The 55112-nt window shown below is 68.3% G+C and carries 55 protein-coding genes and 1 tRNA gene (1 of these 56 running past the window's edge); 34 read left to right on the top strand and 22 right to left on the bottom strand.

Features of this window, described 5'->3' with window-relative positions:
• Window positions 1–1357 carry the 5' portion of a dipeptide ABC transporter ATP-binding protein gene (locus ACTJKK_RS13615; RefSeq protein WP_440748405.1) on the bottom strand. The gene continues 299 nt to the left of window position 1, outside the view, so the window shows 1357 of its 1656 coding nt (coding positions 1–1357); its start codon is at window positions 1355–1357; its stop codon lies beyond the left edge, outside the window.
• A 170-nt stretch (window positions 1358–1527) separates the two neighbouring features.
• On the opposite strand from ACTJKK_RS13615, the gene ACTJKK_RS13610 reads away from it, so the two are divergent.
• The 8 genes from ACTJKK_RS13610 to ACTJKK_RS13575 all read left to right on the top strand — a co-directional run bounded on the left by ACTJKK_RS13610 (window position 1528) and on the right by ACTJKK_RS13575 (window position 9777).
• Entirely contained in the window at window positions 1528–2736 is a 1209-nt protein-coding gene (locus ACTJKK_RS13610) for a dipeptidase (RefSeq protein WP_440748404.1), read from the top strand.
• Window positions 2736–4355, top strand: coding sequence for an ABC transporter substrate-binding protein (locus ACTJKK_RS13605; protein ID WP_440748403.1), 1620 nt, complete (start codon window positions 2736–2738; stop codon window positions 4353–4355). Before ACTJKK_RS13610 ends, ACTJKK_RS13605 begins: the two co-directional genes overlap by 1 nt.
• A gap of 32 nt (window positions 4356–4387) precedes the next feature.
• Window positions 4388–5350 carry an ABC transporter permease gene (locus ACTJKK_RS13600; RefSeq protein WP_440748402.1) on the top strand — a complete coding sequence of 321 codons (963 nt, stop codon included), beginning with the start codon at window positions 4388–4390 and terminating at the stop codon, window positions 5348–5350.
• Window positions 5347–6246, top strand: a complete 900-nt coding sequence (locus tag ACTJKK_RS13595; RefSeq protein WP_440748401.1) for an ABC transporter permease — start codon at window positions 5347–5349, stop codon at window positions 6244–6246. The genes ACTJKK_RS13600 and ACTJKK_RS13595 overlap by 4 nt, the downstream gene beginning before the upstream one ends.
• Before the next feature lie 13 nt (window positions 6247–6259).
• Complete coding sequence (locus tag ACTJKK_RS13590) at window positions 6260–7438, top strand: M24 family metallopeptidase (protein WP_440748400.1); 1179 nt, start codon at window positions 6260–6262, stop codon at window positions 7436–7438.
• Between the two features lie 27 nt (window positions 7439–7465).
• Window positions 7466–8365, top strand: coding sequence for an alpha/beta fold hydrolase (locus tag ACTJKK_RS13585; protein WP_440748399.1), 900 nt, complete (start codon window positions 7466–7468; stop codon window positions 8363–8365).
• Window positions 8362–9390: an Lrp/AsnC family transcriptional regulator gene (locus ACTJKK_RS13580; protein WP_440748398.1), complete on the top strand. Its 1029-nt coding sequence runs from the start codon at window positions 8362–8364 to the stop codon at window positions 9388–9390. Before ACTJKK_RS13585 ends, ACTJKK_RS13580 begins: the two co-directional genes overlap by 4 nt.
• Before the next feature lie 102 nt (window positions 9391–9492).
• Window positions 9493–9777, top strand: a complete 285-nt coding sequence (locus ACTJKK_RS13575) for a hypothetical protein (RefSeq protein WP_247622168.1) — start codon at window positions 9493–9495, stop codon at window positions 9775–9777.
• 57 nt (window positions 9778–9834) lie between these two features.
• Here the strand turns inward: ACTJKK_RS13575 and ACTJKK_RS13570 are convergent, their stop codons facing one another.
• On the bottom strand, window positions 9835–10008 hold the full coding sequence (locus ACTJKK_RS13570) for a hypothetical protein (protein ID WP_440748397.1): 174 nt from the start codon (window positions 10006–10008) through the stop codon (window positions 9835–9837).
• A 220-nt stretch (window positions 10009–10228) separates the two neighbouring features.
• On the opposite strand from ACTJKK_RS13570, the gene ACTJKK_RS13565 reads away from it, so the two are divergent.
• Window positions 10229–10417 (top strand): hypothetical protein, encoded by a 189-nt coding sequence (locus ACTJKK_RS13565; RefSeq protein ID WP_247632003.1) that lies wholly within the window; start codon window positions 10229–10231, stop codon window positions 10415–10417.
• 114 nt (window positions 10418–10531) lie between these two features.
• On the top strand, window positions 10532–10915 hold the full coding sequence (locus ACTJKK_RS13560) for a nuclear transport factor 2 family protein (protein WP_247956364.1): 384 nt from the start codon (window positions 10532–10534) through the stop codon (window positions 10913–10915).
• Window positions 10916–10930: 15 nt separating this feature from the next.
• Here ACTJKK_RS13560 and ACTJKK_RS13555 read toward each other — a convergent pair whose 3' ends face one another.
• Both ACTJKK_RS13555 and ACTJKK_RS13550 read right to left on the bottom strand, forming a co-directional pair.
• Window positions 10931–13780 carry a helix-turn-helix transcriptional regulator gene (locus tag ACTJKK_RS13555; protein WP_440748396.1) on the bottom strand — a complete coding sequence of 950 codons (2850 nt, stop codon included), beginning with the start codon at window positions 13778–13780 and terminating at the stop codon, window positions 10931–10933.
• A gap of 77 nt (window positions 13781–13857) precedes the next feature.
• Entirely contained in the window at window positions 13858–14802 is a 945-nt protein-coding gene (locus ACTJKK_RS13550; protein WP_440748395.1) for a Dyp-type peroxidase, read from the bottom strand.
• A gap of 195 nt (window positions 14803–14997) precedes the next feature.
• On the opposite strand from ACTJKK_RS13550, the gene ACTJKK_RS13545 reads away from it, so the two are divergent.
• The 5 genes from ACTJKK_RS13545 to ACTJKK_RS13525 all read left to right on the top strand — a co-directional run bounded on the left by ACTJKK_RS13545 (window position 14998) and on the right by ACTJKK_RS13525 (window position 20047).
• Window positions 14998–15840 (top strand): helix-turn-helix domain-containing protein, encoded by an 843-nt coding sequence (locus tag ACTJKK_RS13545; protein ID WP_336640154.1) that lies wholly within the window; start codon window positions 14998–15000, stop codon window positions 15838–15840.
• Entirely contained in the window at window positions 15837–17165 is a 1329-nt protein-coding gene (locus ACTJKK_RS13540) for a PucR family transcriptional regulator (RefSeq protein WP_440748394.1), read from the top strand. Before ACTJKK_RS13545 ends, ACTJKK_RS13540 begins: the two co-directional genes overlap by 4 nt.
• Window positions 17162–18040, top strand: a complete 879-nt coding sequence (locus ACTJKK_RS13535; RefSeq protein WP_440748393.1) for an alpha/beta fold hydrolase — start codon at window positions 17162–17164, stop codon at window positions 18038–18040. Before ACTJKK_RS13540 ends, ACTJKK_RS13535 begins: the two co-directional genes overlap by 4 nt.
• A gap of 83 nt (window positions 18041–18123) precedes the next feature.
• Window positions 18124–18840 (top strand): alpha/beta fold hydrolase, encoded by a 717-nt coding sequence (locus ACTJKK_RS13530; protein ID WP_440748392.1) that lies wholly within the window; start codon window positions 18124–18126, stop codon window positions 18838–18840.
• A gap of 4 nt (window positions 18841–18844) precedes the next feature.
• Entirely contained in the window at window positions 18845–20047 is a 1203-nt protein-coding gene (locus ACTJKK_RS13525; RefSeq protein ID WP_440748391.1) for an MFS transporter, read from the top strand.
• Window positions 20048–20077: 30 nt separating this feature from the next.
• Here the strand turns inward: ACTJKK_RS13525 and ACTJKK_RS13520 are convergent, their stop codons facing one another.
• The 3 genes from ACTJKK_RS13520 to ACTJKK_RS13510 all read right to left on the bottom strand — a co-directional run bounded on the left by ACTJKK_RS13520 (window position 20078) and on the right by ACTJKK_RS13510 (window position 21947).
• Entirely contained in the window at window positions 20078–20605 is a 528-nt protein-coding gene (locus ACTJKK_RS13520; protein ID WP_440748390.1) for a DsbA family protein, read from the bottom strand.
• On the bottom strand, window positions 20605–21114 hold the full coding sequence (locus ACTJKK_RS13515) for a redoxin domain-containing protein (protein ID WP_440748389.1): 510 nt from the start codon (window positions 21112–21114) through the stop codon (window positions 20605–20607). Before ACTJKK_RS13515 ends, ACTJKK_RS13520 begins: the two co-directional genes overlap by 1 nt.
• Before the next feature lie 80 nt (window positions 21115–21194).
• The gene (locus tag ACTJKK_RS13510; RefSeq protein ID WP_440748388.1) at window positions 21195–21947 is read right to left on the bottom strand and encodes a YoaK family protein; all 753 of its coding nucleotides are present in this window, start codon (window positions 21945–21947) and stop codon (window positions 21195–21197) included.
• Between the two features lie 130 nt (window positions 21948–22077).
• Between ACTJKK_RS13510 and ACTJKK_RS13505 the strand changes: the two genes are divergently transcribed.
• Window positions 22078–23289: a cupin domain-containing protein gene (locus tag ACTJKK_RS13505; protein WP_247632013.1), complete on the top strand. Its 1212-nt coding sequence runs from the start codon at window positions 22078–22080 to the stop codon at window positions 23287–23289.
• 33 nt (window positions 23290–23322) lie between these two features.
• Here the strand turns inward: ACTJKK_RS13505 and ACTJKK_RS13500 are convergent, their stop codons facing one another.
• The 5 genes from ACTJKK_RS13500 to ACTJKK_RS13480 form a co-directional block, all read right to left on the bottom strand.
• The gene (locus ACTJKK_RS13500; RefSeq protein WP_440748387.1) at window positions 23323–24405 is read right to left on the bottom strand and encodes an FUSC family protein; all 1083 of its coding nucleotides are present in this window, start codon (window positions 24403–24405) and stop codon (window positions 23323–23325) included.
• Window positions 24402–26087 (bottom strand): MFS transporter, encoded by a 1686-nt coding sequence (locus ACTJKK_RS13495; RefSeq protein WP_440748386.1) that lies wholly within the window; start codon window positions 26085–26087, stop codon window positions 24402–24404. Before ACTJKK_RS13495 ends, ACTJKK_RS13500 begins: the two co-directional genes overlap by 4 nt.
• 10 nt (window positions 26088–26097) lie before the next feature.
• Entirely contained in the window at window positions 26098–27090 is a 993-nt protein-coding gene (locus ACTJKK_RS13490; protein ID WP_440748385.1) for an NAD(P)H-quinone oxidoreductase, read from the bottom strand.
• 38 nt (window positions 27091–27128) lie between these two features.
• Window positions 27129–27689 (bottom strand): hypothetical protein, encoded by a 561-nt coding sequence (locus ACTJKK_RS13485; protein WP_247622187.1) that lies wholly within the window; start codon window positions 27687–27689, stop codon window positions 27129–27131.
• Between the two features lie 147 nt (window positions 27690–27836).
• Window positions 27837–28952: an AI-2E family transporter gene (locus ACTJKK_RS13480; RefSeq protein WP_247622188.1), complete on the bottom strand. Its 1116-nt coding sequence runs from the start codon at window positions 28950–28952 to the stop codon at window positions 27837–27839.
• Window positions 28953–29037: 85 nt separating this feature from the next.
• Here ACTJKK_RS13480 and ACTJKK_RS13475 point away from each other — a divergent pair, with 85 nt between their 5' ends.
• Window positions 29038–29859 carry a hypothetical protein gene (locus ACTJKK_RS13475; RefSeq protein WP_440748384.1) on the top strand — a complete coding sequence of 274 codons (822 nt, stop codon included), beginning with the start codon at window positions 29038–29040 and terminating at the stop codon, window positions 29857–29859.
• Here ACTJKK_RS13475 and ACTJKK_RS13470 read toward each other — a convergent pair.
• From ACTJKK_RS13470 to ACTJKK_RS13455, 4 genes are all read right to left on the bottom strand, one after another.
• Window positions 29846–30304, bottom strand: coding sequence for a BLUF domain-containing protein (locus ACTJKK_RS13470; RefSeq protein WP_440748383.1), 459 nt, complete (start codon window positions 30302–30304; stop codon window positions 29846–29848). The two genes, ACTJKK_RS13475 and ACTJKK_RS13470, sit on opposite strands and share 14 nt — an antisense overlap.
• Window positions 30301–30561, bottom strand: a complete 261-nt coding sequence (locus ACTJKK_RS13465) for a hypothetical protein (RefSeq protein ID WP_440748382.1) — start codon at window positions 30559–30561, stop codon at window positions 30301–30303. Before ACTJKK_RS13465 ends, ACTJKK_RS13470 begins: the two co-directional genes overlap by 4 nt.
• A gap of 85 nt (window positions 30562–30646) precedes the next feature.
• Window positions 30647–30817, bottom strand: coding sequence for a hypothetical protein (locus tag ACTJKK_RS13460; RefSeq protein WP_440748381.1), 171 nt, complete (start codon window positions 30815–30817; stop codon window positions 30647–30649).
• A 136-nt stretch (window positions 30818–30953) separates the two neighbouring features.
• Window positions 30954–32309 (bottom strand): MFS transporter, encoded by a 1356-nt coding sequence (locus ACTJKK_RS13455; protein WP_440748380.1) that lies wholly within the window; start codon window positions 32307–32309, stop codon window positions 30954–30956.
• A gap of 245 nt (window positions 32310–32554) precedes the next feature.
• Between ACTJKK_RS13455 and ACTJKK_RS13450 the strand changes: the two genes are divergently transcribed.
• The 6 genes from ACTJKK_RS13450 to ACTJKK_RS13425 all read left to right on the top strand — a co-directional run bounded on the left by ACTJKK_RS13450 (window position 32555) and on the right by ACTJKK_RS13425 (window position 39574).
• On the top strand, window positions 32555–33538 hold the full coding sequence (locus tag ACTJKK_RS13450; protein WP_440748379.1) for an alpha/beta hydrolase: 984 nt from the start codon (window positions 32555–32557) through the stop codon (window positions 33536–33538).
• Between the two features lie 5 nt (window positions 33539–33543).
• On the top strand, window positions 33544–34089 hold the full coding sequence (locus ACTJKK_RS13445) for an AAA family ATPase (protein WP_440748378.1): 546 nt from the start codon (window positions 33544–33546) through the stop codon (window positions 34087–34089).
• Window positions 34090–34750: 661 nt separating this feature from the next.
• Window positions 34751–35224: an FAD-dependent oxidoreductase gene (locus tag ACTJKK_RS13440; RefSeq protein ID WP_440748489.1), complete on the top strand. Its 474-nt coding sequence runs from the start codon at window positions 34751–34753 to the stop codon at window positions 35222–35224.
• 288 nt (window positions 35225–35512) lie between these two features.
• Complete coding sequence (locus tag ACTJKK_RS13435) at window positions 35513–37042, top strand: aminopeptidase P family protein (RefSeq protein WP_440748377.1); 1530 nt, start codon at window positions 35513–35515, stop codon at window positions 37040–37042.
• On the top strand, window positions 37039–38031 hold the full coding sequence (locus ACTJKK_RS13430; RefSeq protein ID WP_440748376.1) for an EamA family transporter: 993 nt from the start codon (window positions 37039–37041) through the stop codon (window positions 38029–38031). Before ACTJKK_RS13435 ends, ACTJKK_RS13430 begins: the two co-directional genes overlap by 4 nt.
• Window positions 38032–38041: 10 nt before the next feature.
• Window positions 38042–39574, top strand: a complete 1533-nt coding sequence (locus ACTJKK_RS13425; RefSeq protein WP_440748375.1) for a leucyl aminopeptidase — start codon at window positions 38042–38044, stop codon at window positions 39572–39574.
• A 47-nt stretch (window positions 39575–39621) separates the two neighbouring features.
• Here ACTJKK_RS13425 and ACTJKK_RS13420 read toward each other — a convergent pair whose 3' ends face one another.
• The 3 genes from ACTJKK_RS13420 to ACTJKK_RS13410 are packed head-to-tail and all read right to left on the bottom strand — an operon-like array spanning window position 39622 to window position 42624.
• Window positions 39622–41004 carry a M14 family zinc carboxypeptidase gene (locus tag ACTJKK_RS13420; protein WP_440748374.1) on the bottom strand — a complete coding sequence of 461 codons (1383 nt, stop codon included), beginning with the start codon at window positions 41002–41004 and terminating at the stop codon, window positions 39622–39624.
• An 11-nt stretch (window positions 41005–41015) separates the two neighbouring features.
• Window positions 41016–41930: an ornithine cyclodeaminase family protein gene (locus tag ACTJKK_RS13415; RefSeq protein WP_440748373.1), complete on the bottom strand. Its 915-nt coding sequence runs from the start codon at window positions 41928–41930 to the stop codon at window positions 41016–41018.
• Entirely contained in the window at window positions 41920–42624 is a 705-nt protein-coding gene (locus ACTJKK_RS13410) for a GntR family transcriptional regulator (RefSeq protein WP_440748372.1), read from the bottom strand. Before ACTJKK_RS13410 ends, ACTJKK_RS13415 begins: the two co-directional genes overlap by 11 nt.
• A 191-nt stretch (window positions 42625–42815) precedes the next feature.
• Between ACTJKK_RS13410 and ACTJKK_RS13405 the strand changes: the two genes are divergently transcribed.
• From ACTJKK_RS13405 to ACTJKK_RS13380, 6 genes are all read left to right on the top strand, one after another.
• Complete coding sequence (locus ACTJKK_RS13405; RefSeq protein ID WP_440748371.1) at window positions 42816–44375, top strand: ABC transporter substrate-binding protein; 1560 nt, start codon at window positions 42816–42818, stop codon at window positions 44373–44375.
• A 72-nt stretch (window positions 44376–44447) separates the two neighbouring features.
• Window positions 44448–45398, top strand: a complete 951-nt coding sequence (locus tag ACTJKK_RS13400; protein ID WP_440748370.1) for an ABC transporter permease — start codon at window positions 44448–44450, stop codon at window positions 45396–45398.
• Window positions 45395–46258: an ABC transporter permease gene (locus tag ACTJKK_RS13395; protein ID WP_440748369.1), complete on the top strand. Its 864-nt coding sequence runs from the start codon at window positions 45395–45397 to the stop codon at window positions 46256–46258. Before ACTJKK_RS13400 ends, ACTJKK_RS13395 begins: the two co-directional genes overlap by 4 nt.
• Complete coding sequence (locus ACTJKK_RS13390; RefSeq protein WP_440748368.1) at window positions 46255–48084, top strand: ABC transporter ATP-binding protein; 1830 nt, start codon at window positions 46255–46257, stop codon at window positions 48082–48084. Before ACTJKK_RS13395 ends, ACTJKK_RS13390 begins: the two co-directional genes overlap by 4 nt.
• Window positions 48081–49370, top strand: a complete 1290-nt coding sequence (locus ACTJKK_RS13385; protein ID WP_440748367.1) for an aconitase X — start codon at window positions 48081–48083, stop codon at window positions 49368–49370. The genes ACTJKK_RS13390 and ACTJKK_RS13385 overlap by 4 nt, the downstream gene beginning before the upstream one ends.
• Window positions 49367–49789, top strand: coding sequence for an aconitase X swivel domain-containing protein (locus tag ACTJKK_RS13380; RefSeq protein ID WP_440748366.1), 423 nt, complete (start codon window positions 49367–49369; stop codon window positions 49787–49789). The genes ACTJKK_RS13385 and ACTJKK_RS13380 overlap by 4 nt, the downstream gene beginning before the upstream one ends.
• Before the next feature lie 290 nt (window positions 49790–50079).
• On the opposite strand, the gene ACTJKK_RS13375 is transcribed toward ACTJKK_RS13380, so the two are convergent.
• On the bottom strand, window positions 50080–50307 hold the full coding sequence (locus tag ACTJKK_RS13375; RefSeq protein ID WP_440748365.1) for a hypothetical protein: 228 nt from the start codon (window positions 50305–50307) through the stop codon (window positions 50080–50082).
• Window positions 50308–50451: 144 nt separating this feature from the next.
• The gene (locus tag ACTJKK_RS13370) at window positions 50452–50847 is read right to left on the bottom strand and encodes a cupin domain-containing protein (protein WP_440748364.1); all 396 of its coding nucleotides are present in this window, start codon (window positions 50845–50847) and stop codon (window positions 50452–50454) included.
• Between the two features lie 68 nt (window positions 50848–50915).
• Between ACTJKK_RS13370 and ACTJKK_RS13365 the strand changes: the two genes are divergently transcribed.
• A complete protein-coding gene (locus tag ACTJKK_RS13365) occupies window positions 50916–51503 on the top strand; it encodes a hypothetical protein (RefSeq protein WP_440748363.1) in 588 nt (195 codons plus the stop codon).
• A 233-nt stretch (window positions 51504–51736) separates the two neighbouring features.
• On the opposite strand, the gene ACTJKK_RS13360 is transcribed toward ACTJKK_RS13365, so the two are convergent.
• Window positions 51737–51809, bottom strand: a tRNA-Ala gene (locus tag ACTJKK_RS13360).
• Window positions 51810–51964: 155 nt separating this feature from the next.
• Between ACTJKK_RS13360 and ACTJKK_RS13355 the strand changes: the two genes are divergently transcribed.
• The 4 genes from ACTJKK_RS13355 to ACTJKK_RS13340 are packed head-to-tail and all read left to right on the top strand — an operon-like array spanning window position 51965 to window position 55010.
• Window positions 51965–53026 carry an NAD(P)-binding domain-containing protein gene (locus ACTJKK_RS13355; protein ID WP_440748362.1) on the top strand — a complete coding sequence of 354 codons (1062 nt, stop codon included), beginning with the start codon at window positions 51965–51967 and terminating at the stop codon, window positions 53024–53026.
• 4 nt (window positions 53027–53030) lie between these two features.
• Window positions 53031–53822: a hypothetical protein gene (locus ACTJKK_RS13350; protein ID WP_440748361.1), complete on the top strand. Its 792-nt coding sequence runs from the start codon at window positions 53031–53033 to the stop codon at window positions 53820–53822.
• Window positions 53819–54346 (top strand): hypothetical protein, encoded by a 528-nt coding sequence (locus tag ACTJKK_RS13345; RefSeq protein WP_440748360.1) that lies wholly within the window; start codon window positions 53819–53821, stop codon window positions 54344–54346. Before ACTJKK_RS13350 ends, ACTJKK_RS13345 begins: the two co-directional genes overlap by 4 nt.
• A 10-nt stretch (window positions 54347–54356) precedes the next feature.
• Window positions 54357–55010 (top strand): NAD(P)H-binding protein, encoded by a 654-nt coding sequence (locus ACTJKK_RS13340; RefSeq protein WP_440748359.1) that lies wholly within the window; start codon window positions 54357–54359, stop codon window positions 55008–55010.
• Window positions 55011–55112 lie beyond the last annotated feature (102 nt).

The following is a 55112-nucleotide window of genomic DNA, read 5'->3' as shown; positions in this document are numbered from 1 at the left end:
CGCAGACGAGGACGTCGGGATCGAGCGCGAGCGCGCGGGCGATCCCGATGCGCTGCCGTTGACCACCGGAGAACTGGTGGGGGAAGCGTGATCCCATCTCCGGCGTGAGACCAACGAGCTCCAGGAGTTCGGCGACGCGCTCGCGTCGGCTGATCGCGCTTCCCGTGCGCGTCGCGGCGAGGGGCTCGGCGATGATCTGCTGCACCGTCATGCGCGGATTCAGCGACATGTACGGATCTTGGAACACCATCTGGACGCCGCGACGCAGGATCTTGCGGTCGCGGAGGCGCCCGCGCGTCACGTCCTGATCTCGATAGGTGAGGGTGCCGGCGTCAGGTGAATCGAGCCCGACGAGCATGCGCGCGAGAGTCGACTTCCCGCTGCCCGACTCGCCCACGATCGCGAGGATCTCTCCTTTTCGCAAGTGGAGGTCGACGCCGGCAACCGCGGCGACTCGGTGCGCTCGGCGCCCGCTGCCCGAGCGGAACGTGCGCTCGAGTCCGGTGCCCTCGAGGATGGGCGCGGCCTCGGAGTCATCGATGGCGGCGCTGACGTCGCGTGGCATGGAGTGCAGAAGTTGCAGCGTGTACGGGTGCTGGGGCGCGGTGAGCACCGTGTCGGCGCTGCCCGCCTCGACGATCCGACCCGAGCGCATCACCGCGACCTGGTCGGCGACTTCCATCACCACGCCGAGGTCGTGGGTGATGAGCAGGATCCCCATGCCGAGGCGATCGCGGAGCGAGAGGAGCAGATCGAGGATCTGCGCCTGGACCGTCACATCGAGCGCGGTGGTCGGCTCGTCCGCGATGATGAGATCGGGTTCGAGGGCGATCGCCATCGCGATGAGGATCCGCTGCCGTTGTCCGCCCGAGAACTGATGGGGATAGTCGTGGACCCGCTTCTCCGGCGTGGGAATACCGACCAGCGTCAGCAGCTGCACCGCGCGCTTCTCCGCCGTGCGGCGGCTCGCCGAGCGGTGCGCTCGAATGAGGTCGATGATCTGGTCGCCGATGCTGAGCACGGGGTTCAGTGCCGACAGGGCATCTTGCATGACCAGGCTCACCTGCACCCCTCGCAGTCGTCGATGCTCCTCGTCGGAGAGCGCGAGCAGATCGACGCCGTTCAGGGTCAGGCCGTCAGCTGCCACGTCGCCCTTATCGATCAGACCCATGATGGCCCGCGCGGTCATCGACTTGCCGGACCCGGATTCGCCGAGCAGTGCGAAGACCTCGCCGCGTCGCACGGTGAGGTCGACACCGTCGACGACGCGATTGCGACGTCCATCGGACGACAGGGTGATGGTGAGGCCTCGAACGTCGAGGACGATGTCGTGCTCTGCTGCGGGCGTGGTGTGCATGAGGCCATCATGCCAGGAATCTGCTCTGAAATGTTTCGAACAGGAAACATCTAAGCCGAAAATGTTCATCAGCCTTGACATTTGTGCCGAAATCATCGAGATTCGAGGAAATCTCCCCTTCGTCGAGCGGGAGAGGCTTCCCCGCACCACCGAATCGAAGGAGCGCATCCGTGCTCGAACCAGCCGACCGTTACACCGGTTACACCGCCTACGAGTACCTCGAAGCGGGCAAGGACTATCGTGAGTTCCGCTACGCCAAGCAGATCGGCCGAGTCCCCGCCTACGAGGGCCTCGACCTCAACACGGCTCAGAAGGAGCGCACCGAACGCCTGCTGCGCGAGGAGACCGTGATCTCACTGCACGAGCACGTCCAGGTCTTCCCCGAGGACATGGGTGAGCTGCGCGACCACATCCGCCAGGGTCGCGAACCCACCGGATATCAGGGACTCGCGCGCTCCGGACTCACGGCCGTCTTCGACAACGGCATGGACGGCACGTGCTGCATCTCGAGCGATGCCGGCTGGAAGTATCAGGACGTGCTGTTCGATCTGGGGGTTCGGATGGCCGACCTCGCACACCAGGACTTCGTCATCAAGGCGGAGTCGATCAAGGACATCCGCCACGCCGCCGAAACCGGTCGTGTGGCCCACATCTTCGCGCTCGAAGCAGCGACGATGATCGAGAACGAGGTCGACCGTCTCGACGTGCTGTACGGCTTCGGCGTGCGCCAGATGGGCATCGCCTATTCCGAGGCGAACATGCTCGGAGGCGGTCTGAAGGAGCGCGGCGACGGTGGACTCACCTACTTCGGCGAGCGCGCGGTCGAGCGGATGAACAAGCTCGGGATCGCGATCGACATCTCCCACTCGGGAGACCAGACCTGCCTCGACGTCGTCAAGCACTCGAAGGTGCCCGTGTTCATCACGCATGCCGGTGCCCGTGGACTGTGGCCGACCAACCGGATGAAGACCGACGAGACGATCATCGAATGCGCCAAGCGCGGGGGAGTGATCGGCATCGAAGCGGCGCCGCACACGACCATCTCGCCCCAGCATCCGAAGCACTCCCTGGAGTCGGTCATGGACCACTTCCAGTACTGCGTCGACCTGGTGGGTCTCGAGCACGTCAGCTTCGGTCCCGACACCCTGTTCGGTGACCACGTGGGTCTGCACGATGCCTTCTCGTCGAACCTGTCGCTCGGCCAGGCGCACGCCAATGTCGAGTACGAGAAGCAGCCCTACGTCGACGGCATCGAGAACCCCGCCGAGGCCTTCTACAACATCATCGGCTGGCTCGTGAAGCACGACTACTCCGACGACGAGATCCGCGCCGTCGTCGGTGGCAACACCATGCGCGTACTCGAGGAGGTTTGGGTCTGATGAATCACAGCAAGTACCTCGCACTCGGCGCGGCGGCGGCTCTCGCCGTCGGTCTCGTCGCCTGCGCCCCTACGGCACCCGAGCCCGGGGAATCGTCCGGCACCACGGGTCCGAGCGATGAGACGCTCAGCATCGGGACGACGACCGACGTCGTCAACTTCAACCCGGTGCTCGGCAACAGCCGCACGGACTCGTGGATCACCAACCTGATGTATCCGCACCTGCTGAGCATCAGCGACGACGGCACCAAGGAAGCCCATGTGGCGACCGACTGGGGCTACGTCGACGACACCACCGGGTTCTACGAGATCCGTGACGACCTGACCTGGAGCGACGGCGAGCCGTTGACCGCGGAAGACGTGGCGTGGACGCTGAACGCGGTCAAGCGCGATCAGGCACCAGGCACCTTCTACGGTCAACTCGGCAACCTCGACACCGCCACCGCGGTCTCGGACACCCGCGTAGAGCTCACGCTCACGCAGCCGGATTCGTCGATCATCGACGAGATCGGATTCTGGGGCGTCGTCGTGCCGCAGCACGTGTTCGAGCCCCAGGGCTCCATCGCTGAGTTCGCCAACGACGGCAGCGACGGCGGTTGGGTGGGCATGGGCCCGTTCATCCTCAGCGACTTCCAGGTGGGGCAGCACTACACGCTCGAGCGCGTGGAGGACTACCCGCTGATCGACGGCGGAGTGCCGGGACCGGCCGAGGTCGTCTACCGCGTCTACCCCGACGTGAACACCGAGATCCTCGCCCTGCAGAGCGGCGAGATCGACGTGATCGCCAATGCCCTTCCGCCGGCACAAGTCGAGCAGCTCGGCAGCACCGACGGCATCCAGGTCATCGAGGCACCCGGCCTCGGCTACGCGCACCTGGTGTACAACATGGAGAAGCCAGACCTCGCGAACGTGCTCGTCCGCCAGGCGCTCGCTCAGGCCGTCGACTACGACGCCATCCGCACCGTCGTGCTGCAGGGGCAGGCCGTCTCGACGGGCTCCAGCGCACTGATGCCTGTGCTCGCGAAGTACTACGACGACTCGATCACCGAATACGAGTTCGACCCCGAGGAGTCGCGCTCGCTCATGGAGGAGGCCGGCTACACCGCCGGCGCCGACGGGATGTTCCCGATCTCGTTCCGACTGATCTACTCGCTGCAGGACAGCGTGACCAGCCAGTGGGCGCAGATGGTCAAGGACAGTGCGGCCGAGGCGGGCATCACGATCGAGCTGCAGGGCACCGAGCGCAACACCTACCTCTCGATGACCAGCGAGGGCGACTACGACATCTACGCCGGCAACTTCGCCATCATGGACGACCCGGTGACGAACTTCGCGCTGTCGTACCTCCCGGGTGGAGCGATCAACTACACCCACGTCGACGACCCCGAGCTGAACGCACTGATCGAGGAGGGCATGATCACGTTCGATGAGGACGAGAAGATCTCGATCATGCGCGAGGCGAACAAGATCGTGCACGAGCAGGTCTACGACAACATCATGTACACGCAGAACCTGTTCTTCGCAGCCAGCGACGAATGGGCCGGCTTCATCTCGAAGCCGAGCGAGCTGCTCTCGATCGTGAACCCGCTCTCGCTCGCGAGCGCGCACCCGGTCGAGTAACCACCGAAGAAATCTCGAGGAAGGTCGCCCGGGTGTCCCGAGCATCGTTCATTCTCCGTCGCGCAGGTAGAGGTCTGCTCACGATCTGGTTCGCCGTGACCGTGACGTTCCTTCTGCTCCGTCTGCTCCCCGGCGATCCGGCGCTCGCGCTGGCGAGCCCGAACATGACGGATGCCATCCGGGCGACCATCCTCGAGCAGTATGGCCTCGACCAGCCCCTCATCGTGCAGTACGGGCTGTACATGTGGCAGCTGGTGCAGGGCAACCTAAGCATCTCGTTCACCCAGTCCATCCCCGTCCTCGACGTGCTCCTCCAGCGGTTGCCGTGGACACTGCTGCTGACCCTCACGGCGCTGGCTCTCACGATCGTGATCGGCATCCCGCTCGGCGTCGCCGCGGCGTCGCACAAGGGACGCTTCATCGATCGGGCCGTGCAGATCATCGGCGTCACCGGTCAGTCCCTCTTCGTGCCCAGCGTGGCCATCCTGCTGCTCTTCGTCTTCGGTTTGAACCTCGGATGGTTCCCGATCGGCGGTGCTTACACGAACAACACCTATGGCTTCGAGTGGTATCTGAGCGTCGCACAGCACCTCGTGCTCCCGGCGGTCTCGCTCATGCTCATCCAGGTGGGGTCGTACGTGCTCACGATGCGATCCACGCTCATCGAGACGCTGGGCGAGGACTATATCCTGCTCGCGAAGGCGAACGGTCTCCGCGGTCGCCGCATCCTTTGGAAGCACGCGCTCCGCAACGCGCTGCTGCCCACGACGACCCTCATCGGCCTGCAGCTCGGGTTCCTGGTCGGCGGGGCGGTGCTCACCGAAACGGTGTTCGCGTATCCGGGAATCGGTCGCGGGATCTACGAGGCCGTCACGCAACTGGACTTCCCTGTGCTGCAGGGCGCCTTCCTCATGCTCGCGGTCACGGTGGTCGTCGCCAACACCGTCACCGACATCATCTACGGCTACCTGGACCCGAGAGTGAAGACCTCATGACCGCTCCGCTGCCCTCCACCGAGAATCTCCACCCCACCGAACCCGCAGCCGTCGGAAGCGAGCGAGCGAGCGCCCACACGTGGCGGGCGTTCCGGCGCGATCCGCTCGGGATGATCTCCCTGGGCCTGCTGATCCTCCTCGTGATCGTCGCACTCGCTGCCCCGCTGATCGCGCCCTATCCGGCCAGTTACGGCCCCGATGTGCTCAGGCCGCCAGGAGGCGAGCACTGGTTCGGTACCGATGCCCTGGGGCGCGACGTGTTCTCCGAGGTCATCTGGGGAACGCAGCAGAGCGTGCTCGTCGCGGTGGCGGCATCCGTCATCGCGATCGTCTTCGGCACGATCATCGCCGTCATCGGAGCCTACTTCCGTCGTCTCGACGGCTTCATCAGCGTGATCGTCGACATGACGCTCTCGCTGCCCGTGCTGCCGCTGATGATCCTCATCGCCGCCCTCGCGGGGCCGAGCACGACGACGATCATCCTCGTCGTCGCCGCCTTCTCCTGGCCGGAGGTGACCCGTCTCGTCCGGTCGCAGGCCCTCACCGTCGTCGGCCTGCCCTACGTCGATGCCTCGCGTCTGATGACCACGTCCCCGTTGTGGATCATCTCGCGGCATGTCCTACCCGCCGTGACCCCGGTCGTCGTGGTCTCGGTCGTGGTCACGGCATCCCGAGCGGTGCTCTCGGCCGCGGGCCTCGCGTTCCTCGGCCTCGGCGATCCGACCACCTGGTCGTGGGGGCGCATCCTCTATGAGGCCCAGCAGGCCGGGGCAATGGTGAGCGCTTGGTGGCTCACACTCTTCCCCTCGATCGCCATCCTCATCCTGGTGTTGTCCGCCACGCTGTTGTCGATCGCGTACAACGACGCGCGAAACCCGCGCCACCTCGCCCGTTGAGAAGGAGAACCGCATGACCGATCTCGATCAGCGTCTCGCTCCCGAGTTCTTCGATCGGGCCCAGGAGCGGGTGAGAGCGATGATGGCGGAGGAAGGGTTCGATGCCTTCCTCACCGACCACCCCGAGGACATCGCCTACCTCACCGGATTCTTCCACCATCCCTCGGAGCGGCCCGTGGCGATCTGGCTGGAGTCGAGCGGGAGGGTGGTCATGCTCCTGCCCGAGCTCGAGCGCGAGTACGCGGAATCGCAGACGGCCAGGGCGGAACTCGTCGCCTTCTTCGAGTATCCCGGAGTGACGTCGCCCTTTGCCGTGCTCGCGAGCGCGGTGCGGCCATGGGGGCGCGTCGGCTTCAGTTCGTCGATGACGTTCCAGCGGCTCGCCGCGGCACGCGCGGCGATGAAAGCTGCCGACTTCGTCGCCTCCGATCTCATCGGCCGCGCCCGCTACGTGAAGTTCCCGGAGGAGATCGCGTTGCATCGGGAGGCCGCGCGCGTCACGGATCGCATGCTCGACGCGGGCGTGCGCCTCGTGACCGATGCCATCTCCGCCGGGGGAGACCTCCCGACCGAGGCGGAGCTCGAACGTCATGTCACCGCGACGGGGACCGGGATCATGTACGCCGAACATCGCAACGTGGTCGTCGCGTCGCTGCTCGCGGGCGGGCTCGTCTACTCGGGTGCGAACTCCGCGTTCCCGCACGGCCTTCCCTCCGTCAACCGGCTGAAAGCGGGCGACACGTTCATGCTGTCGCTCGGTTGCGCCGTGGGTGGGCGCTTCATCGAGGGGGAGCGCACCTTCGTGCTCGGCGAGCCCACGGCGGATCAGCGCCGGTACCACGACACGATCCGTGACGCACAGGCCCTCGGGCGAGAGACGATCCGCGCCGGACGCGAGTGCCGTGAGGCGAACCGTCTGTGCCTCGAGGTCATCCGCGAAGCGGGCCTCGGGGACTACATCCGTCATCGGCAGGGACACGGAATCGGACTCGGCATGCACGAGGCGCCCTGGCTGGAGGACGGCGATGCAACGCTGCTCGCCGCCGGAATGGTCGTCTCCAACGAGCCGGGCATCTACGTACCCGGGCACGCGGGATACCGCATCAGCGACAGCATGCTCGTGACCCCAGATGGTGCCGAGGCGTTGACCACCTTCCCCCGCAATCTCGACGACTGCACGATCGCTCTCTGAGCGCCACCGACCCAGAAAGAGGACGACATGACACCGACCCCCGAGGTCTCCCCGGAGTTCGCCGCCGCCACCAGCGACCACCAGTGGGTCGAGATCAACGGCAACCATCTCGCGGTGGAGGTGCTCGGTCCGGAGGGGGCTCCGGTGATCATCACTCATCACGGCGCGCCGGGTCTCGGCTCTCGGGCAGAGCCGCGCGCGAGCTTCGGACGCCTCGCCGACGAGTACCGCGTCGTCGTCTTCGACGCGCGGGGCAGCGGCGTGAGCGAGGGAGAGGGCACCTACAGCCACGAACAATGGGCCGCCGACATCGACGGCCTGCGCGAGTGGATCGGCGCCGAGCGGATCGTGATGGCCGGGGGATCCTACGGCGGATTCATGGCCATGGAGTACGCGCTGCGCTACCCCGACCGCGTCGCAGCCGTGGTGCTGCGCGACACCTCTCCTGACAACTCGAACGCGCACCTGGCCCGCGAGAACGCGCTCGCCTCTGATCGCGTCACCATCGACATGGAGAAGTTCGACCGCATCGACGTCGGTCAGGTGCACGACGACGAGGACCTGAAGGACTGCTGGCGCGAGATCCTTCCGTTGTACGACTTCGTCTACGATCCCGAGGCGACCGAGCGGAAGGTGCAGGCGACGCCGTACCGCTATCGGGCCCACAACTACGCGTTCTCGGTGAACCTCCCGAACTACGACCTCAAACCCCGTCTGCACGAGATCTCCGTCCCAACACTCATCACCGTGGGGCGGACGGATTGGATCACGCCAGTATCGTGTAGCCAGGTGATCGCCGATCTCATCCCGGACTCCGAGATGGTGGTGTTCGAGAAATCCGGGCATTCGCCCCAGATCGAGGAGGCAGAGGCGTGGACCGACGCAGTGCGCACCTTCCTGCACCGGGTGTACCCGCCGACGGTATGAGTGCCGCGCACACGGGACGCGAGGTCAGCGACCTCGACCGGCGCATCGTCGTCGCACTGCAGCAGGATGGCCGCGCGAGCTGGACCTCGATCGCGGAGTTCGCCGGGGCATCCGTCTCGACGGTGACCCGCCGCGGGCAGCAGCTCCTCGCCGAGGGAGTGGTGCGAGTCGGGATCGTGCCGACTCTGGGCAGCGAGGGGCACGTCGAGACGTTCTTCGTGCGCATCAACTGCACGCCGGGCTCGCAGTTGGGCGTGGCGGAAGCGCTCATCGGATCGCCGTACGTGCGCTTCGTGACGCTGGTGACCGGCAAGTTCGACGTCTTCGCCGAGGTGGTCATCCCGGGGGATTCGGCGACCTACGCCCATGTGCTCACCGATCTGCAGGGCATTCCGGGTGTCGAGCGGTGGCGCAGCGACCTCGTGGTCCACACCTACAAGGTGAGTTTCGATTGGGGACGCCAACTCTACGATTCCCACGCGGAGGCCGCGAGCGATCCGCAGTCGTACATGCCGGCGCCCAACACGTGCGATCCCTCCCACTTCGACGACGCGGATCACGCGATCGTGCGCGAGCTCAGCGAGAACGGACGAGCATCGTTCCTGTCGATCGCCGCGAAGCTCGAGATGAACGAGAGCAGCGTGCGGCGGCGGTATGAACGCATGCGGAGCGCGGGGTGCCTGACGACGGTGACGATGGTGCCGGCATCGGCACTCGGGATGAGCGCGGAGACGCTGCTGATGCTGCGCGTCGAGCCGTCGCGGCTCGCCTCCGTCGCCCAGACCCTGTCGCAGCACGTATCGGTGCGTTTCCTCGCGGCGGCGCTCGAGGAGAACTCGCTCTACTGCGAAATCATCCTGCCGAGCACCGAAACGCTGCACGACTTCCTCACGGGTACGATCGCGCACCTCAAGGGCGTGCGCGGATGGACCGCCGCCATGGAACTGGTCTTCATGAAACGCGGTTTCATCGAGACGCCGTGGTGGCGCGCTCAGGTCGCGTCGGCCGGGGCCTCCGAAAGCTGAGTACCGGCGCGGCATCCTGCATGGATTCTGTCAAGGGTCTTCCACGGCGGTATACCGGCGCGCACACTCTTTCTTAAGGGGAGAGAGTCTTGGAGGGCCGACATGACAGAGGATCCAGAACCGCGCTACGTGCTGCGTCGGATCACCCCGACCGAATGGGTGATCAACGACCAGCGCTTCCCTGCGAACGACCCGCGTCACATCGTCGCGTGCGTCTACGAATACGCCGAGACCGAGGTCGAGGTAGTGTGGGTGCGCGACCTGCCGCTCGCGATGCGTTATTCGAACGCCTTCGAGGTGCTCGCCGACGTCGAGCGCATGCACGGATCGAGCCGGGCCACTCGTCCGGTGCAGATTCCTCATCTCCCGCCGTTGCTGGCCAACTGAGTCGGCACCCGTAACGGGCGGATGCGATGGTCCGCACCCGCCCGTCGGACGTCTCGTTCACTCGCCCTCTGCGGCGATCCGATCGGCCTCGGCGCTGTCGACCTGCGTGCCGTCGATATCGGGATCGACCTCTTCCGCGCCGTCGACCTCGAGCGTGGGGACTCCGTCGCGATCATCGTCCGACTCGTTTCCGAGCGACGGGATCGGGGGGATCGGTGGGGGATTGGACATCGGATGCTCCTCTCGTCGGTGAGGTGATTCAGCCTAGGACTCGGCGATGGCAGTGAAGAGGCCGTTGACGTGTGCGGCCTCGGGCGGTAGGTCGGTGGTGGCGACCCCGATCGCCGAGGAAATCTCGCGTGTCGGCGTAATGAACCTGCGTTCGCGGCGTCTTCCTAGTGGGGCCGGACGGTGTGCACTCCGCCGGCTCGCACGATCACGAAGGAGTTCCATGTCCCCCACTGGAGTCGTCCCCCTGCCGTCCGCCGCCCCCGCTCGCACCGGGATGGTCCGCGTCTCGCTCGTCGTCCGCGACGAGCGAGGGTTCACCCACTACTACGAAGAGGTCGAGACCACGGCGGATGCCGTACGCGATGCGTACGACCTCATGGCGCGCCGGTCTCCCGCCGTCGCCGGGTGACCGACGCCGGCGACGCACCGATCCGGCATCCGTCCTTTGGACTTTCGACGCACGTCGGATGCCCGGCCCACCCCGTGCTCTTAGCGTGAGGGGCACGGGAAGGGAGGTATCGCCGTGGAAGATATCCACCGAGCGGCGCTGGACGGGATCCAGCAGATGGAGCGAGAGCTCATCGTCCGCGATTTCGTCGCGGTGCTGAACGAGGGCGACGTGGGCGAACTGCTGCCGTTCCTCACCGAGGACGTCGTCTACCGTCCTTCGCACAACCGGGGCGTGACGGGCCGTCGGGAGATGCTGGCGATGATCGGGGAGATCAGGTCGCGCTTCGCGGAATGGTCGACGGCGCTCGTCACCGTCGCGGTGGCAGGAGACACCGTGCTCACCGAGCAGGTGCTGCACCTGCGCCTCCCGGAGGGCGAGAAGTGCGAGGTGCTGGGGTTCGGGAGCTTCCGCCTCGACGGCTCGCGGATCTGCACCTGGCATCAGGTGCACGCCTGAGCGGGCACCGCGGCGTCAGGCGGTCTCGCGTTCCTCACTGGCGCTCGCATACCAGAGGCGCAGTGCGCTGCGGGAGTTGACGCCGGTCTTCGCGTAGAGGTGTCGGATGTGCGAGACCACGGTGTGCGGCGACATGAACAGCGCGTCGGCGATCTGCTGGGTCGTGGCCCCGAGCGCCACGCGCTCGATGACCTGGCGTTCGCGGGTCGAGAGCAGTTCGGGCGCGCCGCGCCGGGCCGGCCGGCGGCGGACACCCCGCGTGCGCAGCGCGCGCAGCACTCGACTCGCGTCGCGCACGGCTCCGAGGGATTCGTAGATCTCCAGCGCTTCGTCGAGCGCTCGTCGTGCCTGCTGTTCGTCGCCGCCCACGAGGGGACGCAGCTCCAGCACGCGGGCCAGCACCAACGGACGCGACAGTCCGCGCAGGGCGGATGCTGCGGCGTCGAGTGCGGCGGGGTCCGCGCCCGTGCGTCCGACCACGGCATCGTGCACGGCGCGGGAGAAGACGCTGCCGGGGTTGAGCTCGCAGCGACGACTCGTGCGCTTCAGCACGGCGGCGATGGTCTCGGCGTCGTTCGTGCGTACGGCGAGGTCGGCGAGCACGATGTCGTCGGAGAAGTCCGACGGGGTCGTCATGGGAGGCACGGGTGCGTCGAGCCCCGCCCGGGCGAGATCGCTGGCGGAGACCGCATCGTCGAGTCGCCCCTCGTCGATGGCTTCGACGGCGAGGAGCCAGCGGCCGGCCTTCGTCACGGCCGTGCTCGTGGCGAGTGCCTCGACGATCGGCTTGGCCTGCGCGCGGATCTGCGCGTCGCCGGTGTGGAGAGAGATGCGGAAGAGCACGACCCCTGCCGTGGCGTTGGCGAAGTCTCCCAGCCCCAGCTCGGCGGACAGCGCGAGCACGGCCTCGGCCAGCACACGGGCCTCGTCGATCCGGCCGCCGTCGTAGAGCACCCGGGTGCGCACCATCATCCAGAACGCCTCGGCCACCGCGCTGCCCGCTGCGCGTGCCTCGGACAGCCCGAGGTCGGCCAGCTGCAGGGCCTGCTCGGGATCGCCCATCGAGTTGTGCAGGAACGCGGGCCAGAGGCCTTCGGGGAGCCAGCGCGATGTGACGAGTCCGGCTTCCTCGGCGCGGCGGAGTGCGGCGTCGATGAGCTCCACCGCCCGATCGTGGTGGCCGCTGTTGAACTGATAGACCGAATCGGTCGCGTCGATGGTCGCCAGGGCGAGATGATCGGTCTCGGGATCGGCGACCTCCCGCGCGAGGGCGAGCGTCTCTTCCAGACCGGCGAAGTCGGCGCGGTTCGCGCAGTTGAGCGCGCGGACGGCGAGGAGCTCGGCCCGAGTGCTGCGTGCGATCCCGCGGATGCCGAGCGCCTCGTCGCAGGTCGCGATGGCTCGATCGAACGAGAACTCGGTCTGGCGTCGGGCGACGGCCAGCAGAGCGCGGGCGCGCAGATCGGCGGAGAGATAGGGGGCGAGGGCGGTCGTGACCGCCTGCGCCTCGTCGTGGCGGCCGTCGGTCCACACGAGCGGGAGGAGTTCGGCGGCGCGAACGACCAGTCGCGGGACGTGCAGCGCGAGGCGGATCGCTGCGGCCGCCAGATCGGCGGCGAACGCGGAGTCGGTCGCCGAGATGTCCCGAGCGGCCTCGGCGACCAGGACGAAGGAGTCCTCGTCGCCGGGCTCCGCGGCCTCGATCAGAGCGGGCGCGACAGCCGATGCCGGCTCGCCCGACGACAGGCGCACCCGCACGACCTCTCGGAGCAGCGCGGGGCGGATGGGTGGCGCGATCGACGCATCGGCCGCTTCCCGCAGGGTGTCGTGGGTGAAAGCGAGAGCCGCGCCGTCCCCGACGAGGATCGACTCCGCGAGAAGCTCGTCGACCGATGGCGCGGCGGCCGCTGCCGAGAGGTCCAGCACGCGGAGCACATCGCGCAGGCGGAACCTGCGTCCGAACAGACTCGCCACCTGCGCGAATCGCCGGGCGGTCGGTGAGATCGAGGAGAGTCGTTCGCGCGCGGCCGCACCGAACCTCGCCGGCACGGCGGCATCCACCGCGTCGACGGCCCCCGCGTGTCGGGCCAGGAGGTGCTCCTCGCGGAGCCCGCGCACGAGTTCGACGACGAGAAGGGGAACGTTGGCCGTCTGGTCGAGTGCCGCACGCAGCACAGGACCGGGGGTACCACCGGCGATGTCGGCGGCGATCTCCGCCGATGCCGAGGAGTCGAGCGGTGCGAGCTCGATGACGAGACCTTCCGCGGCGATGTGCGCTGCCGCACGAGCATGCGCGGAAGGGAGGACGCCATCGCGTGCGGCGATGAGCCACGCGACGGGCTGGTCGGCGAGTCCGCGCACGAGCGCGATGAGCGTGGTCACGGATGCGGTGTCGAGCCACTGCAGGTCGTCGATGACGATCAGGAGAGGATGCTCGGCCGCGGCCTGCTCGAGACGGTCGAGGAGCAGACGGGTGACCCAGTATCGGTGCTCGCCGCCGGAGAGCACCGGCTGCAGATCGGCGGGTGTCAGCAGCGGGGAGGATCCGCGCAGCGACGCCTCGAGGAGGGCCGCGAGAGGCACGGTCGATTCGTCGACGTCCGGGGCGATGACCAGCGTGCGCCAGTCGGACACCGAAGCGCGGGCGAGCACTTCGGCGAGCAATCGCGTCTTACCGATGCCCGGCATGCCGCGCACCAGAACCGGACCGCCGGCGCCGGCGCCGTCGCGCACGGAGGTGAGCACGTCGAGGATGTCCGTCAGAGCGTCGTCGCGACCGCGGAGAGGAGCCGCGTGCGCCGCGGGGGAGCCGGCGAGGAGAGCGCGGTCGGATCCGACGGCTCCGCCATCGGATGTATCGTGCATGATCCGATTATGACGGATGCGCACGGCGAAGCCGATCACGCCGTCGAACGGACGCGGGGTCGCTCTCCGAGTGGCGGTCAGCCGACCCCGAGAGCGGCGAGAACCTCCGGTCGCGGGGCGAAGAACACGGAGCCGGTGACGGCGGTGGAGAAATCGAGGAGGCGGTCGTGCAGTCCGGGCGGATCGCCGAGGAACATGCGCTCGAGCATCCGCTGGATGACGCTCAGATCGCGGGAGCATCCGAGGAAGTACGTGCCGAATTCATCATGGCCCGGGCGGCCGAACGGCATGTTGTCGCGCTGGATGTCGTGCTCGACGCCCTGTTCGTCGACGATGGTCGCCAGGGACTTGTGTGACTGCTGACCCCACGGTGCATCGTCGAGCTCGACGTTCTCGAGCTTCGTGCGCCCGATGATCGCCTCCTGCATCTCGGTCGGGAGGGCACGCCAGGCGGCGAGGGGGTGAAGGTACTTCTGCGTGACGATGTACGAGCCACCGCGGTGCGCGGGGTCCTCGTCTCCGACCAGCACCGCTGCGTCGAGTTCGGCACCGATCGGATTCGCCGTCCCGTCGACGAATCCCAGGAGATCGCGCCGGTCGAAGGAGCGGAACCCCACGGTCTCGTCGACGACGCGGACGGCGTCGCCGAGCGACTCCAGCAGACGACGTTCGAACTCGAAGCAGACGTCGGCACGCTCGGCCCGGATGTGGAAGAGCAGGTCTCCGGGGGTCGACGGGGCGGTGTGGTGCGCGCCGACCACGGGGGTGAACGGGCGCAACTGAGCCGGACGGGGGAGCGCCGTGAGCTCGTCCCAGATCGCACTCCCGATCCCGACCGTGCAGGTGAGCGCGGAATCGGAGTAGGGGAAGGCGAGGGACTTGATCGATCCGGCGAGATCGGCGAGGACGTCGCGCACCCGATCGGCTGCGCCGGGGGCGACGTCGACGACGAGGAAGACGGCATTCGCCGTGAGGGGCGATGCGACCGCCTGCACCGCACCCCGGGGGTCCCGATCCGTCATACGCGCCGATCCTTCCCATGTGGACTGTGACAGCGCCAGTCTCGCGGAACGCGGCGTGCGGCGCATCCGACAGATGACGAACGGCCACGCGACAGCGGGGAGGGGATGTGCGCCCCCGGGGCGGGTGATGTGCGCTCCCTCGCACGCGGGTAGCGTCGCAGACGCCCCATCCCCTCGACGACCGGAGCCCGCCCTGTGGACGATGCATCGACCTCTCTCGGAGAGTACCTCCGCGCCCGCCGCGCCGTCACCCAGCCCGAGGACGTGGGGATCGTTCCCACCCCCGGACGGCGGGTCGCGGGCCTCCGTCGCGACGAGGTCGCCGCCCTGGCCGGGATCAGCAGGGAGTACTACCTGCGCTTGGAGCAGGGCCGCGGGGCCCGCCCCTCCGACCAGGTGCTCCTGTCGCTCTGCCGGGCGCTCCGGCTCGACCACGAGGCGACCGCCTACGCCTTCCGCCTCGTCTCGGGACGGCTGCACACCCCCGCTCACGTTCCCCGGGACTCGGCCGACCGCATCGTGCGCGCGCTGTCCGCCTGGACGCACACGCCGGCGTACGTCACCGATCCGCACCGCGACATCGTCGCCGCCAACCCTCTCGCGACCGTGTTCGGGCACGGCGGTCTCTCTGCAGGCGGAAATCAGCTGCGTCATCTGTTCGTGCCCCGCATGAAGGAGACGCTCGTGGAGTGGGAGGCGATGAGCCGCGCAGCCGTCGCCACGCTGAGACGCGACGCCGTACCGCAGTCTCCTCGATTGCGGGAGATCGTGGCCGAGCTGTCGTCGGATCCCGACTTCGTGCGCATCTGGGCGCGGCACGACGTGTCGGGCCCCGAGGATGCCACGTTCCACATCCTCGTAGAGGGAGTGGGGGAGATCCCGGTGGACGCCCAGAACTTCGCGGTGCGCAGCATGCCCGGGTATCAGCTCACGGTGCTCTCGGCACCGCCGGGCGCCGTCACCGCCGCCGTGTTCGCCCGACTGGCCGATCAACTGCCCGGCGGGATCGGCGCCGATGCCGTGGAGGCGGCGCGATGACCATGAGCGGTGGGTGGGACGACGCGGGCCTCCCAGCGCTCGCCCTCGCTCCCGTAGCGTCGGGCGCGAGGCCCGACGACGCGGGCAGGGAGGAGCAGCATGACCATCACCCCACGGCATCCGGAGGCGACCTCCTCACCGTGCCCGGACGCGTGGCGGGTATGAACCTGCAGGACCTGGTCGATGAGCTCGCCGAGACACTCGACCGCTCGATCGTCATCAACGACCCCGCATTCCGCCCCATCGTCGCCAGCGCGCAGGGCGACGAGATCGACGAACTCCGCGCACGGGCACTCCTGCGTCGGGTCACTCCACCGCGGGAACGGGCGTACGTCGAGAGCCTGCGCCTGACGCAGTCCCGGAGGCCGCGGACCGTGGACCTCGCGGAGTTCGGCGCCCATGAGCGCCTCGCGGTCCCGATCTGGTCGGACGACACCCTCCTGGGAATCCTGTGGCTCATCACCGGTGGGCTGCCTCCGCTGCGCGAGGAGCAGTTCCGCGCCCTGGACGCGGCCGTCGACGTCGTACGCACCGTCCTCGCCGCCCAGACCGAGAGCACCGCACTCACGGCTCGGGACGGAGTGATGCGCTCGCTACTGGCCGCCGACCCCATCGCCCGTCGCGATGCTCTGAGCATGGCGGTGCGCGCGCACGGCGTCACCCGCGACGCCGACACCCTCGTGCGGGCCGTCGCGATCGGCCACGACACGGGCGTCGTCCAGCGAGCCGCACTCGGCCGCGCCGTCGAGAGCGCCACTCGGTCCGCGCTCGTGCTGATCGGCGAGATCGGCGCGGCGCTGCTGTTCCTCGGCCGCCGAGGCGAGACCGAGCGCCTCGACGCCGCCGTCATCGCCGAAGCAGAGCGCGCGGGGGTGCTCCTGCGCGCCATCGGCGCGGCCGGGCTCTCCGACGCCGACAACGACCTGCATCCCGTCGCCGAGCGGGCCATCGCCACCGCCACCGTCGCAGAGCTCCTCCCGGAACTCGGCAGAAGCCTGCACGCCGATGACGTCGGTCCCTGGCTGCTGATCTCCGACGTGCTCACCGACCCCCGCCGACTCTCCTGGTACTCGCCCGCCGCTTTCGCCCTCGTGCACGACGCCGACCCGCTACGCCGGCAGACCGTCGAGGCGCTCCTCGACAACGCCGGGCACGTGCGACAGGTATGCGAGGTGCTTCACATCCACCGCACGACGCTGTACTACCGGCTCGAGAACATGCCCCAGGTGGTGCGCGACGCCCTCGACGACGGCATGCAGCGCAGCGCCCTGCACCTCGGGCTCAAGCTCGCCGCCTACTGGGAGAACGCGGGTCACATCCGATGAGCGCTCGCCGCATCGAGGTGACCACGAGCGACGGTGTCGTGCTCCGCGCCCACGACACCGGGGGAGACGGCGTCCCCCTGCTGCTCCTGCACGGCTGGTCGCAATCGCAGGAGATGTTCCGCCACCAGCTCACCGGCTTCGGCGCTCGCCGCGTGATCAGCTTCGACATGCGCGGGCACGGAGGCTCGGAGGCGCCGACCCACGGCTACCGCATCGCCCGCTTCGCCGCCGACCTGCGGGATGTGCTGGAGGCCCTCGCCGTGGATCGCGTCGATCTGCTCGGGTGGTCGATGGGTGCATCCGTCGCCTGGTCGTACCTCGAACTCTTCGGTGACGCGCGCGTGCGCTCCCTCGTCGTCGTCGACCAGCCCGCCGCGGTCATCGCGCAGTCCTGGATGAGCGAGGAGGAGCGTGTGCGGGCGGGGAGCATCCTGCCCGTCGACGGCCTCGTGGCCCTGGCCGATGCCGTCGCCGGTCCGGAGGCCGAGAGCGCGGTGCGGGCGTTCGTGCGCGGCATGTTCTCCGGCCCGGTGGACGAGGAGCTCTGGTCCTTCGTCATGAGCGAGGTCGCCCGCACGCCGCCGCATGCCGCGGTGCCCCTGCTCATCGATCACGGCACCCAGGATTGGCGCGACGTGGTGCGCGGCATCCGCGTGCCCACCCTCGTGATCGGATGCGACGGCAGCCATGTGCCCCCGGAGTCGCAGCGGTGGCTGGCGGAACGCATCCCCGGCGCTCGCGTGCACGTCTTCGCGCGCGACATCGCCTCCTCGCACTTCCCGTTCCTCGAAAACCCCGAGGCATTCAACGCGGTCGTCGGTGCGTTCCTCCGCGAGGTCGAGCACGGCGCACTCGACAGTCGTCCAATGCACTGACGACAAGCGGTCGGAAAGGGCCGAGCCTCCTCTGCCGTAGCGTCGGGGAAGAGAGCCGGAGATCCGGCGCAAGGGAGTGTGAGATGGCCATCAAGCCCACGGTCGTGCTGGTGCACGGAGCGTTCTCGGACGGGGCGAGCTGGTCGCCGGTCGCGATGCGGCTCCTCGGCGAGGGCCTCGAGGTACGGGTGCCGGCGATCTCGAATCGGAGCCTCGCCGCGGATGCCGCGTACGTGCGCTCCTTCGTCGAACGGATCGATGGCCCGGTGCTGCTCGTCGGGCACTCGTACGGTGCCACGGTCGCGGGTGTCGCCGGCGACGCGGCGAACGTCCGCGGCCTCGTCTTCATCGAGGGGTACGTGCTCGAGGTGGGGGAGAGCGCGCAGGACGTGCACCGCCGCTTCCCGGACCCGGAGGCGATGCCGTACTTCGACGAGGCGGCCTATCCCGTGCCCGGAGAAGCCGATGCCGCGGAGATCTCGGTGAGGATCGAGGAGTTCCCCTTCCTCACGGCCCTCGGCATCCCCGCAGACGAGGCCGCCGTACTCGCCGTCACCCAGCGCCCGCTCGACGCGGAGGTGCTGGCGGAACCCGCGACGGTCGCCGCCTGGCGCGACCGACCGTCGTGGGGCGTCGTGGCGACCGCCGACCGCCTCATCAACCCCGAGGCGGTGCGCTTCGGACTCGACCGGGCGGGCGTGCGCGAGCTCGTGGAACTGCCCGGTCCGCATCTCGTGCTGCACACCCACCCCGGCGATGTCGCCCGGCTGATCGTCGACGCCACCGACGCCGTGCGCTGACAGAATGAGCGCTGTGACCTATATCGAACCTCCTGCCGGCCGAGCGACCGGGTTCTGGGTCGTCGCCGTCGCCTTCCTGCTGGTGATGGCGTACTCGACCGTGCCGACGCCGCTGTATCCCCTGTACCAGCAGCTCGACGGATTCCCCGTATCGGTGGTCACGGTCGTCTTCGCCGCCTACGCGGTCGGAGTGGTCGCGAGTCTGTTCCTGCTCGGTCATGTGAGCGACTGGATGGGGCGCCGGCGGATGCTGGTGATCGCCATCCTCGTCTCGGCGCTCTCCGCCGTGCTCTTCATGGTCTTCACTGACGTCGCCGGTCTCCTCGTCGCCCGCGTGGTGAACGGCGTGAGCATCGGCATCCTCACGGCGACCGCCACCGCGCACCTCGGCGAGCTGCGCGCTCGAGCCCGACCCGACGAGAACGCGATCGTCGCGGCGTCGGTGGCCGGCGGGGCCAACCTCGGGGGGCTCGCGCTCGGACCGCTCATCGGAGGGGTGTTCGCGGACTACCTCCCCGATCCGCTGCATCTGCCGCACACCGTGTTCGCGATCGTGCTGATCTGTCTGGCCATCGCCGTGGCGCTCGTGCCCGAGACGGTCGCGCCGCAGCACCGGCAGTACCGGCCGCAGCGGATCGCGGTTCCCGCGTCGTCGCGCGGAGCATTCGTGGCGGCGGGGTTCGCGGCCTTCGCCGGGTTCGCCCTCTTCGGCCTGTTCACCTCGCTCGCCCCGACACTGCTCGTCGGCACCTTCGGCGAGACCCGTCATCTCGTCGCCGGTGTCACGGTCTTCCTCGTCTTCGGCTCCGCGGCCGCCGCCCAGGTGCTCCTCGCCCGGGTGTCACGGCGCTCGCAACTGCTCTTCGCTGCACTCGCCTGCGGGATCGGTCTCGCGGCGATCGCGCTCGGCGCCGTGCTGCCGTCGTTCGTCCTATTCCTGGTCGGCGGCGTGGTCGCCGGTGCGGGCGTGGGGGCGCTGTTCAAGTGCGCCCTGGCCACGGCATCCGAGATCGCCGAGCCGGGTCGCCGGGGCGAGACGCTCGCCGCGATCTTCCTGGTCGCCTACTGCGGACTCGCCGTCCCGGTGCTGGCGATCGGCGCCGCCCTGACGGTGGTGCCGCAACTCGTCGTGCTGCTGGTCTTCGTCGTGCTCGTGGCGGTCGTCACGGTGGTGGCGGCGCTGCGGATGCGACGCATCGCGCGCTGAGCGCACTGCGCATTGTGCGCAGTGCGACGCTCAGGACGCGCGCTGCACCGCCGTGCGCAGGGCGTCCGGCAGCTCGGCCGTGCCGCCGTCGAGCCGCTCCCCGTTCAGGAAGAACGTGGGCGTGCCGTTCACGCCGCTGCGGATGCCACCCTCCTCGTCCGTGCGGATGCGCGACAGGTAACGCTGCTCCTGTACCGCCGCGCGCAGATCGGCGACGGGGAGGGCGAGCTTCGCGCAGATCTCGGCGTAGAGCGGCGATCCGAGTCGGGACTGGTTCTCGTACAGCAGGTCGTGCACCTCCCAGAAGGCGCCGTGCGATGCGGCGAACTCCGCCACGAATGCCGCGTCGACCGCTTCGGGATGCATCTCGGCGAGCGGGAAGTTGCGGAACACGAAGCGCACGCGGTCGCCCAGTTCGGCGAGGAGCTTCTTGACGACCGGGTACGCCTCGCCGCAGTAGGGGCACTGGTAGTCGCCGTATTCGACGAGCACGACGGAGGCGTCGTCCGGTCCGGTGCTGTGGTCGTCGGTCGAGACGGGAATGCGGAGCGAGGACATCATCCTCTCCTTTCATCGGGGGTGAGAGCGTCGAGCGCGTCCAGCACGCCGTCGACGCCGGGGTTGAGGGCGACGGGGGAGAGGTAGCTCCAGGCGATCACGCCCGCCGCGTCGATCACGAAGAGGGCCCGGCGGCTCTCCCCGGTGCTGTCGTCGTAGGCGCCGTAGAGGCGGGAGATCGCGCCCTTCGGTTCGAAGTCGCTGAGGAGCGGGAAGTGCAGCCCGTGCGCGGAGGAGAACGCCTCGTGCGACCACACGTTGTCGACCGACACGGCGACGACCTGCGCGCGGCGCTCGTGGAGCATCGGCAGCGCGGCGTTGATGACGGAGAGTTCGTCCCCGCACACCGGACTCCAGTCGGCGGGGTAGAAGGCGAGGACCACCGGCGCACCGCGGAGTTCACCGAGCCGCAGCGACTGATCGGCGGTGACGCGCAGCGTGAAGTCGGGTGCCGTGGTCCCGGCGGTGAGGATCCGTTCGCGGCATTCGGTCTCAGGGGTGTCTGTCATGGCTCCACTCTCCCTTCCGCTGGTCGCCGCCGGTTAGGGCGCGCGTCCGGACTCGACCAGACAGGTGTCGAGGAGGGATGTCACGGGGTCGGCGCGTTCTGAGAGGGATCGACCGCACCGTGCGCGGAGCGGGCGACGAGGAGGAGGATGCCGAGGACCGCTGCGGCACCGATGATCGACGCGCAGGACCACGCCCGATCGAGGGCGAATCCGATGCCGCCGCCGGCCGCGAACGCCACGAGCACCGAGGTGTAGGCCGCCGCCGGACGCAGGTGGGGCTCGCCGTCGGAGGCGATCGTCCTCCCCGCGGCTCGAGCGAGAAGACTCGCGGCCATCTGGACCACCGAGGTGACGGCGATGTTGCCGTAGAGCATGCCGGTCTCCCGGTGGAAGGCATTGCCCTGCACGCCGGCGAGGAAGCTGATCGCGCCGGCGATCCACTCCGGCCCCACCGCCCCCGTGACGCTCGCGAGGGCGAGCGCGGCGAGCGCGATCACCTCGCAGAGCAGCACCTCGACCGAGTACCCGCGCCCGGTTCGCGCCCGCCACAGCACGACGAGCGTGCAGAGGAACGAACCGAGGGCGAACGACAGGACGGATGCCGCAGCCGCAAGCACCCTCGACGGGTCTCCGTCGGCCATGAAGTAGCCGATCGAGAGCAGATTGCCGGACTGCACGGTCGCGAAGGTGCCGATCTGCCCGAACGTCCAGGCATTGAGCAGGCCCGAGACCAGGGCGAGCGCGGCAGCGGCGGGCGCGCTCTCGAGCAGGGGATAGGGGCGGGGCGTGCGAACGGTCGATGACGACATGAAGACCTCCAGGGATGCCCCCATGCAAGCGCCGCGCGGGATGGACCTCGTCCGACGAGAGTCGAGAACCGATTCGTCACGGGGGTGTGTACCGGCGATGGACGAAGGAGCAGACTCCTCGGTATCGTCCGGAACCATCACGAAGGAGCACCGCATGGACACGTCCGAGAACGCCGAGCTGGGGCACGAGGTCCCGACACTCGGGAACCCCGACTTGCCGCAGGAGGGCGAGGTGAACATCGCCGACCGTCCGCAGAGCAACACCATGGGCGGGCCGCAGAACGAGGTCATCGAGTCGCAGTTCCCCAATCAGATGCACGCTCCGGCGACCGACATCAGCACGCAGCCGTTCTTCTGGTCGTCGTTCAACATCTCCCCGCGGCGCGTGCAGCGAGGCGGGTGGGCGCGGGAGCTCACCAAGCAGGACTTCCACATCTCCGACGAGATCGCCGGGGTGAACATGTACCTGGAGCCCGGCGGCATCCGCGAGCTGCACTGGCACCAGACCGCGGAGTGGGCCGTGATGACCCGGGGCAAGGCGCGCGTCACGACGCTGAGCCGTTCGGGTCTTCCCGCCGTCGAGGACGTGGAGGAGGGCGACCTGTGGTTCTTCCCGGCGGGCACCCCGCACTCCCTGCAGGGACTGGGTCCGGACGGCGCGGAGTTCGTGCTCGCGTTCGACGACGGCGACCAGTCCGAGTCGAACACGCTGCTGCTCACCGACTGGTTCGCGCACACGCCTCCCGAGGTGCTCGCCAAGAACTTCGGTGTGGCGCAGGAGGTGTTCTCCGACATCCCGCTGCACAACCTCTGGATCTTCCCCGGTGACGAGCCGCCGGCCCTCGAGGTCGATCAGGCCGCCGCGGGCGTCGAGTGGGGCATGGAGCCGGTGATCTTCCGCCTCTCGCGGTCGAAGCCGCTCTACGAGAACTCGGGCGGGTCGATCCAGATCGCGGACTCGACCAACTACAAGTACTCGTCCACCGTCGCCGCGGCGCTCGTGACGGTCGAGCCCGGTTCGATGCGTGAACTGCACTGGCACCCGAACGCCGATGAATGGCAGTACTACCTGCGCGGCTCCGCCCGTATGACCGTGTTCAACACGGGGCCGCACGCCAACACGACCGACTTCCGCGCGGGCGATGTGGGCGTCGTGCGCAAGAACTTCGGTCACTACATCGAGAACACCGGTGATGACGTGCTGCAGTTCCTCGAGGTGTTCCGCACCGACAAGTACGAGGAGATCTCGCTCGCGAACTGGCTCTCGCACGTTCCGCCGCAGCTCGTCTCGGCGCATCTCAACATCGACCCGGCGATCCTCGCGACGTTCCCGCGCGGGGCGCAGGGGATCACCCCGCTGCGCTGAGCACCGGACGAAGGGGGCGGTGCGACCGAAAGGTCACACCGCCCCCTTCGTGTGCGTCGGGGAGGCGGGAAGGCGCCGACCCGCGCGGCGGCTCAGGAGCGCAGCACCGAGGACGAGCACGGCGACCACCGCTCCGATCGCCGTGTCGCCGACGCGCGCGAGCACCGATTCCAGCAGGCGGTCACGGTCTCCACCCGTGACGAGCAGGAGCGCCATGGGCGTCACCAGCATCAACGCGAAGAGCAGATTGCGTCGCACCAGCGCCACGAAGCCGAACACGAGCACGCCGATGATCGTGAGCAGCGCGAGTCGCTCCGGTGTCCAGAGGAGGAAGAGCAGCGCGAGTGCGCCGCCCAGGGCGGTGCCGAGCACGCGCTGCGCCATCCTGATCGTGCCGCGGTGCACGTCGGCATCCTTCTGGAGGATGCCGAGCACCGCGAGCAGCACCCAGGCCGCGTGGTGCAGACCGAGCACGGCGCTGACGAGCAGGGCGAGGAGGATCCCGACCGTGAGCCGTGCGAGGATGCGCGCCGACTCCGGCGTGAAGGTGAACGTCCAGCCATGATCCGCCGGGGCGAGGGCATCGCGTCGCCGCACCGCGGGGACGAGCAGCGGAGCGACGACCGCGGCATAGCCCGCGAGGATCCCGACGACGATCGTCGCCAGGACGACGCCGGGGTCCATCGCGGCCCCACCGGACGAGGCGGGCGCCGTGAGCTGCCCCATCGACCCCGTCGTCAGGACGGGGAAGATCGCTCCGGGAGGGCCGACATCGAAGGCGAGGCTCAGGAAGGAGAACGCGATCGCGACAGCGCCGATTGCGAGCAGACTCGCGGTGAGGGAATCGCCGGTGAGGATTCCGAGCAGGGATCCCAGGACGAAGCCCGCCGCGATCACGGGGAGCTTGGCCGCGCGCTCGCGACGGCTGCGTCCGGAGAGGTACATGACGACGAGAGCGCCGAACGAGGCGAGCAGACCGAGCGATGCGGCGCCGGCGGCGGTGAACACGACGGCGGGCAGGACGACCGCGAGCATCGCCTGGGTCGCGGCGACCCAGGAACCGGGCGAGGGAGTGACGGCGGTGAGCTCGCGGAGCGTCCGGGAGGGCCGGCTCATGAGGGCGCGGCGGGGTGGGGCGGGGAGTGGTGCGCGGCGCCCGCATGATGGGCGCGGCGGGGAGTTGCGGCATCCGCCGTCTCGACCAGATGTTCGACCTCCACCGAGTTCGCGAGCGCGCCCGCCGTCTCGATCACCGTCTGGTCGTAGCGGGTCAGTCGTGCTCGGTGCTGCTGCAGGTGCTCGTCCCAGCTGCCGACGCCGAAGGCCTCGACCCAGCGGCCGTCCTCGCGGTCCTGGTAGAGCGCCCAGGTGCGCGCGCCCGTGCGCCGTCGGCTGTGCTCGACGAGGCGCATCTGCGCGCGGAAGGCATCGACGTTCTCGGGCGCGACGTCGTAGCGCACGAGAACGAGGGTGGGGCTCGTGCCATCGACGTCCACGGACGCTTCGGCGAGAGGGAGCGCGTACGTCTCGCGCTTCTTGTCGGCGGTCTCGAGCAACGGCCAGAAGAGCTGCGAGGCCGCGAGCAGCAGCGTGACCACGCCCGCGGCGGCGGTCACCGCGGTGGCACCGACCCAGCCGGCGACCACACCGCTGAGAAGCCCGCCCGCCGCCATCGAGCCGTACAGCACCATCTGGTACACCGAGAGCCCCCGCGCCCGCACCCACACCGGCAGGAACGATTGCACCGCGCCGTTCAGCGTGGCGACGACGCCGATCCACGCGGCACCGGCGAGGGCGAGAAGGGGCAGGGCGAGCACGATCGTCGGCGAGAGGGCGACGCCGATGGTGGCCGCGCCGAAGAGGACGGATGCCGCGAGCACCGTGCGGTTGGCTCCCCACGAACGGAACACGGGCATGAGGAAGGCCGCGCCGATCGATCCGACGCCGATCCCCGCCAGCAGCAGACCGTAGCCGGCGGAGTCGAGCCCCAGCCGCTCTGTCGCGATGAGGGGGAGGAGCGCGTAGAGAACGCTGCCGGGCACGACGAACGCCCCGAGACGCACGTACATGCGCCGTACGACGGCGGCGCGGGTGACGTAGCGGACTCCCGCCCGTGCCGCGTCGACGAAGCGCTCGGCCTGTCGCGCATCCGGACGGTAGCTGCGCCAGGTGACGAGCACGACGAGGAACGCGGCGAACGAGAGGAGGTTCATACCGAACACGAAAGCGACGCCGAAACCTGACAGCAGTACTCCGGCGATCGCGGGACCGATCGCGCGGGCGATGTTGACCGAGACCGCGCTCAGCGACGCCGCCATCGGCACCAGCCGCACCGGCACGATCTCGGTCGCAAGCGCTTGGTACGCCGGCAGCTGCACCGCGGTCGCCCCGCCGAGCAGCAGAGTGATGATCAGCAGCAGGTACGGCGTCATCTCGCCGGTCGCGGTGAGAGTCACCAGAGCAGCGCTCAGAAGGACCTGCAGCGTCTGCATCCAGATGAGCAGCGATCGGCGGTTCAGGAACTCCCCGAGCACCCCGGCCGGGATGCCGAGCAGCAGCACGGGCGCGGCGGACGCCGTCTGGATGAGGGCGATGAGCAGCGGATGCGTGTGCTGCTCGACCATGAACCACTGCGCACCGACGGTCTGCATCCAGGTGCCGATGTTGCTGACGAGCGCGGTGATCCAGAGTGCGCGGAAGATCGGGACGGCGAGCGGCGCCCAGATGCGGTCGTGCGCTGGATCGTTCGGGACGGGGCGGTCACCCGTCGCGGGCTTCGGTTCGGGCGGGCGGTCCATGCGCGTGCCGTCAGAGTCGCTCGGCGGTCGCGTCGAGCACGACCTTGCCGACGGTCGTCCCGCTCTCCAGCAGCGCATGCGCACGGCCGGCCTCGGCGAGCGGGAAGACGGCATCCACGGCGCCGCGGATCGCGCCGCTGTCGACGAGCGGGAGGACGTCGCGGATGACGCCGGCGACGATCGCGGCCTTCTGCGTGGCCGGCCGTGCACGCAGGAGCGTGGCCGAGACGCTCGCCCGGCGCGACATCAGCTCCCACAGGTCGAGCGTCGTCGGCCCGGTCGTCCCTCCGATGATCACGAGGTGGCCGTCGAGGGCGAGGCTCTCGATGTTGCGCTCGAGGTACGGAGCGCCGACGATGTCGAGGATGGCGTCGGCGCCGCGTCCGTGCGTGGCGGCGAGCGTGGCCGCGGCGAAATCTTCATCGCGGTAATTGATGGCCACATCTGCGCCGAACGTGCGGGCCGCCGCCGCCTTCGCGTCGCTGCCCGCCGTGGCGATGACTCTGGCGCCGATCGCCTTCGCCCACTGCACCGCGAACGAGCCGATCCCGCCGGCTCCACCGTGCACGAGCACGGTCTGCCCGGCGGTGAGACCGGCGATCATGCCGAGATTGGAATACACCGTGCAGGCGACCTCGGGAAGACCCGCTGCCTCGACCATCGTGAGGGAGCGCGGCTTCGGCATGATCTGCGTCGCCGGCACGACGACCTCCTCGGCGTAGCCGCCCCCGGCGAGCAGGGCGCACACCTCGTCGCCGATGCTCCAGCCGTCGACATCCGCCCCCACCGCCTCGATCACGCCGGCGCACTCGAGGCCGGGGCCTTCCGGCGCCCCCGGAGGGACCGGATAGTGGCCCCGGCGCTCGAGCAGGTCGGCGTTGTTGATCCCCGCCGCATGCACGCGGATGCGCACCTCGTGGGCGGCCGGTTCGGGCCGCGCGACCGGCACCAGACGCAGCACCTCGGGCGGGCCCGGGTGCGTGAAACGGACGGCGGAGGTCATGGGATGCCTTCTCTCGGATCGGGTGCGAGCGGGAACGCTCAGGCCGCGGCCGTGGCCGGGTTGCTCTTCGCGTACGCGATGATGCTCTGCGCGTAGTGCGGGGTCTCGAGCTCGCAGTGTTGGCCGGAGGCCTTCTGGCGTGCCGCGGCGGCCTCTTCGAACGTCGCGCCGCTGGCCGTGATGAACTCGAGGAACTCCTCGGTCGGGTGCGAGGTGACGGTGTTGACGTAGCGCAGCTGGTCGCCCTCCAGCTGCTCCATGCCCAGCTCCCAGATCACCTGCGTGGTGGTCCAACCGGTCGGGGTGAGGATGTCGGAGATCGACACCATCTTGCAGTAGTGCTTGCTCGCGACCTCGTAGCGGTACTGCTGGATCACGAGTCCGGTTCCGATGACCTCGACGTTGATCGACATGGGCGTGCCGTCGTCATCGACCGTGTAGCCGGCCGCCTTGTGGTCGCCGGGTGCGCAGCGCTGGTACTCGTGGGTGGGCAGGTTCTTGAGCCAGGACTCGATGTCGACGTCGTCGAAGTTGCCGGTCACATCGGAGGTGACGACGGCGTGGGAGAGCACCAGATCGGAGCGGACGGTGACAGCCATGAGAGGATCCTTCGTTCGTGCCGGGTGGAGGGGAGAGCCACGCAGGATTCCCGGTGTCGTCCTTGCGTTCCTCCATCTCCCCACATCGCCCGGCACGGGGCATCCGACGAAGGACGGGGACTGCTTCGTCGGCTGTCGAGGCCCGCGTCAGACGGTCTCGGACCGCTTCTTGCGGAAGGGGCGAGCAGGCGTGTGCGGTCCGTCCCACACGGTGATGATTCCCCAGGCGACCGCGGCGAGCGGTACCGAGAGCACGGCGCCGACGATGCCGCCGAGGATCGTGCCCGCGGTCAGGGCCAGCAGGATGACGAGGGCATGCAACTTCAGCGACCGCGCCATGACGACCGGCTGCAGGAAGTTGCCCTCGAGCTGGTTGACGAGCACCACGATGCCGACCACGATCAGCGCCGCCACCGGGCCGTGCGTCACGAGAGCCACGAGAGCAGCGAGGATGCCGGCGGCCGTCGCGCCGACCAGGGGGATGAAGGCGGTGAGGAAGACGATCACGGCGAGCGGGATCGCGAGCGGGATCTGCAGGATCGCGAGGCCGATGCCGATACCCAGCGCGTCGGCCGCGGCGACGATCGACGTGCCGCGGATGTAGCCGCCGAACACGTCGACGGTCTTGTCGCCGATCCGGCGCGCCCGCTCGTAGCTCTCGCCGGTGAAGGGGCGCAGCAGGAACTCCCAGATGCGCGGGCCGTCCTTGAGGAAGAAGAACAGCACGACGATCATCAGCGCGAGGCCGGTGAAGAAGCTCGCGGTGGCCGAGACACCGGCCAGGGCGCCCTGGCCGAACGAGGCGCTCGTGAGGAAGTCCTGCGCGTTGGCCCAGACATCGTCGAGGTCGATGGCCCCGAAGTCGAACGGGAGGGTGCCGAGCCAGTCGGTGACCTGTGCGATGCCGTCGGTGGCGGAGTCGACGAGGTCGTCCCACTGCGATCGCACGGTGAGCACGATGACCCACACGACGCCGCCGAGCACGGCGAGGATGCCGATCAAGGCGATCCAGGTGGCGAGGATCGACGGCATCCCGCGCCGGCGCATCAGCGCGACGAGCGGATGGATCGCACTCGCGAGGATCAGCGCGATCGTCACGGGGATGAAGACGAGGGAGAGCTGCGTGATCACGAGCACGCCGACGGCGACGAGAGCGAGCACGATCAGGGTCTGCAGGCTGCGGGTCGCGACGACACCGAACCCTCGAGACCAGAGCCCCGGCTCGGCGGGCTTCGGCATCTCCGGTCGTCGGAACAGTCCCATCGGTTTCCTCCCGTTCGCCGGCGCTCGCGCACCGTGAGTGTCCAACCTAGCAACCGCCCCTGACGCTCTGTGGCAGGTTGGAGGGATGAACACCTTCCCCGCTCACGAGACGAGGCCGGTTCGACGCACCCTGCTCGTCGGATTCGGCAAGCTCGGCGCTCGGCTGGCCCCCTCGTTGATCGCGGACGGGAGCGAGGTGTTCGCGCTTCGCCGCTCGGCATCCGACCTGCCCGCCGGCGTGATCGGTATCGAGGCAGACGTCGCGTCGCCGTCGCCCGTCGAGCTCCCGGCGATCGATTCGCTGGTCGTCACCCTTCCGCCGGGAGAGGGGGTCGACGCGTACCGCGTAGCGCTCGGCCATATCGTCCGCGCCCTGCCGGCGATCCCGGAGCGCACGGTGTTCGTGTCCTCGACGGGCGTCTTCGCGGGCGAGAAGCCCGACCATGTGCTGACGGAGCGCACGGTGCCGCACCCGCAGACCGAGCGCGCGCAGGCGATCCGCGATGGCGAGCTCGCCGCGCAGGAGCTGCTGTCCGCGGTCGTGCTCCGCCCTGCGGGCATCTACGGCCCGGGCAGGGACTTCTTGATCCGCCGCGTGCGGGATCACGCGGAGGTGGATCATCGACGTTGGACCAACCGCATTCATGAGAGCGATCTCGTCCGCACGATCGACATGCTTCTGCGAATGGCCTCTCCGCCCGTGCTCCTGCACGCCGTCGACGAAGAGCCGGTCCGGCTCGGCGAGGTCGTGACCTACATCGCCGATCTGCTCGGTGTGGAGCCGCCGCCGGATGCCGGGGCTCACCGCGATTCGGGCCATGTGTTGGACGGCGCGCTCCTTCGCAGGGTCGTCGGGCCGCTCGAGTTCCCGTCGTTCCGATCCGGGTACGACGCTATGCACCGGTGACGGAGGGGACGGAGGCGACCGACCGCACGCGGAACCACAGCGTCAACTCGGCCAGCGCGCGCCGAGCGGTCTCGGCATCCGCTCCCTCGTCGAGGTCGTCGAACGAATCCCGGTACCCCTCGGGGATGCCGCCGGAGAAATCGCGGAGGGGCCGGTAACCCATGGTCCAGTCGCTGAAGCGACGCTCCGCGATCCCGTCGCGCAGAAGGATCCGGAGGTCGTGGTGGCGATGGTCGCGACGGATCGTCTCGATGAGACGATCGACGACGTCGGGCGCCCCCTCGAGGATCTGGATGAACCGCCCGTCGCGGTAGAGGAGCATGCCGGTGACACCTCTCTGCGTGTTCAGGCGTCGGCAGGTCGTGAGGAGGTCTTCGAGAGCGGAGCTGCGGAACGGCTGCGACGCGGTGCTGGTGTAGACGACGGAGATCAGGTCGGCGCTCATCTGTCACCTCCGACGAGTTCGTCGCCCGCGGTGGACAGGGGCGTGCTCGGCGTCGACGAGGCGGTGACGGCATCCGTCGCTTCGTGGAGCGACGCGAACGCGCCGATCTCCCGCGATCGCGCATCGAAAGCGGCGTACTGCCCGTCCGCCCGCCGGTCGACGTAACCGAGGAAGTCTCCACTGCGACTGCCGACATGGAATCCGTCTTCGACGCACGCCCAGAGGACGTCGTCGGGGTGCTGATCAGGATCGTTCACAACGTGAACGTTAGGGCGTGCCGCCGACATCGTCTTCCCCCTTGCGCTCAGCACGCCCCGTACGGCAGGCAGAGTCGAAGCCCTCCTATGCTCCGCCGTCCGCGTCCGCGTCCGCGTCCGTCTCCTCCTCGGGGGAGGTGCCTTCCGGAGCGTCGGTGGTGAAGTCCGCGTCGGTGATGTTCCCTGCGGCGATGTCGGAATCCGGGCCGTCGTAGGTGCGCGGGTCGTCGGTCTCGGGCGAATCGGGGGTGCTCATCTGATCTCCTGTCTCGAGTGCGGGAGATCATCGTCCCGCCCGACGGCGTAGCGGTCGAGGTCGTTGACTTCGGTTCGTCGTTCGTGCTCGTCGCCGCACGGCATCGCTCACAGCATCCGAGCGACGACCCGCAGCGTCAGCGCTCGAACGACCCGGTGGATGCCTTCAGATCGGCGACGGTCGTCGCGCTCATCCGGCGCCCACGCGTCTCGCCGCCGAAGAAGACCGCGATCGCTCCCACGACGCACGCCGCGACGATGAACAGCGAGACCGCCCAGGTCGCACCGCCGGTCGCGGCGACGAGGGCCACGGCGATCAGCGGTGTCGTGCCCGCGCTGACGGCACCGGCGAGTTCCCGCGAGAACGCGAGGCCCGTGAACCGAGCACCGCCGGTGAAGAGCTCGGCGAAGTAGGCCGCCTGGGGGCCGAACATCGCGCCCACCCCGAGGCCCAGGCTCAGCACGATCGCCATGACGACGAGTGCCGGTGCCTCTCCGCCGCCGATGAGCCAGAAGTACGGGAACGCGAAGATCCCCGAGAAGACGATGCCGAACAGGATCACCGGACGTCGGCCGATCCGGTCGGAAAGGGCGCCGAACACGGGCAGCAGCACCATCGTCACGGCCGTGCCGATCGTGGTGGCGACGGGGCCGACGGATGCCGACAGCTGCAGGTTTCCGACCAGGTACGCGGTGATGAAGGCGAGGTTGATCGACGAGACGACGTTCTGGGGCAGTTGAGCGAGGAAGAGGGTGAGCATGCCGGTCTTCTCCTGCGCGAAGACGGTCTTCACGGGGGAGACGGGAACGTGCTCTTCGGACTGCATCGCGACGAATGCGGGGCTCTCGGCGAGGCGGAGACGGATGATCAACGCCACGATCACGACGACGGCGCTGAGCAGGAACGGGATGCGCCAGCCCCAGGCGAGGAACTGATCCTCGGGCAGCTGGGTGACGACGGCGAAGACCCCCGAGGCCATCAGCAGACCGAGGTAGACGCCGGCCGACGGCCAGGCGCCGTGCAGGCCGCGGCGTCGCGGGTCGGCGTGCTCGACCGAGAAGATGGCCGCCCCGCCGAACTCCGCGCCGGCACCGATGCCCTGCACGAGGCGGAGGACGATCAGCATGATCGGTGCCCAGATGCCGATCTGCTCGTAGGAGGGGGTGAGCCCCATCAGGAACGTCGCGGCGCCCATGATCAGCAGGGTCAGCACGAGCACGCGCTTGCGTCCGAGGGTGTCACCCATCCGGCCGAAGATGAGACCGCCCAGGGGGCGGATCAGGTAACCGACGGCGAAGGTCGCGAAGGCGGCGAGCGTGGCCACGACGGGGTCGGAGTTGACGAAGATGATCCGGTTGAAGACCAGCGCTGCGGCCGTGCCGTACAGGTAGAAGTCGTACCACTCGAGGGCCGAGCCGACGAGGGCTGCGGCACCGACGCCGAGCATCGAGTTCTTCTTCGTGGGGGTGGTGGGGGAATCCGTGCGAGACATCGTCGTCCTTCGTGTCGTTGCCAGAGGGGGAGAGGGGTGGTCGTCATCGACTCAACGGAGGTGGCACCTCCTTCGTGCGGCGCCGACCGCTCAGCCCGAGAAGGGCGATGACGTTCGGGAGCGGGCAGAGGAGTGAGACGGCGAGGTATCCGGTCCGGGGGACCCGCATCGACGATAGCGCCGCCGAGTGGCGTGGTCCGACCGGGGCGTGAGAGATCCGGAGCGGGGGGAGCGGCTCGGCGTTCATGGCAGATCCTGCATCGTTGCGAGGGGCATGGTGCGCCAAATCCTACAGGAAACAGGATCTATGCAAACTCTTTCGCGAGGATCGTTCCGTCGCTATCGTGGCGACGATGACATCCGTGATCCCTTTCCGTGCGCTTCCCGTCGACCTCGCCGACGTGCGTTATGCGTACGGTCCCGACAGTCAGCGGAGCGCCCGGACCGCCCCTGGCGAGGTCATCGAGTTCACGATCGACGAGAGCACCGTCTTCCCCGGAACCGTGCGACGATGCTGGATCCACGTGCCGAGCGCGTACGACGGTGAGCGCGATGCGGCACTGATGGTGTTCAACGATGGCTGGTGGTACTTGGATCCCGAGGGGGAGATTCGCGCCGGAACAGTGCTCGACAATCTGATCGAGCACGGGGAGGTGCCTGTGACCATCAGTCTCTTCATCGACCCCGGGGTCGTGCGCGACTCGGGACACCCGAAGAACCGCAACGTCGAGTACGACGCCTTCGACGGGCGCTACGCGACATTTCTGACGACGGAGGTTCTTCCGATCGTCGAATCGCGCTTCCGGATCTCCGTGGATCCGGGATGGCGCGGGATCTGCGGTGGCAGCTCGGGTGGGAACGCCGCGTTCACGGCCGCTTGGCAGCGGCCCGACGCGTTCTCGCGCGTCATCGCGTTCGTATCGAGCTTCGCGCAGATCCCCGGGGGCAATCCGTTTCCGCATCTGATCGCGACCGAGCCGCGGAGGAACGTGCGGTTCTTCCTTCAGGCGGCCCATCGTGACGACGGATGGGATCAGCCGCAGATGAATCAGCTCGCGGAGAATCTCGAGGTCGCGGCCGCGCTTGCGCGTGGGGGTTACGACTTCCGGCTCGTGCTGGGTGATGGCGGGCACAGCCCGAACCACGCGGGCGTCCTGCTGCCGGATGCGCTTCGCTGGCTCTGGCGTGATGCGATGCACGGCAGCATCCCTGAGCTGGCTGCGTTGTGACAGACATGCCGGACAAGAGCGGGGGTCTATCGCGGTTCGGAACGGCAACCACGCGCCTGGTCGTCTTGCGGGGTGACTCGGCGTCGGGGAAGACGACGACGGCGCTGGCGTTACGTCGGCAACTCGGCGGACGCACCGCCCTGATCCATCAGGATTACTTTCGTCGTGAGCTGCTCTCCGACGCCGATCGAGGTTCGGTGTCCGCTGATGCTGCGCCGCTCATCGACGCAGTCGCGCGTGAGTCGATCGACCTCGGCTACGACGTGATCCTCGAAGGAGTGCTGAACCTGCGTGCTTACGATTCGATGCTCGATCGGCTACGGCGGGATCACCGCGGCGTCACGCACTTCTATCAGTTCGATGTGGGGTTCGAGGAGACGGTTCGGCGCCATGAGACGCGCGCGCTTCGAAGCGCGTTCGGCGCTGGCCAACTGCGGGAATGGTATGACGGGTGGGCTCCACTGACCGGGATCGACGAAGAGCGCGTCGGGCCGCACGAGGCGCTGGACGAGATCGTCGCGAGGGTTCTCTGCGATCTGAGGGAGGCATGAAAAAAGCCCCGCGATTTCTCGCGGGGCTTCTCATCTTCGGTGGACCTGAGGGGACTCGAACCCCTGACCCCCTGACTTCGGTTCGAGTATCCCTGCCTATCCCGCCCTGGCCCAGCGATGCCCTGTATGACTGGCTTCGCGGCAACCTCGTCGAGCATGTCTGATGAGAGCGCCGAACGCAATGCGGGCACTTATACGGGCACCTATGCGGGCAAGGCGGCTCGATGAGCGCGGCGCCGTTGAGTCAGAATCCTGCTTCGCCGCAGACCTCTCCGCGCCCCGGCCGCGGTGTGGTTCGCACAAGCCCTCAGGACCGCGCATAGAGACCTCAGAGGCCGCCGCAGACGGCGCGGCCCCAACGAAAGTCGGCTTTCATGTCCCGTCTCACCCGCTTCTCCAAAGTCATCGCTGACTCCGTCAGCGGGCACGCAGCCATGCTCTCTGACGAAGGCGTCCCCACTTGGGTCCGCTATCACGGGGAGCTTGACGACCGGCTCGTCGGCGACGGCGACCTCATCCTCGACCTCTCGGACGTGTCGCGCATCGAAGACGGTGGCATCGATCAGAGTCGTGCCTACGACTTCTGGGACAACAACGGAGTGAGCTTCTCTCCGGACTATGACGACCCGAGGGTTCTCGGCATGATCACCGGGGCGCGGAGATCGGCCAATCGGGAGCCGCGAAGAAGCTCTGGGCGCTCGTCGCGGGGCTGCCGACGAAGGTCGTCGGAGTCGGCGAGCATGACGCCCCGATCGATGTCTTCTTCACGAACTACCCGGCCGACGAAACGGGTATGGAGGGCGACCTCGTCGTCGGCTTTTCGACGCAGGAGCGGAAGCTGGACATCGTCGACCGCGCGGATGTGGAAGAGGCGTTCCGTCGGTTCGTCCCGGAGGCAGGGGTTCTGAAGGTCGATGGACACGACTGGCTCGCCGATCCGTGGTCCAAAGGCACATGGTGCACCCCTCCCGCGGGCCTGCTCTCGACGTACGCCTCCGCCCTCGAGTCGACCGAGGACCGTCTCGTCTTCGCCGGGTCGGACATCTCCCATGCCTTCCGAGGGTGGATCGAGGGTGCGTTGCGAACCGGCGCGGTGGCTGCGGCTCGACTCGCGGCGATCATCGACGAGGGGTGAGAGGAGCTGCAGCATGGCTTGCCTAGCGCGTTGCGGTCATCCCCTCAAGCGTTTGGAAGTCATGCTCGATCTAACTTCGATGCGCAGCGAGGTCGCCGCCCTTTCCCGATGCGAGCGCGGGCAACGGATCGCCCTTCGCTGCGCACAGTGAGGTATCACATCCGCGGCGCTGAGAGAAGGCCCACGGAGCGGATGTTTTTTGGGCTGATCGCTCGAGATCCGCGTTTCAAGGTGTGATACCTTACCTATACCGAAAGAGCTGCATCGGTGTGCGAGGAGGGATGTGCGATGAGCGACGAGGTCTCTGGAGCGACGGGCGAGGAACGGTCGGCCACGCAGTCGGCGCTCTCCGGGTGGGGGAGCCGCACGCATCCGCGACGCACGGATGCTCTCTCGGAGTTCATGGGGCAGGGCTGGGATGTTCGCGCCACGGCCTGGGGCTTCGACCAGCACGCGACCGCACTCGCCGGCGAGCGTCGTCGGATGCTGGCCTCACTGCACCCCGATGCCGTGCTCGTCATTCCCAGCGGTGCTCGGAAGATCCGCTCGAACGATGTCCCCTACGTCTTCCGCCCTCACACCTCGTTCGCGCAGCTGACCGGGCTCGGCAGTCGCGGTGAGGCCGATGCTGCGCTCGTCGTCGTCGGCGGTGATTCCGCCGAGGCGACACTCTTCCAGCGTCAGCCGATGGGACCAGGGACCGAGGACTTTTATCTCGACGGTGCGGCCGGCGAGTATTGGACGGGTCGTCGCCCGTCGACATCCGATCTCGAGGACGTGCTGGGTATCGGCGTGCGACGGTTGACGGAACTCGCGGATTCTCTTCGGCGCCTCGGTCGCCGGGTTTACCTCGTGCCGAACGCGTCGCCCGCCGTCGAAGAGCTTCTCGCCGCCGAGGGACTGTGGACACCGAGCGACGACGACGCCGCTCTCGCCACCGCGCTCGATGAGATGCGCCTGACGAAGACCGCGTGGGAGATCGCGCAGCTGCAGACGGCCGTCGACATCTCCATCCGCGGATTCGCGGACGTGGTCGAGGCCCTGCCGCGAGCGATCGACACCGCGCGCGGCGAGCGGGTCATCGAATGGGCCTTCCTCGGACGGGCGCGCACCGAGGCGAACGACGTCGGGTACGGCACGACCGCTGCTGCCGGCGACAATGCGACCACCCTGCACTGGGAATCGTGCGACGGTCCTGTACGCGAGGGTGACCTGGTGCTGCTGGATGCCGGTGTCGAGCTCGAGAGCCTCTACACGGCTGACATCACCAGGACGGTCCCTGCATCCGGAACGTTCTCGGACGCGCAGCGTCGGATCTACCAGGCGGTGCTCGACGCCGCGGACGCCGGGATCGCGGCGGCTGTGGTCGGACGGCCGTTCCTCGACATCCACGATGCGGCCGTGCGGGTGCTGGCTGAACGCCTCGAGGAGTGGGGCATCCTGCCCGTGTCCGCGGCGGAGTCGGTGTCGGACACCGGCCAGCAGCATCGTCGCTGGATGCCGCACGCGACGAGCCACCACCTCGGCCTGGATGTGCACGACTGCGCGGCATCGCGCCCGGAGAACTATCGGGGCGCACTGATCCGGCCCGGCATGGTCTTCACCGTGGAGCCGGGGCTGTACTTCAAAGCCGACGATCTCTCGGTGCCCGAGGAGTTCCGCGGCATCGGTGTGCGCCTCGAAGACGATCTCGTCGCGACCGAGGACGGGCCGATCAACCTCAGCGCGGCGCTTCCGCGCACGGTGGACGAGATCGAGGAATGGATGGCGCCCCTTCTCGAGCGCGGACGCCGTCTGGGCTCGGAGACGCGGTCGTGACCGCGCGGAGCGAGCGCGGCGTCGGCCTGATCCTGGCCGTCGTGGCCTGTGCGATCTTCGCGACCTCAGGGCCCGTGGGCAAGATGCTCATGGAGACGGGGATCGAGCCTCAGCATGTGTCATGGCTGCGAGTGGCCGGGGCCGCAGTGGTCTTCATCCCGGTGGTTCTGCTTCTGCGGGGGAAGGAACTCGTTGCCGCCTGGCGATCGTCGTGGCGCCTTCTGATCGCTTACGGCGCGGTCGGCATGGCCGCGTCCCAGACGCTGTTCTTCTATGCGGCCTCGCGACTGCCCATCGGCGTCGCCGTCCTGCTGCAGTTCTCCGGGCCCCTGCTCATCATCCTCTGGACGAAGTTCGTGCGACGCCGGATCGTCCCCCGTTCGGCCGCGATCGGGGTCATCATCTCGCTGGTCGGTCTGATGATCGTCGTCGAGGTGTGGGCAGGCCTCGCATTCGACCTGTCTGGCGTGCTCGCCGGAGTCGGCTCGGCGGTGTGTCAGGCGGCGTACTTCATGATCATCGAAGATCTCAAGGGTTCCGCCGACGTGCTGGTCATGACGGCATCCGGCGCAGTCGTCGGGGGCATCGTCCTGACCTTCACGACATTGCCCTGGACGCTGCCGTGGGGCGCGATCGGAGACTCCGTCAGCCTCGCCGGTGCAGAGATCTCCGGCTGGCTCCCCTTCGTCTGGCTGGTCGTGGTCTGCGCGATCCTGGCCTTCCTGATCGAGGGAGCAGCCGTGCGCCGCCTGTCCGCGGTGATCGCCGGCGCCATCGCGTACATCGAGGTGGTCTTCGCCGCGGTGATCGCCTGGCTGCTTCTCGGGGAGCACCTCGGTGTCGCGCAGATCGTCGGCGGGGTCATCGTCATCACCGGTGCCTACATCGCCCAGCGGCCGGCGAAGTCGGCCGCGCTCGACACCGACGAGCAGATCGAGTTCCCCGGAATAGTCGGGGCGACCACCATGATCCACAAGAACCCTGAATGATCGGAGCACGATGACCTCGCTTCTCGACATCCTCGCCGAGGCTGACCGCCTGCCGACCGTGAGTCTCGCGAAGGACTCCCCACCCGCCGGACTGTGGAGCGTCGTGATCGGAGTCCATTCCGACTGGGCCCGACCGGCCATCGTCGATCCGCACGCGCAACTCGATCCGGAGACACGCCGAGCCGTCGAGGTTTCGCTCGACGTGCTGTCCGTGGACTGGCACGGCTCTGCCGTGATCCTGGCGGCACCGGCGAGCAGCCCGTATGACTTCATCACCCTGACCGGCCTCGATGACGCCGACCCGACTGCCGACTCGACCGTTCGTCTGCGTCGAGCCGCCGGGTCCGCTGCCCGTGCGTCCGAGCGGATCACCGATCTCACGTTCGCGCTTCCCGTCGAGTCCGCCGCCGACGTGCGCGCCGTCGTCGAGGGTGCCCTGCTCGGTGGGTACTCCTACCCGGGGGTGCACGGTTCGCAGCCCGACACCGCCACGACGCGCACCGTCGAGATCGACGTGCTGGGCGGCGACGCGCATGCCGGTCAAGGCGACGTCACCGCCGCGGTCGAAGCCGCCAGGGCGACGAGGCTCTCGCGCACCCTCGTCGATCTGCCGCCCAACCTGCTGTATCCGTCGTCCTTCGCGCGCGTGGCCGCGCATCTGGCCCGCGATGCCGGCATCGACGTCGAGATCAAAGACGCCGACGCCCTCCGCGCGGAGGGCTTCGGGGGACTGATCGGGGTCGGACAGGGAAGCGAGCACGAGCCCGCTCTCGTGCGCGTCGACTATGTGCCGGACGAGCCCGCGCGCGGGCATCTCGCCTTCGTCGGCAAGGGGATCACCTACGACGCGGGCGGCATCAACCTCAAGCTGTCCCAGCAGGACTACATGAACTTCGACATGTCGGGCGCAGCCGCGGTGCTGGCTGCGGCACTCGCGTGCGCGCGTCTTCGGGTGCCGGTGCGGGTCACCGCGTGGATGGCGCTGGCGGAGAACGTCCCGTCCGGGACATCTCAGCGTCCGAGCGATGTGCTCACCCTTCGCGATGGGACGACCGTCGAGGTCCGCGACACCGATGCCGAGGGTCGCCTGGTGCTGGCCGATGCGCTCGTCGCGGCGATCGCGGAGCACCCCGACGTTGTCGTCGACATCGCCACGCTCACCGGCGCACAGCAGATCGCGCTCGGTGACCGAGTGACCGGTCTGATGTCCAACGACGACGACCTGGCGTCGGAGCTCGACGGTGCCGCGACCTCGGCGGACGAGAGGCTGTGGCGGATGCCGCTGCCGGTCGATCTGGCCGACGGACTGCGTTCCCGGGTCGCCGACATCGCGAACAAGGCAGACCGCCCTGGTGGGATGCTCACGGCCGCACTCTTCCTCGAGCACATCGTCTCGCGGGCCGAGTCGGTGCCGCGCTGGGCGCACCTGGACATCTGCGGTCCGGCGATCAACCGCAAGAAGCCCTACGGATTCACGCCGCTGGGAGGCACGGGTGTGGGCGCGCGGACTCTTCTCGCACTGGCCCAGCACACCGCGGAATGACCCGAAGGTTCGTTCTCGCACCCTGACGCCGTCAGTCTGTGACGCCGTCAGTCTGCGACGTCGGCGTGGCGGCGCGCGATCTCGTCGGCCACGACCAGGATCGAGCCGAGCTGCTGCCCCACCATCGCTCTGACCGGCAGTGCGTGGGTCTCGACGCGGCTGCTCCGGCGCAGCCATCCCTCGATGAGGTCGGTCACCTCGGCGGCCGCTGAGCGCACGGCGGGGTCCGCGAGGCCTGCGTCGACCTGCGCCTGGAGGGCGCGACGGAACATGCCGCCGTAGCGCAGGATGAATCCGCGCACACGTGTCTCCCGACTCACCGTCTCTGCCACCGTGGCGAGTCGATCGGGTGACGACGAGCCTGCGCGAACGCCGTCGGCCGCAGCATCGGCGACGAGGAAGGGAAGGAAGGCCGCGGATGCGCGCCAGAACGGAGAGTCGACGGACATCGAGGGCTGCACTCGCACGCGGAGCTCGTCGAGGCGCGAGGCGACGGACCCCAACTGGTCGGCGGTGCGCTCGATCATGGCGGCGTGCGATTCGTCGGTCTCCGCCGTCGAGGGAGCGGTCGGGCTCCAGTAGGGCACTTCCGGGATGAGGGTGACCGCGCCGCGGGCGGCGGCGTACTCCACGGATTGCGAACCGAGGAAGCCCTGGGTGGGGTCCTGACCGGCGGCCTCCGCGGCCTCGTACCCGACCTCGAACCGCGGAGCGAGGAACACTCCGGGGGACAGCCGGGTGAGGTGCGGGGACTCCGCCTCGCCGCGGTCGACGATGACGCCGGCCGTCTCCGACACGCGATGCAGGTCATCGAGCAGCTGTGCATCCCAGTGCGAGACGTACCAGTACGCGCCGCCGGTCTCCGAGTTGTGAAGGCTCACATACAGTTCGGGTCGGATGTCGTCGATGACGCGTGCGAGTGCCTGCGTCTCGGGCAGCATCCGGTCGAAGAAGGCGCGCTTGTAGTCGGTCGGGAACGTCCACTCCGGCTGCTCGTCGGGGGCGGGCCGGAAGAACCCGCGCACGTAGGAGTCGAAGTCGCCCGGGCGATCGAACCAGGTCTCGTTGAGACGCGTTCCGTCGGGGTCGAGGTTGTGGACGAAGTGCCAGGTGTAGTCGTACCGGGCTCGGAAACGCGCATCCTCGACGACGAGTCGGGCGAGATGGGCCGCGGTGCGGAACCCCGTGACCTCGTTGGGATGGACACCTGCGACGACGACCGCGTCGCGGGATCCGGCGCCGACCGTGGTCAGCAGGAGCGCTTCGCCGAGTCGCGAGGTGCCGACGCGTCGAGTGCGGGCGCTCGACGGATGCCGCCGTGCCAGGTCGGCGAATCCGTCGTCGATCTCGTCGACCCCGAGAAAGCGGTCGTCGGTGTCGACGGCGGTGATCCAGCCGGCGACGTCATCGAAGTGGTGCGGGGTCGTCATCGTCTCTGCTCCTATGCTCTCGTCGCGGACTGCTGTGCGATCGCGGACGCAGCGGCCCAATCCTGGATCGCGAGACCGACCGATTTGAAGATGGTGCGGGCTGCGCGAGAGCCGGCGTCGGCGTCGAGGCGCGCTCCCAGCTCACTCACCGCGTCTTCGTGCAGATGACCGGAGGTGAGCGCGGGCATCAGATCGCCGGCCTCCTCGCGGATGGCGTCCCAACTGTCGATCACGACGTCGGCGCCGGTGAAGGCGTCGGCGGGCAGCTCCCGCATGTCGAGGCGATAGGAGCCGACCGCGTTGATGTGGATGCGCGGCGGGAGGTCGGCCGCATCGAAGACGGGCGTCGTCGACGATGTCACACACGTGAGGACGTCGGTGTCGCGGAGGGCTGCGGCCAGATCGTTCACCGTCACCACGAGCACCTCGGGATGCTCCTCCCGCAACCGTGCCACGAGGGCTGCGGCGCGAGAAGGCGTGCGCGCGCTGATGCGCACCTCACGGATCGGGCGGACGGCGAGAACCGCGGCCACCTGACGATACGCCTGGGCGCCTGCGCCGATGATCGTCATCACCGAGGCATCCGGCGCGGCCAGCAACGCGGTCGCGACCCCGCTCGCAGCCCCGGTACGGATGGCGGTGATCTCGGCGGCATCGAACACCATCTCCCCGCGGGGAGCCGTCCACACGATGACGCCGGAGATCGCGGGATCGCGGGAGGGCTCGATGCGCAGCACCTTGACGACTGCGGTGCTGCTCGGGCGATGATGCACCGGCATGGTCAGGATGCGCCCGCCGTCGAAGGCGACCCGCACCGGGAGGTCGAAGTCGCCGCGATGGAACCCGATGAAGGCCTCACGCACGGCGTCGATGACGGTGGTCAGGGCGACAGGAACCCCCCGTTCGACCACGGCGTCATGCGTCATGGGTCGGGTCGCCCTCGTCGAGCCCCGCCCAGAGGCCCCGGACGTGTCGGATGTGCATGGACATGATGTCGGCGGCGCGGTCGGCATCACCGGCAGCCATCGCCTCGATGAGGTCGTCGTGCTCCTGCAGCGAGCGCTCGAACGTGACCGTCTCGGCGATCGTGTCGAGCCCCAGGAGTCGGCTGCGATCGCGCAGCGTCCCGACCAGCGAGACGAGTTCCTGGTTGCCGAGCTCGGCCAGCAGTCCGAGGTGGAACTCGCGGTCGGTGGCGACGAACGAGGCCCAGTCTCGCGCCATGGCGTAGCCACGGGTGCGCATGCACCGCTCGCGGTGCGGTTCGTAGTCCTGGATCATGTGGTTCTCGGTGATCGAGCGGATGGCGGGGATCTCGAGAAGAGCGCGGACCTCGTTGATCTGATCGAGTTCCTCCGGCGTGGGGCGGCGGACGATGAAGCCCCGATTGCGCCGCATCTCCACCAGGCCGTCCTTGGCGAGATCGTGGAGGGCCTCGCGGACAGGGGTGATCGAGACCTTCAGACGCTCTGCCACAGAGCCGATGGAGAGCAGGGTGCCCGCCTCCAGCCGCCCCGACACGATCTGCGAGCGGAGGATCGCGGCTGCTTGGGAGCGATAGCTCTGCTGCTGCACCTCGGTGCCCGCCGTTGCATCCGACCAATCCAGTGTCGTCGCCACCCTGTCCTCCAAGATCGTATGAGGCCGTGATTTAGTGAGGCCTTACGTTCGGAACGCTATCACGTACTCACGGCGCGCAACCGGTCGGCTGAATATTTCGTGCTCGTGAACCGCTATTACGTCCTTGTAACGCTCGACATTCTTCCGAAAAAAGAGTGAGGTATTACACCCAGTCGTGTTAGCGTCTGCTCATGACAACCTCAATGCCCGCCCGAAGGGCCTCCGCCGTCGCCGCGCTCGGCATCGTCGCCGCGCTCGCTCTCACCAGCTGCTCAGGGGCGTCGTCGACCTCGTCCGCCGACACCGATCTGACCTGGGCCACCGTGTCCGCTCCGCAGAGCCTGGACAACACGAAGGCGATCTCCGCTGTCTCGTACACGGTGCAGGCCGCTGCGCTGGAGACACTCCTGCATGTCAACGGCGACGGCGAGCTCGAACCGTGGCTCGCCGAGTCGTGGACCACGTCCGACGACAAGACGTTCGTCTTCACCCTCCGCGACGACGTCACGTTCTGGAACGGCGACCCGCTCACCGCCGAGGACGTCGCCTATTCGCTCACCAGACTGGCCCAAGACTCTTCCCTCACCAGCTACAACTTCGTCTCCTTCGAACAGGCCACGGCGACCGGCGACAACGAGGTCACCGTCACCCTGAGCGCGGTGGACCCCCTGTTCCTGCCGGTGGCGGTCGCATCGAACGGCTTCATCGTCCAGCAGGCCTTCGCCGAGGAGGCGGGCGACGCCCTCGGTGACCCCGAGGTCCTCACGATGGGCACCGGCCCCTATCAGGTGGAGTCCTTCTCGAAGACGGGCGATACGGTGCTCGCCCGCTACGACGACTACTGGGGCGATGCTCCGTCAGCCGACAGCGTCACATTCACCACGATCACAGACCCCGAGACGATGCGCATCGCTCTGACCCAAGGGCAGGTGGACGGCACCTTCGACGCCCGTCTCGCCGACGCCGAACGGTACTCCTCGGAGAACGCGGTGACCACGACGCTCGCTCCGGGCCTCTCCATGGAGTACCTGTCGCTCGATGTCCGCGAGGCGCCGTTCGACGACATCCACCTGCGCAAGGCGATCGCATACGCGGTCTCGAAGGACGATCTCGTCACCGCGCAGCTCAAGGGCAACGGTCAGCCGGCAGACGTCGTCATGACACGCCCTCAGCTCGAGGCGATGTTCGGTGAGGACGGAACCGAACTGACCGATCAGATCGAGACCTACGACAACGACATCGACGCCGCGAAGGAAGAGCTGGCGCAGTCCGCGTACCCGGACGGCCTCACGATCGACGCGACCTTCGCCGAGTACGACTCCGTCGTCTTCCAGGTCCTCCAGGCCGACCTCGCCGAGATCGGCATCACCCTGAACGGATCGTCCGTGACCGCCGAGCAGTTCTACGACGAGACCAGCCAGATCGACCAGCCGCAGGGGCTTCGGCTGATCTACACCGGCTATGGATCGCTGGACCCATGGGAGTCCCTTCGCGGTCTGTTCGCCGAAGCGAACACCGCCGGTTACTCCAGTGCGGTCGGCACGGAGAACCTCGCCACCCTGGCATCGACCCTCGACGAGGACGAGCGGAAGGCGGCAGTCGTGGCGATCTCGCAGGATCTGGCCGAGAATGTGCCGTACATCCCGTTGTACACCGAGCAGAAGCTGCTCGTGCTGGGCAACGACTGGACCTATGAGGACTTCGCGCCGCGCGGAGCGGACTGGATCCATCGCATCGCCGCCGATCAGTGATCGAAAGAGCGGGACGCATCGGCGTCCCGCTCTTTCACCGCCCCGAATCCGATGTACGCGAAGGAAGTCAGCGTGGCACTCTATCTCCTCAGGAAACTCGGTCAGACCGCGGCACTGCTGATCCTGGTGTCGGTGCTCGTCTTCGCGCTCCTGTATCTGGCGCCGGGCTCCGTCGAGCGGACCCTGCTGCAGGGCCAGCCGGCGACTCCCGAGACCATCGCGGCGATCCGTGAGCAGTTCCATCTCGACGACCCCTTCCTCGCCCAGTACTGGCGATGGGTGAGCGGTGCGATCACCGGCGACTTCGGCTCGTCCATCGTGGAGCGCCAGCCCGTCACGACGGTCATCGGCGGGCGCCTCGAGATCTCGGCCACCCTCGCCCTCATGTCGATCGTGCTTGTGCTCCTCACAGCGATCCCGCTCGGAATGATCGCCGGTCTCCGACAGGGCAGAGCGGCCGATGCCCTCATCAGCGGGATGGCCGTCACCTTTCTGGCGGCTCCCGTGTACGCCACGGCCACGATCCTCCTCTACGTCTTCGGGATCGCCCTCGGGCTGTTCCCCGTGTTCGGAGCCGGCAACGGATTCGCCGATCGTCTCTGGCATCTGCTTCTGCCGGCGATCACGCTCGCGATCGCGCAGTTCGCCGTGGTCGCGCGCCAGATGCGCGCGAGCGTGCTCGGAGTCGAGAGCGCCGACTACGTCACCTTCGCGCGTGCGAGAGGGCTCGCTCGCGCGAGGATCCTCGTCGCCTACACCTTCCGCAACAGCATGCTGCCGGTTCTGACGGTCACGGGGCTGCTGCTCGCAGGAAGCCTCGGCGGCGTCGTCTTCATCGAGAACATCTTCTCCATCCCTGGGCTCGGGTCCCTGCTGGTCGAATCGATCCAGTCGAAGGACATGCCGGTGGTGCAGGCGGTGGCGATCCTCCTCGCGACGATCATCTTCGTCTTCAACTTCATCATCGACATCATGTACGCCGTCGTCGATCCCCGCATCCGCATGGCAGGAGGTCAGCGATGACCACGCAGCGCATCGTCACCCAGCTGGCCAAGGAGCGCGCTCGCCGCCCCAGGATCACGGCCGTCACCGTCGCCTGCCTCGTCGTCCTGATCGTCGCAGGGGTGTGCGCGGCGATCGGCCCGATGATCGCACCGCTGGATCCCACAGCACAGGACATCGCGCTGGGAGCGACGGCATCCAGCGCGGCCCATCTGCTCGGCACCGACGGCCTCGGACGCGACGTGCTATCGAGACTGATCGCGGGCAGTCAGACCGCCATCGTCGGCGCGATCGTAGTGGCGATCGGCGCGACCCTGATCGGAACAGTCGTCGGCCTCGTCGCCGGATTCCGCGGGGGGATGCTCGACAGCTTCCTGATGCGCACCACCGATCTGGTGTGGGCGTTCCCCTCGCTGTTGACCACGCTCGTCGTCGTCGGCGTGTTCGAGGGCGGCTACTGGGTCGCGGTGGCGATGTTCACCCTGTTCGGCTGGCCGATCGAGGCGCGTCTCGTGCGCAGCGTCACCCTCGTCCAGCGCACGCTCCCCTACGTGGAGGCGGCACGCACGCTCGACGTGAGCGAATCGGTGATCGTCTTCCGACACGTCCTGCCCAACGTCATGCCCACCGTGGTGGCGAACCTGCTCCTCGGCTTCGTCGGCGCGCTCGTCGGATTGTCCGGTCTGTCGTTCCTGGGCCTCGGCGTGCCGCCAGGCGTGCCCGACTGGGGGCTCATGATCAACGAGAACCGCTCGATACTCGACCTCAACATCTGGGGGTCGCTGGCCCCATCCCTCGCCCTGATCCTCGTCGGCCTCGCGGCCACACTCGCAGCGGATCGATGGTACGGCAAGGTGTCGACGAACGGAGGAGCACGATGACCATCGGACTCGACGCAGAGGTGTGCGCGGAGATACGCGGGCTCTCGCTCTCGTTCGAACGCGACGGCGTGCAGGTGCCGCTCACCTTCGACACCGACATCACCCTCTATCGCGGTGAGACCCTGTGCCTGGTGGGGGAGTCGGGAAGCGGCAAGTCGATCACCGTGCGGACCCTGGCTGGCCTCGTGCCGCCCGGTGTCACGGCGACCGGTTCGGTGCGCGTGGGAGGTCTCGAGCTGATCGGCGCGCCGGAGCGTGTGGTGGCGGGCATCCGTGGCAGGACGGTGGCACTCCTGATGCAGGATCCGTTCACGATCCTGAACCCGCTCCAGACGATCCGCACGCATCTCGTGGAGTCGCTGCCGCCGGAGCGGCGTCGCGCACGTGACCTCGACGATGTCGTTCGACGGATGCTCGAGGAGGTGCAGATCACCGATGAGACCGTCCTCGCGCGGTACCCCTTCCAGCTGTCCGGGGGCATGCGCCAGCGCATCGCGCTCGCGGCCGCCCTGGCTCAGGATCCCGAGATCCTCATCGCAGACGAACCCACGACCGCACTCGACGCGACGACCCAGAGGGCGGTGCTCGATTTGATCCGCCGCATACAGGCAGAGCGGGGGATGTCGGTCGTCCTCGTCACACACGACCTGCAGCTGGGCTTCACGTACAGCGATCGCGTCATGGTGATGTACGCCGGGAACATCCTCGAGACGGCCAGCGGCGAGGCGCTGCGCGAAGGGTCGGCGCACCCGTACACCGAGGGCCTCCTGAGATCCATCCCCAGCAGTCGGGAGCGACTGACCGTTCTGGAGAGCATCCCCGGCTCCATCGTCCCCGCTCGCGACACCGTCGGGCACTGCGCGTTCTCGAACCGGTGTCGTTGGGCGGCTCCCGAATGCCTGGTGGCCTCTCCGCCGCTGCACGAGATCGGGAAGGACCACGCGACGGCCTGTGTGCGCATCGAGGAGATCCGTGCGGAGGTTCTCTCGGAGACACCTGCGGAGACGGAGCTGGTGGTACCGCCGAACTCCGCTCTCGTCGCGGCGCGCTCGAACGCCCCTGCGCTGGTGATCGACTCACTGAGCAAGACGTTCGGCACGTCGCGACGCCCGGGTCAGCGCGCAGTGGTCGACGCATCCCTGGTCGTCGAGCGGGGCGAGAGCGTGGGAATCATCGGTGAGTCAGGCTCTGGCAAGACCACTCTCGCGCGGTGCGTTCTCGGTCTCGAGTCTCCGTCGTCGGGTCGCATCGTCGTCGGCGGCAGGGACGCGACCTCGTACGCGGCGATGAGTCGCGCCGATCGCCATGCGGTCCGCCGAGCGGTGCAGTGCGTGTTCCAAGACCCGTACACATCATTGAACCCCGCGCACAGCATCGGCAGCACCCTCAGAGAAGCGCTCTCGAAGTCGACCTCCGACATCACCCTCACCGTCGCCGAGATGCTCGAGCTCGTGCGGCTGCCCGCTTCCTACGCGACCAGGCGTCCGAGTGCACTGTCCGGCGGTGAACGTCAGCGGGTCGCGATCGCGCGCGCGCTCGCGGTCAAGCCCGACCTCATCGTGTGCGACGAACCGGTGGCCTCCCTCGACGTCAGTGTGCAGGCCCAGATCCTGGGGGTGCTTCGCGCGGCGAACGAAGAGCTCGGCACCTCATTGCTCTTCATCACGCACGACCTCGGAGTAGTGCGTCAGGTGACCGAGAAGGTCGTGGTGATGCTGAAGGGTGAGATCGTCGAGCGCGGCGACACGGCGACGGTCCTGGACGCCCCGAGCCACTCGTACACCCGGCGGCTCGTCGCCGCCACCGACTTCGACAGTGCGGCATGAGCGGAGCGGACACGCTGCAACTGACTCCGGACGAGTCGGCGATGCTCGCGGGCGCCGACGGCGCTGCCGTCGCGCTGGCGATGAGAGTCGTCGTGCAGCTGGCGAGGACGCTGCAGGCACCGAGACTGGTCCCCGTCGCCTCGGCGCACATCGACTCCGCGTTGTATCACGGACGGGTCAGTCTCGACTTCGCCGACCGATTGGTCGATCTGGGGGCGCGGGTGCGCGTGCCCACCACGCTGAACGTCGGATCGATGGATCTGCTGCATCCGCACTACGTCCGCACCGACACCGCGCATGAGAGAGAGGTCGCTGACGGCGGACGATCCCTGATGTCGGCGTACGTCGCCATGGGGTGCACGGCGAGCTGGACGTGTGCGCCGTACCAGCTGCCGGGCCGCCCGTCATTCGGCGAGCACATCGCCTGGGCCGAGTCCAACGCGATCGTCTTCGCGAACAGCGTGTTGGGCGCACGCACCGATCGATACGGCGACTTCCTTGACATCGCTGCGGCGATCACCGGTCGTGCGCCCTTCTCAGGCCTGCACACGACCGCCGCGCGTCGGGGGCAGGTCGTGATCGACTGCACGGCCCTCTCTGCCGAGACCGTCGCCGCGGAGGCCTTCTGGCCGACCCTCGGCTATCTCGCCGGCGGGCTGAGCGGCACGCGCAATCCGGTCTTCACCGGCCTCCCCGCAGACACGGGCGAGGATCGGCTCAAGGCCCTCGGCGCAGCCGCGGCATCGGCGGGCGGCGTGGGCCTCTTCCATGTGGTCGGTCGCACGCCGGAGGCGCCGACCCTGCACGCGGCGCTGCAGGGGGCGGCGCCGGAGGAGGTGCACGTGCTCGACGAGGCGATGCTCAGGTCGGCGCGGCGCGATCTGTCGACCTTCGACGACGGCGCGATCGATGCGGTGAGCATCGGCACGCCCCATGCATCCTTCGACGAGCTGACACAGCTCGCGGAGCTCCTCGAGGAAGGGCCGCCGATCCACCCCGATGTCGACTTCTTCGTGTCGACCGGGCGGGCGCAGCTCGCGTTCGCCGAGGAGACCGGAGCCGCGGGGATCCTCCGCGCCGCGGGTGTGCGAGTGGTCGTGGACACCTGCACGTATGTCACGGCGATGCTCGCGCCTTCCGTGCGTCGCGTGCTCACGAACTCCGGCAAATGGGCGCACTATGCGCCGGCGAACATCGGCGTCGACGTCATGCTCGTCTCGATGCGGGAGTGCGTGGATTCCGCTCGCACCGGTCGAGTGGTGCTCGAAGGCGGGGCAGCCGGATGACCGCGGTGCTCCTCGAGGGGCGCGGCACCGGGCCGCTGTTGCGCCTGCAGGCTCCCCTCTCCTTCTGGGGCGGAGTGGGTCACGACGGTACCGTCGTCGACGTGCATCATCCCGATCGGGGGAGAAGCCTCTCGGGGGTCGTCCTCGCGATGGACGCGGGGCGCGGGTCCAGCTCTTCGTCGAGCGTGCTCGCGGAGCTGATCCGCGCGGGGGTCGGCCCGTGCGCGATCCTTCTCGCGAGTCGCGATGCGATCGTCGTGACCGGGGCTCTCGTCGCCGCCGAGCTCTACGACGTGCGGGTCCCGGTGGTGCTGGTGCCGCCCGCCGCGCAGGCAGGGTTGGCAGGCAGGCTCACCGTTGACACGAGCCAGGACCCGATCGTCAGAACAAGCGGCGATGCCTCTTCGCTCCGCTCATGAGGTCTGATGGCGCGCACTGCCCTTGTTCGTAGAGCGGAAACGCTGTGGACTCTAAGGCTGTCCGATGGATCCGCCACAAAATACTCTGGTCGGCTGAGGTGCGCTTCCAATCCGCCGGATCTGACATCTCGCACGCGCTCGGCGGGCGGATCGACGGAGTAATGCGAACACGTGCAGCGGCCGCGACGCGACTCACGTCGATTAAGGACGAGGGTTGAGAGTGCCGGTCTCAGACGAAAAGGTGGCTGCGTCCAGTGTGCGCGGCCACCTTCTCGGTCTCTACATACAGCTCAGGCCGAAGTTGTCACCGTGACTGGCGCATCCTCGTAGTACCGGACGCTGGTGAAGAGACCGTCGTCGATTTCCACGAGGCAGACACCCTCCAGCGTCGACCGGTTGCCTTCGTTGTCCTGCAACCGCGCGCGGAACTCGAACACCGCGGACAGTTCGCCGTGGCTCCGCTCGGCGAGAATCTCGATCTCGAGGCTCGGATACGAGCTGTAGAAGTCCTCCGTCATCGCTCGGATCGCGGCGTGGCCCTGCTCGGCAGGGCCGCCCGCGGGGGTGGAAGGTGGCGTCGGGATGGAAGTGCGCCAAGAGCGCGTCGAGATCCTTGCGGCACTCGGCGTCCCAGGCGGATTCCTGGAGTTCTCGGACAGTGGTCATGATGTCTCTCCTGTTTTGCGTGTGGGGGTTGCTGCGGTCCAGATCGTGTAGACCTTCCGCACCGTCTCTCGGATGTCCCAGGTGCCACGCCAGCCGTCTGGAGCGACGAGCGCCACCCCCGGACGGATATCGTGGACAGCGCCGTCGGCAGTCGTGATCGTTCCGATGCCGGCGATGAAGTGCATGAGCTCCGTGTCGCCGGTCCGCGCGGATTCGAAGCGCCCGGGGGTGCACTCCCAGACTCTGCTGCGACCGCCTGCATCGCTGTGCAGCACTTCGAAAAACTCGACCGGCTCACCGGCGAGAGCGGGCGATCGCCTACGGCTCGTCGTCAGAGCGATCGTCGCCGGCGACGCCTCGTAGACGATGCTCGGCACGCTGGAGGTGCTCATGCGGCGGTGCGCCCGCGCGGGCCGAGAGCGGCGACGCGCGGACCGACTTCGCACTCGAGCAGTTCGAGGTGGCGTCGGTACGGCTCGGGTTCCTGGCTGAAGTCGAACGTGAAAGAGAGGAGCGCTCCGACGCCGCCGAGCTCGTCGTTGAATCGCGTGATCTTGTCGACGACGGTGTCCGGGGCGATCTTCGTCCGTCATCGGTCCCGGTCGGTTTGGTCGCTGGCCTTGGACTCGAGCCTCACCGCATCATGGGGCTGACGGAACTTCTTGAGCCCGATCAGGTCTGGGCTTTCATCGCCTCGAGTGACGATTCTCGGTTCCAACACGATGCCCGTAGCGTTAACCAACTCACCCTTGAAGACCCGCACACGTCGGCAGTTACCTACGAGATCCGGTCGATCGCAGAAACGTATCTAGCCTTGGACTCGCTGGTCTTCGCCGCTTCCCCTCAGAGGCGACTCGTTCTGGCGCCATCGGGTCCCAAGATGTTCTCATTGGTTTGCATGCTGGTCGCCGCATCACAGCCGGACCTTCGGCCGGCCGTATGGAGAGTTGGTCCTGCGTCAGCTTCCAGCGCGACGCCGCTCGAAGCAGCCGGTGACGTGGTTGCTGCCGAGGTCAATTTTCGCGCCTCCGCAATCGACGGCGGCTAGAGCTCCGGTGCAGCATTGCTGAGGCGAGTTGTCGGGCAAGTCGGAAACTGAAGTGCCATTGGTGATCCTCGCGTCCCGACGTGTCCCGGCACATCTCGGCGGTGCCCGAGGGGTGTCGGTTCGGAGTTCGCTGCCGTGAATCCGGGCAGACACTCGCGAGAATGCCCTCATTTCTCGGGGTCCCCTACGTGCGAAAATACAAGAAAACCCGCGATCTCTCGCGGGTTTCATTGTGGACCTGAGGGGACTCGAACCCCTGACCCCCTGCATGCCATGCAGGTGCGCTACCAGCTGCGCCACAGGCCCAGAATCGCTCCGGACTGACCGGGGCAACTCGAAAAGCGTACTACAGGTCGCGAGGTCAACACCAATCGGCGCGAGCCGCCCGGGCGCGTCGTGATGCGGAACAGGTGCGAGAGCCCCGAGGGAACAACGGCGGGTGCCCGCACGTTCACGTCAGCGTGAGCATCCTCGACAGCATCGTGATCGGCGCGGGTCAGGCCGGACTCTCGGCGTCGTACCACCTGACGCGGCTCGGCATCTCGCACGTGGTGCTCGATTCCGACGCCGAGCCGGGCGGAGCCTGGCAGCACCGATGGGATGCCCTGACGATGCGCGACGTGCACGGGGTCGCGGAGCTCCCGGGTGACACTCCGCCGCCGCGCGACGGCCAGCGCGCCAACGTCGTCGTCCCCGCCTACTTCGCAGCCTACGAGCGCGCCCATGTCCTTCCGATCATCCGCCCCGTCACCGTCGATCGCGTGGACGACGAGGACGGCGCGCTCGTGACACGCGCAGGGGAGCGGGAGTGGCGCTCGCGCACCCTGGTGAATGCGACCGGCACGTGGACCCATCCGTTCCTGCCGCACTACGCGGGCATGGAGACGTTCCTCGGCGAGCAGCTGCACACGATCGATTACCCCGGTCCTGAGCACTTCCGAGGGAAGCGCGTTCTCGTGGTCGGGGGAGGGGCGTCCGCTGTCCAGTTCCTCGGCGCGCTCGCCCCGATCACCGACACCCTCTGGGTGACGCGGCGCGAGCCGGTCTGGCGCACCGACGACTTCACGCCCGAGGCGGGCGCGGCAGCGGTCGCTCTCGTCGAGCAGCGCGTCGCGCAGGGGCTGCCGCCGCAGAGCGTCGTGAGCGTCACCGGGCTCATGCTCCGCGAACAGGAGCGAGAAGCCGAGCGCCTGGGGGCATACTCTGCACGGCGACCCATGTTCACGCGGATCGAACCCGACGGCGTGCGCTGGGCCGACGGATCGTTCGAGCGCGTCGACGTGATCCTCTGGGCGACGGGGTTCCGGCCCGCGATCGGTCACCTCGCCCCGCTGCACCTGCGCAGCGCCGCGGGAGGCATCCAGCTCGATCGTGGCGGACGGGGAACGACGGCCGTCGCCGATCCCCGGATCCAGCTCGTGGGTTACGGGCCCTCGGCGAGCACGATCGGGGCGAACCGTGCAGGGCGCTCTGCCGCGACCGGAGTGCGGCGAGCGCTGGCGAACGTTCCCTCGATACGCTGAAGGCATGCTTCGCCTCGCACTGCTGATCGTTTGGTTGCTGCTCACCGCCTGGCTGGTGATCTGGACGGGCGAGGGGCTCTTCGGAATCGATCAGCGGCAGTCGATACTCCCTTTCGGGGGCGACAGCCTGGGTGCCCCGATCATGATCGGCGTGGCCTGGGGGCTTCTTCTCACCTTCGGGGGAATGATGCTCGGCCCGACCCGCCGACGACTCGCACGCGCGGGTGACGCACGGATCGGTATCGGACGCATCGTCGAGGTCGAGACCACGGGAACGACCATCAACGACGCGCCTCAGTACGACATCTTCCTCCGCGTGACCCCGACCGATGGCGACGACTTCGTGGCACAGCTGCGCACCCTCGTGCCGCTCGCCGACGTGGGGGCGCTGCAGGTCGGACAACCGCTCGCGGTGCGGTACCGGCCCGGCGACCACGACGCCCTCGAACTCGTGGATCCGTCCGATCCGGCGGTGAGCGAGGCGTTGCTGCAGTGGCGCATCGACCGAGGACTGATCGACCCTGGCCAGGTGCGGGCGCGCACGACCGGTACGCAGGTTCCGGCATCCGTTCTCGAGATCCGGCCCACCGGGCGCCGTCGCGAAGGCCAGTCCGAACTCGCGCTGCGGGTGCTGCTCGCGCCCGAGGGAGGGGAGACCTGGGAGGCCGACACCACAGTGTTCGTGTACCCGCAGGCGATCCCGCATCTGCAGGTCGGCGCCCCGATCTGGGCGTTCTATCGCCGGGAGGATCCGCAGACCGTGGCCGTGACGATCGAGAAGGAGGCCGGGCGATGAACCCCCTCGACACCCTGTTCTGGCTGCTGAACTTCCCCGCGTCCCACGCGTACGCGATGGTCTTCATCGCCGGCTTCTCGATCCTCGGACTGTTCGCGATCTCGACGAAGCGCACGAGCCCGGGTGCGGCGCTGCGCCGTGTGCGGGAACGCGAGGGCCTCCTCCCGGAGGGTGGCGCGATGCGCCGCGATATCGGAGGAACGACCATGCGCGTGCTGTTCCGCATCCTCGGCTTCGTGATGCTCGCGAACCTCATCATCGGCATCCTGAGCCTGACCGGTGTGCCGGTCACGCGCGCGTACATCTACGACAACGGCCGCCCGACCGTGGGAACGCTCGACGGCGACTGGGTCACCTTCACCACGGGCGACGGGGTGGAGTACACCCTCGAGAGCAACTTCTTCAGCCCGGCCGTCTTCCCCGACCGTGACGCGTACATACCGGGCGGTCAGGGTGTGGTCGTACGCTACCTTCCGAGCCATCCGCAAGCTTTCGTGATCGACAGCTCTCAGCTGCCGGAGTGAGGAGAATCGCATGTCCCGCATCATCGTCTTCGGAGGGCACGGTCATATCGCCCTGCTGCTCGCCCCGCTCCTGGTCGCCCGCGGCGACGAGGTGACCGCCGTCATCCGCAACCCCCAGCACATCGCCGATGTCGAGGCCACGGGCGCGCGTCCGCTCGTCGCCGACATCGAGTCGCTCGATGTCGCGGGGATCGCCGATCTGATCCGCGGTCACGACGCGGTCGTCTGGTCGGCCGGCGCCGGTGGGGGAGACGCGCAGCGCACCTATGCGGTCGACCGCGATGCCGCGATCCGCTCGATGGACGCGGCCGAGGTCGCGCAAGTCCGCCGCTACGTGATGGTGTCGTGGATCGGCTCGACCGCCGACCACGGCGTGCCCGAGAGCGACGGCTTCTTCGCCTACGCCGATGCGAAGTGGGCGGCCGACGAGCACCTGCGCTCCACCGATCTCGACGGCACGATCCTCGGCCCCGGCACCCTCACGTTCGACGACCCGACCGGCCGCATCGTGCTCGACCCCGAGGGCAAGGGCGAAGTGTCGCGTGCGGATGTCGCCGCGGTCATCGCTGCCGCGCTCGTCGAGCCGTCGACGTTCGGGCGCACCATCCGGTTCGGCAACGGTTCGGCCGACGCCGCCCTGCCCATCGCCGAGGCTTTGAGCTGATCGGATGAGAGCGCTGCGTCGCTGGATGTTCGCGACCGTCGCCGCCCTCGCGGTGGCGGCGGGGGGGGGGGGCGAGGGGAGGGAGGGGGGGGCGAAGGGCGG

Origin of the sequence: Microbacterium sp. 22179 (assembly GCF_052045715.1) — a bacterium.
Lineage (GTDB): Bacteria > Actinomycetota > Actinomycetes > Actinomycetales > Microbacteriaceae > Microbacterium > Microbacterium galbinum.
The sequence above is the reverse complement of the archived record's forward strand: the minus strand, read 5'-3'. Positions and strand labels throughout refer to the sequence as shown.

What these genes read in the sequence shown, in the direction of transcription:
- ACTJKK_RS13395 (WP_440748369.1), top strand. Translation starts at nt 45,395, where the DNA reads ATGACCACGCAGCGCATCGTCACCCAGCTGGCCAAGGAGCGCGCTCGC.
- ACTJKK_RS13490 (WP_440748385.1), bottom strand. Translation starts at nt 27,090, where the DNA reads ATGACCTCCGCCGTCCGTTTCACGCACCCGGGCCCGCCCGAGGTGCTG.
- ACTJKK_RS13535 (WP_440748393.1), top strand. Translation starts at nt 17,162, where the DNA reads ATGAGCGCTCGCCGCATCGAGGTGACCACGAGCGACGGTGTCGTGCTC.
- ACTJKK_RS13380 (WP_440748366.1), top strand. Translation starts at nt 49,367, where the DNA reads ATGACCGCGGTGCTCCTCGAGGGGCGCGGCACCGGGCCGCTGTTGCGC.
- ACTJKK_RS13455 (WP_440748380.1), bottom strand. Translation starts at nt 32,309, where the DNA reads ATGTCTCGCACGGATTCCCCCACCACCCCCACGAAGAAGAACTCGATG.
- ACTJKK_RS13460 (WP_440748381.1), bottom strand. Translation starts at nt 30,817, where the DNA reads ATGAGCACCCCCGATTCGCCCGAGACCGACGACCCGCGCACCTACGAC.
- ACTJKK_RS13585 (WP_440748399.1), top strand. Translation starts at nt 7,466, where the DNA reads ATGACACCGACCCCCGAGGTCTCCCCGGAGTTCGCCGCCGCCACCAGC.
- ACTJKK_RS13405 (WP_440748371.1), top strand. Translation starts at nt 42,816, where the DNA reads ATGACAACCTCAATGCCCGCCCGAAGGGCCTCCGCCGTCGCCGCGCTC.
- ACTJKK_RS13425 (WP_440748375.1), top strand. Translation starts at nt 38,042, where the DNA reads ATGACCTCGCTTCTCGACATCCTCGCCGAGGCTGACCGCCTGCCGACC.
- ACTJKK_RS13370 (WP_440748364.1), bottom strand. Translation starts at nt 50,847, where the DNA reads ATGAGCACCTCCAGCGTGCCGAGCATCGTCTACGAGGCGTCGCCGGCG.
- ACTJKK_RS13485 (WP_247622187.1), bottom strand. Translation starts at nt 27,689, where the DNA reads ATGGCTGTCACCGTCCGCTCCGATCTGGTGCTCTCCCACGCCGTCGTC.
- ACTJKK_RS13540 (WP_440748394.1), top strand. Translation starts at nt 15,837, where the DNA reads ATGACCATGAGCGGTGGGTGGGACGACGCGGGCCTCCCAGCGCTCGCC.
- ACTJKK_RS13510 (WP_440748388.1), bottom strand. Translation starts at nt 21,947, where the DNA reads ATGGGGGCATCCCTGGAGGTCTTCATGTCGTCATCGACCGTTCGCACG.
- ACTJKK_RS13495 (WP_440748386.1), bottom strand. Translation starts at nt 26,087, where the DNA reads ATGGACCGCCCGCCCGAACCGAAGCCCGCGACGGGTGACCGCCCCGTC.
- ACTJKK_RS13420 (WP_440748374.1), bottom strand. Translation starts at nt 41,004, where the DNA reads ATGACGACCCCGCACCACTTCGATGACGTCGCCGGCTGGATCACCGCC.
- ACTJKK_RS13470 (WP_440748383.1), bottom strand. Translation starts at nt 30,304, where the DNA reads ATGAGCGCCGACCTGATCTCCGTCGTCTACACCAGCACCGCGTCGCAG.
- ACTJKK_RS13565 (WP_247632003.1), top strand. Translation starts at nt 10,229, where the DNA reads ATGTCCCCCACTGGAGTCGTCCCCCTGCCGTCCGCCGCCCCCGCTCGC.
- ACTJKK_RS13385 (WP_440748367.1), top strand. Translation starts at nt 48,081, where the DNA reads ATGAGCGGAGCGGACACGCTGCAACTGACTCCGGACGAGTCGGCGATG.
- ACTJKK_RS13525 (WP_440748391.1), top strand. Translation starts at nt 18,845, where the DNA reads ATGAGCGCTGTGACCTATATCGAACCTCCTGCCGGCCGAGCGACCGGG.
- ACTJKK_RS13435 (WP_440748377.1), top strand. Translation starts at nt 35,513, where the DNA reads ATGAGCGACGAGGTCTCTGGAGCGACGGGCGAGGAACGGTCGGCCACG.
- ACTJKK_RS13350 (WP_440748361.1), top strand. Translation starts at nt 53,031, where the DNA reads ATGCTTCGCCTCGCACTGCTGATCGTTTGGTTGCTGCTCACCGCCTGG.
- ACTJKK_RS13515 (WP_440748389.1), bottom strand. Translation starts at nt 21,114, where the DNA reads ATGACAGACACCCCTGAGACCGAATGCCGCGAACGGATCCTCACCGCC.
- ACTJKK_RS13550 (WP_440748395.1), bottom strand. Translation starts at nt 14,802, where the DNA reads ATGACGGATCGGGACCCCCGGGGTGCGGTGCAGGCGGTCGCATCGCCC.
- ACTJKK_RS13590 (WP_440748400.1), top strand. Translation starts at nt 6,260, where the DNA reads ATGACCGATCTCGATCAGCGTCTCGCTCCCGAGTTCTTCGATCGGGCC.
- ACTJKK_RS13415 (WP_440748373.1), bottom strand. Translation starts at nt 41,930, where the DNA reads ATGACGCATGACGCCGTGGTCGAACGGGGGGTTCCTGTCGCCCTGACC.
- ACTJKK_RS13555 (WP_440748396.1), bottom strand. Translation starts at nt 13,780, where the DNA reads ATGCACGATACATCCGATGGCGGAGCCGTCGGATCCGACCGCGCTCTC.
- ACTJKK_RS13520 (WP_440748390.1), bottom strand. Translation starts at nt 20,605, where the DNA reads ATGTCCTCGCTCCGCATTCCCGTCTCGACCGACGACCACAGCACCGGA.
- ACTJKK_RS13580 (WP_440748398.1), top strand. Translation starts at nt 8,362, where the DNA reads ATGAGTGCCGCGCACACGGGACGCGAGGTCAGCGACCTCGACCGGCGC.
- ACTJKK_RS13480 (WP_247622188.1), bottom strand. Translation starts at nt 28,952, where the DNA reads ATGGGACTGTTCCGACGACCGGAGATGCCGAAGCCCGCCGAGCCGGGG.
- ACTJKK_RS13605 (WP_440748403.1), top strand. Translation starts at nt 2,736, where the DNA reads ATGAATCACAGCAAGTACCTCGCACTCGGCGCGGCGGCGGCTCTCGCC.
- ACTJKK_RS13445 (WP_440748378.1), top strand. Translation starts at nt 33,544, where the DNA reads ATGCCGGACAAGAGCGGGGGTCTATCGCGGTTCGGAACGGCAACCACG.
- ACTJKK_RS13375 (WP_440748365.1), bottom strand. Translation starts at nt 50,307, where the DNA reads ATGACGGAGGACTTCTACAGCTCGTATCCGAGCCTCGAGATCGAGATT.
- ACTJKK_RS13340 (WP_440748359.1), top strand. Translation starts at nt 54,357, where the DNA reads ATGTCCCGCATCATCGTCTTCGGAGGGCACGGTCATATCGCCCTGCTG.
- ACTJKK_RS13505 (WP_247632013.1), top strand. Translation starts at nt 22,078, where the DNA reads ATGGACACGTCCGAGAACGCCGAGCTGGGGCACGAGGTCCCGACACTC.
- ACTJKK_RS13575 (WP_247622168.1), top strand. Translation starts at nt 9,493, where the DNA reads ATGACAGAGGATCCAGAACCGCGCTACGTGCTGCGTCGGATCACCCCG.
- ACTJKK_RS13500 (WP_440748387.1), bottom strand. Translation starts at nt 24,405, where the DNA reads ATGAGCCGGCCCTCCCGGACGCTCCGCGAGCTCACCGCCGTCACTCCC.
- ACTJKK_RS13450 (WP_440748379.1), top strand. Translation starts at nt 32,555, where the DNA reads ATGGCAGATCCTGCATCGTTGCGAGGGGCATGGTGCGCCAAATCCTAC.
- ACTJKK_RS13390 (WP_440748368.1), top strand. Translation starts at nt 46,255, where the DNA reads ATGACCATCGGACTCGACGCAGAGGTGTGCGCGGAGATACGCGGGCTC.
- ACTJKK_RS13595 (WP_440748401.1), top strand. Translation starts at nt 5,347, where the DNA reads ATGACCGCTCCGCTGCCCTCCACCGAGAATCTCCACCCCACCGAACCC.
- ACTJKK_RS13345 (WP_440748360.1), top strand. Translation starts at nt 53,819, where the DNA reads ATGAACCCCCTCGACACCCTGTTCTGGCTGCTGAACTTCCCCGCGTCC.
- ACTJKK_RS13475 (WP_440748384.1), top strand. Translation starts at nt 29,038, where the DNA reads ATGAACACCTTCCCCGCTCACGAGACGAGGCCGGTTCGACGCACCCTG.
- ACTJKK_RS13570 (WP_440748397.1), bottom strand. Translation starts at nt 10,008, where the DNA reads ATGTCCAATCCCCCACCGATCCCCCCGATCCCGTCGCTCGGAAACGAG.
- ACTJKK_RS13530 (WP_440748392.1), top strand. Translation starts at nt 18,124, where the DNA reads ATGGCCATCAAGCCCACGGTCGTGCTGGTGCACGGAGCGTTCTCGGAC.